General features: G+C 70.9%; 40 protein-coding genes (2 of these 40 cut by a window edge). 20 read left to right on the forward strand and 20 right to left on the reverse strand.

The genetic code is table 11. The features are described from left to right. From GF068_RS28230 to GF068_RS28250, 5 genes are all read left to right on the forward strand, one after another. A protein-coding gene (locus GF068_RS28230) for a hypothetical protein (RefSeq protein WP_153822590.1) crosses the window boundary here: on the forward strand, positions 1-154 show its 3' portion. The gene continues 47 nt to the left of window position 1, outside the view; 154 of the gene's 201 nt are visible here — the last part of the coding sequence; its start codon lies off the left edge, out of view; it ends in the stop codon at positions 152-154. 217 nt (positions 155-371) lie between these two features. Continuing rightward, the gene (locus GF068_RS28235) at positions 372-1,007 is read left to right on the forward strand and encodes a hypothetical protein (RefSeq protein ID WP_153822591.1); all 636 of its coding nucleotides are present in this window, start codon (positions 372-374) and stop codon (positions 1,005-1,007) included. Positions 1,008-1,014: 7 nt separating this feature from the next. After that, the gene (locus GF068_RS28240) at positions 1,015-1,599 is read left to right on the forward strand and encodes a hypothetical protein (protein ID WP_153822592.1); all 585 of its coding nucleotides are present in this window, start codon (positions 1,015-1,017) and stop codon (positions 1,597-1,599) included. Next, positions 1,596-2,321, forward strand: a complete 726-nt coding sequence (locus GF068_RS28245; RefSeq protein WP_153822593.1) for a hypothetical protein — start codon at positions 1,596-1,598, stop codon at positions 2,319-2,321. Before GF068_RS28240 ends, GF068_RS28245 begins: the two co-directional genes overlap by 4 nt. A 26-nt stretch (positions 2,322-2,347) precedes the next feature. Continuing rightward, on the forward strand, positions 2,348-2,881 hold the full coding sequence (locus tag GF068_RS28250) for a hypothetical protein (RefSeq protein ID WP_153822594.1): 534 nt from the start codon (positions 2,348-2,350) through the stop codon (positions 2,879-2,881). 24 nt (positions 2,882-2,905) lie between these two features. Here GF068_RS28250 and GF068_RS28255 read toward each other — a convergent pair whose 3' ends face one another. Further along, positions 2,906-3,490: a TetR/AcrR family transcriptional regulator gene (locus GF068_RS28255; protein WP_153822595.1), complete on the reverse strand. Its 585-nt coding sequence runs from the start codon at positions 3,488-3,490 to the stop codon at positions 2,906-2,908. A gap of 94 nt (positions 3,491-3,584) precedes the next feature. Further along, a complete protein-coding gene (locus tag GF068_RS28260; RefSeq protein ID WP_153822596.1) occupies positions 3,585-3,959 on the reverse strand; it encodes a hypothetical protein in 375 nt (124 codons plus the stop codon). Between GF068_RS28260 and GF068_RS28265 the strand changes: the two genes are divergently transcribed. Further along, entirely contained in the window at positions 3,949-4,647 is a 699-nt protein-coding gene (locus tag GF068_RS28265) for a hypothetical protein (RefSeq protein ID WP_153822597.1), read from the forward strand. The two genes, GF068_RS28260 and GF068_RS28265, sit on opposite strands and share 11 nt — an antisense overlap. A 4-nt stretch (positions 4,648-4,651) precedes the next feature. On the opposite strand, the gene GF068_RS28270 is transcribed toward GF068_RS28265, so the two are convergent. From GF068_RS28270 to GF068_RS47175, 3 genes are read right to left on the reverse strand one after another with little or no spacing between them, the layout of a single operon-like run. After that, complete coding sequence (locus tag GF068_RS28270; protein WP_153822598.1) at positions 4,652-5,623, reverse strand: hypothetical protein; 972 nt, start codon at positions 5,621-5,623, stop codon at positions 4,652-4,654. Between the two features lie 34 nt (positions 5,624-5,657). Further along, on the reverse strand, positions 5,658-8,468 hold the full coding sequence (locus tag GF068_RS28275; protein WP_153822599.1) for a hypothetical protein: 2,811 nt from the start codon (positions 8,466-8,468) through the stop codon (positions 5,658-5,660). Next, positions 8,395-10,185, reverse strand: a complete 1,791-nt coding sequence (locus GF068_RS47175) for a MutS-related protein (RefSeq protein WP_153822600.1) — start codon at positions 10,183-10,185, stop codon at positions 8,395-8,397. Before GF068_RS47175 ends, GF068_RS28275 begins: the two co-directional genes overlap by 74 nt. A gap of 412 nt (positions 10,186-10,597) precedes the next feature. Here GF068_RS47175 and GF068_RS28285 point away from each other — a divergent pair, with 412 nt between their 5' ends. Continuing rightward, positions 10,598-11,092, forward strand: a complete 495-nt coding sequence (locus GF068_RS28285; RefSeq protein ID WP_170319726.1) for a M23 family metallopeptidase — start codon at positions 10,598-10,600, stop codon at positions 11,090-11,092. 5 nt (positions 11,093-11,097) lie between these two features. Here the strand turns inward: GF068_RS28285 and GF068_RS28290 are convergent, their stop codons facing one another. The 4 genes from GF068_RS28290 to GF068_RS28305 all read right to left on the reverse strand — a co-directional run bounded on the left by GF068_RS28290 (position 11,098) and on the right by GF068_RS28305 (position 18,767). Beyond that, positions 11,098-12,195 (reverse strand): DSD1 family PLP-dependent enzyme, encoded by a 1,098-nt coding sequence (locus tag GF068_RS28290; protein WP_153822602.1) that lies wholly within the window; start codon positions 12,193-12,195, stop codon positions 11,098-11,100. A gap of 40 nt (positions 12,196-12,235) precedes the next feature. Then, positions 12,236-16,069, reverse strand: coding sequence for a serine/threonine-protein kinase (locus GF068_RS28295; RefSeq protein ID WP_153822603.1), 3,834 nt, complete (start codon positions 16,067-16,069; stop codon positions 12,236-12,238). 129 nt (positions 16,070-16,198) lie between these two features. After that, on the reverse strand, positions 16,199-17,701 hold the full coding sequence (locus tag GF068_RS28300) for a hypothetical protein (RefSeq protein ID WP_153822604.1): 1,503 nt from the start codon (positions 17,699-17,701) through the stop codon (positions 16,199-16,201). A 175-nt stretch (positions 17,702-17,876) separates the two neighbouring features. Further along, complete coding sequence (locus GF068_RS28305; protein WP_153822605.1) at positions 17,877-18,767, reverse strand: tRNA1(Val) (adenine(37)-N6)-methyltransferase; 891 nt, start codon at positions 18,765-18,767, stop codon at positions 17,877-17,879. Positions 18,768-18,870: 103 nt separating this feature from the next. Between GF068_RS28305 and GF068_RS28310 the strand changes: the two genes are divergently transcribed. Beyond that, entirely contained in the window at positions 18,871-19,557 is a 687-nt protein-coding gene (locus GF068_RS28310; protein WP_170319727.1) for a DUF4336 domain-containing protein, read from the forward strand. Between the two features lie 8 nt (positions 19,558-19,565). Next, positions 19,566-20,252 (forward strand): DUF4336 domain-containing protein, encoded by a 687-nt coding sequence (locus GF068_RS28315; RefSeq protein WP_153822607.1) that lies wholly within the window; start codon positions 19,566-19,568, stop codon positions 20,250-20,252. Between the two features lie 33 nt (positions 20,253-20,285). On the opposite strand, the gene GF068_RS28320 is transcribed toward GF068_RS28315, so the two are convergent. Continuing rightward, a complete protein-coding gene (locus GF068_RS28320; RefSeq protein WP_153822608.1) occupies positions 20,286-20,879 on the reverse strand; it encodes a hypothetical protein in 594 nt (197 codons plus the stop codon). A 227-nt stretch (positions 20,880-21,106) separates the two neighbouring features. Between GF068_RS28320 and GF068_RS28325 the strand changes: the two genes are divergently transcribed. Both GF068_RS28325 and GF068_RS28330 read left to right on the forward strand, forming a co-directional pair. Further along, on the forward strand, positions 21,107-21,871 hold the full coding sequence (locus GF068_RS28325; protein ID WP_153822609.1) for a hypothetical protein: 765 nt from the start codon (positions 21,107-21,109) through the stop codon (positions 21,869-21,871). 103 nt (positions 21,872-21,974) lie between these two features. After that, positions 21,975-23,525, forward strand: a complete 1,551-nt coding sequence (locus GF068_RS28330; protein WP_153822610.1) for an alkaline phosphatase D family protein — start codon at positions 21,975-21,977, stop codon at positions 23,523-23,525. On the opposite strand, the gene GF068_RS28335 is transcribed toward GF068_RS28330, so the two are convergent. Together GF068_RS28335 and GF068_RS28340 are read right to left on the reverse strand one after the other, a co-directional pair. Then, positions 23,522-24,508 carry an OmpA family protein gene (locus GF068_RS28335; RefSeq protein ID WP_153822611.1) on the reverse strand — a complete coding sequence of 329 codons (987 nt, stop codon included), beginning with the start codon at positions 24,506-24,508 and terminating at the stop codon, positions 23,522-23,524. The two genes, GF068_RS28330 and GF068_RS28335, sit on opposite strands and share 4 nt — an antisense overlap. A gap of 61 nt (positions 24,509-24,569) precedes the next feature. Further along, entirely contained in the window at positions 24,570-25,445 is an 876-nt protein-coding gene (locus GF068_RS28340; RefSeq protein ID WP_153822612.1) for a PDZ domain-containing protein, read from the reverse strand. A 650-nt stretch (positions 25,446-26,095) separates the two neighbouring features. Between GF068_RS28340 and GF068_RS46485 the strand changes: the two genes are divergently transcribed. Continuing rightward, the gene (locus GF068_RS46485; protein WP_153822613.1) at positions 26,096-30,457 is read left to right on the forward strand and encodes a M36 family metallopeptidase; all 4,362 of its coding nucleotides are present in this window, start codon (positions 26,096-26,098) and stop codon (positions 30,455-30,457) included. 125 nt (positions 30,458-30,582) lie between these two features. Here GF068_RS46485 and GF068_RS28350 read toward each other — a convergent pair whose 3' ends face one another. Continuing rightward, a complete protein-coding gene (locus GF068_RS28350) occupies positions 30,583-32,220 on the reverse strand; it encodes a hypothetical protein (RefSeq protein WP_153822614.1) in 1,638 nt (545 codons plus the stop codon). A 177-nt stretch (positions 32,221-32,397) separates the two neighbouring features. Between GF068_RS28350 and GF068_RS28355 the strand changes: the two genes are divergently transcribed. Then, the gene (locus GF068_RS28355; protein ID WP_206079574.1) at positions 32,398-33,828 is read left to right on the forward strand and encodes a haloacid dehalogenase-like hydrolase; all 1,431 of its coding nucleotides are present in this window, start codon (positions 32,398-32,400) and stop codon (positions 33,826-33,828) included. Between the two features lie 24 nt (positions 33,829-33,852). On the opposite strand, the gene GF068_RS28360 is transcribed toward GF068_RS28355, so the two are convergent. From GF068_RS28360 to GF068_RS28380, 5 genes are all read right to left on the reverse strand, one after another. Then, entirely contained in the window at positions 33,853-34,827 is a 975-nt protein-coding gene (locus GF068_RS28360) for a formylglycine-generating enzyme family protein (protein WP_153822615.1), read from the reverse strand. A 17-nt stretch (positions 34,828-34,844) separates the two neighbouring features. Beyond that, positions 34,845-39,851 carry a tetratricopeptide repeat protein gene (locus GF068_RS28365; protein WP_153822616.1) on the reverse strand — a complete coding sequence of 1,669 codons (5,007 nt, stop codon included), beginning with the start codon at positions 39,849-39,851 and terminating at the stop codon, positions 34,845-34,847. A gap of 32 nt (positions 39,852-39,883) precedes the next feature. Then, entirely contained in the window at positions 39,884-44,644 is a 4,761-nt protein-coding gene (locus tag GF068_RS28370) for a tetratricopeptide repeat protein (RefSeq protein WP_170319728.1), read from the reverse strand. Positions 44,645-44,847: 203 nt separating this feature from the next. Continuing rightward, the gene (locus GF068_RS28375) at positions 44,848-45,144 is read right to left on the reverse strand and encodes a polyhydroxyalkanoic acid system family protein (RefSeq protein ID WP_153822618.1); all 297 of its coding nucleotides are present in this window, start codon (positions 45,142-45,144) and stop codon (positions 44,848-44,850) included. 28 nt (positions 45,145-45,172) lie between these two features. Further along, a complete protein-coding gene (locus GF068_RS28380) occupies positions 45,173-45,769 on the reverse strand; it encodes a peptidylprolyl isomerase (protein ID WP_153822619.1) in 597 nt (198 codons plus the stop codon). 183 nt (positions 45,770-45,952) lie between these two features. Here GF068_RS28380 and GF068_RS28385 point away from each other — a divergent pair, with 183 nt between their 5' ends. Continuing rightward, a complete protein-coding gene (locus GF068_RS28385; RefSeq protein ID WP_153822620.1) occupies positions 45,953-50,233 on the forward strand; it encodes a tetratricopeptide repeat protein in 4,281 nt (1,426 codons plus the stop codon). Between the two features lie 73 nt (positions 50,234-50,306). Here GF068_RS28385 and GF068_RS28390 read toward each other — a convergent pair whose 3' ends face one another. Next, positions 50,307-50,528 carry a hypothetical protein gene (locus tag GF068_RS28390; protein ID WP_153822621.1) on the reverse strand — a complete coding sequence of 74 codons (222 nt, stop codon included), beginning with the start codon at positions 50,526-50,528 and terminating at the stop codon, positions 50,307-50,309. 158 nt (positions 50,529-50,686) lie between these two features. Between GF068_RS28390 and GF068_RS28395 the strand changes: the two genes are divergently transcribed. Then, positions 50,687-52,252, forward strand: coding sequence for an FG-GAP repeat domain-containing protein (locus GF068_RS28395; protein WP_153822622.1), 1,566 nt, complete (start codon positions 50,687-50,689; stop codon positions 52,250-52,252). A gap of 45 nt (positions 52,253-52,297) precedes the next feature. Here the strand turns inward: GF068_RS28395 and GF068_RS28400 are convergent, their stop codons facing one another. Continuing rightward, positions 52,298-53,275: a helix-turn-helix domain-containing protein gene (locus GF068_RS28400; RefSeq protein WP_170319729.1), complete on the reverse strand. Its 978-nt coding sequence runs from the start codon at positions 53,273-53,275 to the stop codon at positions 52,298-52,300. A gap of 527 nt (positions 53,276-53,802) precedes the next feature. Here GF068_RS28400 and GF068_RS28405 point away from each other — a divergent pair. The 5 genes from GF068_RS28405 to GF068_RS28425 all read left to right on the forward strand — a co-directional run. Then, on the forward strand, positions 53,803-54,300 hold the full coding sequence (locus tag GF068_RS28405) for a hypothetical protein (protein ID WP_153822624.1): 498 nt from the start codon (positions 53,803-53,805) through the stop codon (positions 54,298-54,300). Positions 54,301-54,469: 169 nt separating this feature from the next. Then, the gene (locus tag GF068_RS28410) at positions 54,470-54,970 is read left to right on the forward strand and encodes a hypothetical protein (RefSeq protein WP_153822625.1); all 501 of its coding nucleotides are present in this window, start codon (positions 54,470-54,472) and stop codon (positions 54,968-54,970) included. A 2-nt stretch (positions 54,971-54,972) separates the two neighbouring features. Continuing rightward, positions 54,973-56,301 carry a type VI secretion system baseplate subunit TssK gene (gene tssK, locus GF068_RS28415; protein WP_170319730.1) on the forward strand — a complete coding sequence of 443 codons (1,329 nt, stop codon included), beginning with the start codon at positions 54,973-54,975 and terminating at the stop codon, positions 56,299-56,301. A gap of 7 nt (positions 56,302-56,308) precedes the next feature. Beyond that, the gene (locus GF068_RS28420) at positions 56,309-57,061 is read left to right on the forward strand and encodes a DotU family type IV/VI secretion system protein (protein WP_153822627.1); all 753 of its coding nucleotides are present in this window, start codon (positions 56,309-56,311) and stop codon (positions 57,059-57,061) included. Further along, on the forward strand, positions 57,058-57,671 hold the 5' end (the start) of the coding sequence (locus GF068_RS28425; RefSeq protein WP_153822628.1) for a type VI secretion protein IcmF/TssM N-terminal domain-containing protein. 3,454 nt of this gene lie beyond the right edge of the window; only the first 614 of its 4,068 coding nucleotides appear in the window; it begins with the start codon at positions 57,058-57,060; its stop codon lies off the right edge, out of view. The genes GF068_RS28420 and GF068_RS28425 overlap by 4 nt, the downstream gene beginning before the upstream one ends.

A 57,671-nucleotide genomic window follows, 5' to 3' on the forward strand; every position in this document is an offset into this window, starting at 1 on the left:
CCAGCCGATGGGGGAGGGCTCGCCGGACGAGCGCCCGAGCGAGGAGAGAACCGGGCGCCATCCGGATCGACGGCCGAAGTACCCGCTCGTCGATCCGGGTCTCCGCCCGAAGCCGATCCCCTTCCGGAAGGTCCCTCATGTCCACCGTCGCTGAACAGGTCGATCGGGCAGGGGCCAGCCCCACCGAGGTAGACCCGGAGGGCCCGCGAAAAAGTGGGCCCTTTTAGGGCGCGGCGAGCGGGCGGACTGGGGGATTTACCCCACCACCCGTGGGCGAGACCTGGAGACGCGTGCACGAGACCTTGGGGTCTGTCGAAAACCTGCCCTTCACCCTCCGCGCGCCTCGGAGGCGCGTCGTTTGGTGGCAGCGGATGCGTGTCCCCGTCGCCACCGCGGAGCGTGTGCGCGCGTGTATCGACGAGCTCGGCGGCGAGCTTGGAACCGGCTATTACACGTTCGACACCACGGTGAAGGTCGACGAAGAGGGCCGCGTGGTGGAGGTGAAGGGCAAAGGCGTGCCCCATCCGGAGCTCGCGATATGCATGCGGATCGCGTTGCGAAGCATGACGGTCCCGGAAGAGCTCCTTCGGGTGCGCGCGCTACGCGTGCCCGAGCCGGCCGCGAAAACGAACGGGCAGGCGCCGGACGAGCCTGGGCTCGTCGGCCACCCCGCGGTGGCCGTAATCGTGGCGGTCGCGCTCGCCGACGTCTTCATCGAAGTGGGCACGACCGTGATCGTGCTGGCCGCTGCGGTGGAGATGAGCGGGGAGATCGCGAAGACGGTGCGGAAGGAGGACGATGACGACGACGACCCGTGTCAAAAGCACGTGAACGCTTGCCTGGAAAAGCCGCTGGCGGACAGACCGGGCAGCGTACATGGAGAAACGAGGTGCAGGATGTGCTGGTTGAAGTGCACGGGGACGAAGACGAAGGAGTGGCCCAAAAAGGTTCGGCTGACGCGCGGCTACGGCTCTTGCGAGTATTGGTTGCCCGGATGGCCGCGGTAGGACGAACATGAGCACGGAAGAGGAAAGAGTCGACCAGGTATTCTGGGAGTTCGCGAAGGCGAGCGACGCCCTCTTGGTCCGATCGTTGAAGCGGACCCGTACCTTCGACGAGGTCGTCGACGACCACCGTCGTCTCGAGGCGGATTTCGTGGCGCGCATGGCCGACAGCGCATGGGGTGCGCTCGAGATCAAGCGGCGCATCGCCGAAACGATCCTCGCGCTAGCGCATGGGAAGCACCCACCCTTCGAGGTCTGCCGCGAGGCATGGAACGATCTCATTCGGCTCGGGTTCACGAATATCGAGAAAGAATGCACGGTGACAGGATTTTACGCGGACTGCTGCGCGTACGACGAGCAGCCCGCGGAGGGGCTCGCGGTGCTCGAACCCCTGCTCGCCAAGCTCGCGCGCGGCCTCGACGAAGCCAAGGCGGCGCAGCAATTCACGGAGTTCTACGAAGAAGAGCTCGAGCGCCTTGGCGACATCCGTGACGATCTCCTGGCCCAACAAAGAGGCGAGCAGATCCCGGGGAGAAGGACGCGGCGCATCGACGAGGCGCGCCGCAGCTCCCCGAAAGAAGACGGAACCCCGTGAGCGCCAGGGCGAGCTCGAAGCGCAGCGGTGTACGAACGCTCTTCTCGTTCGGACTCCTCGGCTGCGCGATGCTGGCGCTCGTCCCGCTCGGCTGCGCGGCCACGATCCGCCACCGCGCGGACGACCGCCCGCGTGTCCCCGCCGCCACCGCCGAGCGTGTGCGCGCGTGTATCGACGAGCTCGGCGGCGAGCTTGGAACCGGCTATTACACGTTCGACACCACGGTGAAGGTCGACGAAGAGGGCCGCGTGGTGGAGGTGAAGGGCAAAGGCGTGCCCCATCCGGAGCTCGCGATATGCATGCGGATCGCATTGCGAGGCATGACGGTGCCGGAAGAGCTCCTCCGGGTGCGCGAGCTGCGTTTACCTGAATCGGCCGCGAAAACGAACGGGCAGGGGCCGGACGAGCCTGGGCTCGTCGGCCACCCCGCGGTGGCCGTGGTCGTGGTTGTCGCGCTCGCCGACGTCATCATCGACGTGGGCACGACCGTCCTCGTGCTGGCCGCTGCGGTGGAGATGACCGGGGAGATCGCGAAGACGGTGCAGAAGAGGGATGATGACCCGTGTCAAGAGCCCCTGAACGACTGCCTCGACTCACGTCGACAAAGCAGAGACGGGGGTAGGTGGAAACATTCAATATGCGTGACTTGCCTCGACAAATGTCGTAACGAGGGCAAATGGCCCGACGGGGTCATGATGTCCAAATGGGAGAGATGTAAATGAACGATGAGCTGGGATCCAGCCGAGAGATGGTAGGAGATGAGCTGGCCTTCTGCAAAGCCGGCGACCGTCTCTTCCTCGATGCGCTGAAGGAAAAGCTGAGCTTCACCGAGGCCGTCGACGCGTTCCGCCGGCTCGAGGCGGAGTTCGTGGCCCGCGCAGGCGACGATGAATGGGACGTGCGCGAGACGAGGCGACGCATCGCTGAATACATCCTGAGGGTGGCAGACGCCCATCACCCCCCCTTCGAGGTGTGCCGCCAGGCGTGGAACGATGTAATTCGCCTCGGCTTCTCGGACAAGTACATAGAATGCGTGATGACCTGGTATTTCGCGGATTGCTGTCGCTACGACGAGAACCCCGAGGAGGGGCTCGCCGTGCTTTTACCGCTCATCGCCGAGCTCGAGCGAGGGCTCGAAGAAGCGAGGGCGACGCAGAGCTCCATGGAGGAGTTCTACGAATACCACCTCGAACCCCTGCTGAAAATCCGTGACGAGCTCCTGGCCCAACAAAGAGGCGAACAGATCCCGGGGAAGAGCACGCGGCGCATCGACGAGGCGTGACCGCCCACGCAGGTCCCATCCCCTTCACCGCCGCCCGAGCACGCCCCCGAGCACGATCGCGTGCATCGCCGCGGACAGCTTCTCCACCTCGTCCCGCGCCTCCATGAAGATCCACGGCGGCGTGAAGCTCTTGTAGGCCCGCAGGATCACCCGCGCCGCGAGCTCCGGGGCGGCGACGTCGAGCTCGCCCGCCTCCGTCCCCTGGCGGAGCAGGTCCACGAGCAGCGCGTGTTCTTCCTGGTAAAATCGCTCGGACGCGCTCTTCACGGCAGGGCTGCCGCAATGGAAGAGGTCACACGCGTGCGCCCCGCCGTTCGCCTGCGTGAAATACGCCCGCAGCCGCGCGTCGAGCGCGCCCACGAGACGCTCGCCATACGAGCGACCGTCCGCCTTCACAGCCTCCCGCATCGACGCGAGCACGACCTCGTACCTCGAGCGCGACAGCTCCTCGACGATCGCCTCTTTCGACGGGAACTCGAGGTACACCGTCCCCACGCCCACGCCGGCCTCCCGCGCCACGTCCGCCACCGTGGTCTTCTGAGGACCGTAATGCCGCAGCAGTCGATCGGCGGCCTCCAGGATCTGCTCGCGGCGCGCGCTGTCGTTCATGAACCTTTCCCTCGAACCGTGAACGATCCTGCCACAGGTTCACGCCCGAGGGAGCCCCCTTCGTGCCGTCGACGTCCGCGGCCGTGCGTCCGGGTCACTCGGTGGCGGCGGTGCGCGGGGCCATGGGGCCGGGCGAGGTGCGCGGCGCGACCCGGACCGACGCGGGATCCGTGGGCGCCGTGCCCTTCGCCGCGCCAGCCGTGGCCGTCCCGGGGGCCTTGGCGGCGGCCGAGGGGGCCGGATCGGGGGGCAGGTCGGCGGCGGACATGGCGGGCACCGGCAGCGGGCCGTGGTCGACCTTGGGCGGGCTCGCGGGAACGACCTCCATCGGCTTCGGGGCCATCACGCCCTCCGGCTCGGCCGACGCCGCGGGGGAGGGCGCGGGCGCGTCCTTCTCGCAGCCGACGGCGAGCGGCAGGAGCCCGAGGGCGAGGGCGGCGAGGGCGAGCGACGTCTGCGTGAGCTTCATGCGCTCCGGCTTAACAGAACGGCGGCGCGGCGTCACCGGCGCGTGGTTTGCAGCCGCGGCAGCCATGGTGCGTGGGGCGCTTTGCGGGGGCCTGCTCCTGCTCCTGCTCGGCGGGTGTGTGGTCGTCGTGCGGGACGACGCGCCGCCCGCGTCTCTGCCGCTCGTCCGCCAGATCCGGCAGGAGGCATTGCAGGAATCTCCGCCGAGCGGGATCTACGTCGCGCCTCTTCGGTTCGCCGAGCCATTGGAGGATTTTGGCATCGACCTGCGCCGCGCCCAGGTCGGCCCCATGCCGCCGGGCGACGCCGACATGGAGCTGCTCCTGCGGCTCTTCGCGCGCACGCTCGAAGAGGTGCCCGAGGGCGAGCGGGCGGGGGCGGGCCTCGCCGCCGAGGAGATGCGCGAGGCGGCCGCGGCGATGCAGGGCCGGGGCCTCCCGGGCTCGCCGCCGCATCGGGAGGCTTTTACGCGTGGGGTCTCCGTCGGCGTGGAGACGCTGCTCGCGCTCGCGTACGGCCCCTATGGCGGGGCGGCGGACGTGGTCGAGCGCGCGGCGGAGCTCGAGCCGATGTTCGAGGCGACCCTGCAGGCGCGGCCGATGTCGTACGAGGCGGGGCTCGAGGTGATGCGGCGCGTGCTCCTCGTGCTGAAGGCGATGCAGGAGAGCGTGAGCGCGCCTCGGCCTTGATCGGTCAGAGCGTGCCTTTGAACGTGAATCCACTCACGATATAGGGGACGGTGGCGGCGACCTCCTGCCCCGTTCGATACGGGTTCCGGATCCAGAAGCTCACGTTGAGGAAGAGGCCCGGCGCATTGAATCGTTTGGGCCCGTTGTGCTCGTGAAATTGCCAGCCGAGCAGCGGGCCCGCGAACTCGATCGGGGTGATCGCGCTCGCCCGCGCCTCCTCCCCGGCGACGGCCTCGGCCGGGAAAAACGTGTGGTACACCCCGTGCCGCGCGCCCGCCATGAGGCCAAACGAGGTCACGTAGAGCAGGTCCGTCTCGTTCGTGACCATCCAGCCGTCGTCCTTCGCGAGCATGCTGAGCGGGAGGTCGAAATAAAATCGATCGCCGGGCCGGATCGTGAAATCGGTGTGGATGAACTGCGTGTCCGAGACGAGGAGGATCGGGCCCACCTTGGCCTGCAAGATCGTGTCGGCCGTGAAGATGCCCCCGGTCGTCCGATACGCGAGCCCCTGCGCGCCCCGCTCGACCTGCCGATCGTCGCCGAAATCCTCGGAGACGCGCCGGAACGATTGCAAGGTGTCGAACGTGCCGAAGAGGGCCATCCCCTCGTACGCGAACAGGAACTGCAAAAAGGCGAGGGGCTGGACGTCGAGCCGCAGGCCGCCGCGGAGGAACGCGGGCGTGATCGTCGTGACCACGTGGAGGCCGATGTTCGTGCGCTGGAGGAGGATGTTCTCCTGCGGGCCGAGCAGCGGGCGCTGGTAGCCGACGCGGAAGAACGTCGAGAGCCCGAGCGGGTTGTAACGCACCGCGGTCGTGCTCCGATAGACGAACCCTTTGTGCACGTACGGTTGTTCGTCTCGCGGGGGCGCGTGTTTCGGGGGATCACCGGCGAGGGCCGGGGGCGCCGCGAGGAGGAGCGCCCCCGAGAGGAGCCACGCCCGCGCTCTCGCGCGCGGGCCGGTCTGCGAAACCATGACGGCCGACGTTACACGAAAGGCGCGCCTCGCACTATGCGCGCGGGGCGCCGTCGCCGAGCTCGGCCGAGGCCGGGCTCGCCGCGGCGTCGAGGATCGAGCGCAGCGTGGGCATCACCTTCGTCCCGCCGAGGACCTCGGTGAGGATCGTCCCGACGTCCTTGCCCTTGAAGAGGCTCACGAGGTTCATGTTGTTCGCGACCTCCGTGAGCAGCAGTTTGTCGCCGAGCCCGACCATGGCCTCGACGAGCTGCTTCTGCACGGCCTGGCGCTCGGCCACCGTCGCGCTCGATTGCGCCTCGATGAGCTTGACCTCGAGCTCGCGCAGCCGCGCCGCGTAGGCGAGCTCGACCTCGTGCAGGAGCCGCTGCGCCGCGGCCCGCGCCTCCGCGTCCTTGCGGAAATTCTCGATCAACGCGGCCTTCTCCTCGTTCTCGCGCGAGAGGCGCGCCTTCTGCGCCTCGGCCTCGCGTGTGTCGGCGAGCGATTGCCGCTCCTTCTGCACGGCCTCGTCCTCGCGCGCCTTCGCGAGCGCGGCCTCGTGCGCGAGCTTGCGCGAGAGCTCGTCGAGCTTCGCCGCCCGCAGGCGCGCCTCGGCGACGAGCTCCTGCGTTTGCCGCTCGACCTCGGCGCGTAGCTTCGCCGACGCGAGGGCCTCCTGCGCCTTTCGGTCGCCGATCGCGAGCGTGACGCTCTCGGTCTGCACCTTCTGCATGAGCGCGGCGACCTCGCGGTCCTCGATCTCGGCGCCGAGCACCTCGACCTCCGAGAGCAACGTGCCGTTCTCCGTGAAGAGCCGCCCGGGCCGCGCGCCGTCCTTGCGCTCGCCGAGCAGCGTGTCGCGGAAGACCGCGGGCAGCTCGGGCCAGAGCGTGGAGAGCGAGAGCGTGCGGCATTTGCTGCGCACGATGGAGCGGAGGCGATCGACGATGAACTGGATGTAGTTCTCGTGGTTGAACCACCGCTCCTTGTGGTCCGGGAGGAACTCGACCGAATACGAGACGCGCACCGAGATCTTGACGAAATCGGCCGTCTCGACGGTGATCTTGTCGGAGATGCGGTTGCCGACGGTGCGCAAGAAGCAGGTCCGGAGCGGCTCGTCGTCGCTCTTCGGCGTGCCGGTGGAGAGCGAGAGCGAGGTGAGCGACTCTTCGTAGCCGAGCAAGGTCACGCACGGGCCCTCGACGACGCGGCGCGAATTCGCGCTCGTCACGAGCACGGCCGTGTTGTTCGGGACCATGACGGAGAGCGCCCAGGGCGTGGTGATGGGCCGCTGCGTGTACTTGTGGGGCTCGTTCGCGGCGATCCACAGGTTCCAGTCGTCCGCGGGCACGGTGCGCGTGACCTGCACCTCCTTGCGCGGATCGACGAGGTACGATTGTTTGCCGCGCACGAGGCGGACCTCGCCCGTCGCGAGGTCCCGCACGTAAATGCCGCTCTTCTGGTCGATGCCGATGGCCTCGATGAAGACACGAGCCTGGTCGTTGCCCACGACGGCCTGGCCCGTCTCGGGCGAGAGGCACTCGATTTCATTGAAGGGGACGAAGAAGGTGGAGACGCCCGTGAGGAGGAGCTCGTCGCCGGGGAAATACTCGTCCTTCGTGAGCTCGAAGCCGCGGGGCAATTTGGCGGCGAGGTCGGCCCGCTTGATCGGCGCGATGACGCGCAGCCAGAGCGCGCGCTGCGGGAGGAGCTCGTACGCGTCGTAGACGCGGTTGCGCGAGCCGACGGTCATGAACGTGTCGTACGGGCCAGGGAAGACACGCGCGGGGCCGACCTTGATCTCGCGCTTGCCGTCGGCGTCGACGATCACGCAATACTCTTTTTCGCCGAGCACGACCGCGCGGCGAATGAGGCGCGCCTGCCGCGCCTCGGCCTCGAGCGCGCGGCGGACCGCGGAGGAGGCGAGCAGATCCTGCACGGCGGCGGCGCCGACCCGGGCCTCGGCGGCGCCGCCGGCGGGCCCGGGCGCGGGCTGCGGAGAGGGGGCGGGGCCCGGGGCGACAGGGGCGGCGGCCTTTCGCCCCCGCATGCGCGCCGATTGATCGATGAACTGGTTCGGGACCTTGCTGCGCGCCTGGCCACGCAGGGCGAGCGCCTCGTCGTCCGCCGCGAGCTCCTCCATCGGCATCGCGTCCACCTCGTCGCGGCTCTGCGCGAGGACCTGCCGCGCGATCGCCGCGCTGATGGCCGCGCCGCTGTCGTCGATCGAGGTGTCCGGCACGATGTCCACGCCCGTCGGCGGGATGTAGAACTGCGTGTCGAGGCCACGGATCACGATGAGCTGCCCGCGCTTGAGGGGCACGGGGTCGAGCGAATCGACGGTCGTCGTCGGCTGCTCGTCGAGGTTCTCCGCCGTGGCGCGGGTGATCGCCGCGGAGCGCGCCGTGACCTCGTGATAAGGCGCGTTCTTGTCGACCTCGCCGTAGACCTTGACGACGAGGTACTGGTTCGAGGCGAGCTCGTGGGCGTCGCGCACGTCGGCGCGCTGGCCGGGGCGCAGGTAGAAGCAACACGGGCCCGGGATCATGGAGCGCGTGCCATTGCGGAGCGGGCGCGACTCGTTGCGGCCATTCTTGAAGCGACCGTTCGGGCCGCTGTCGCTCTCGAGGAGCGGATTGAAGAGGACCGCGTACTGGTTGTCCCCGAGCTCCACCATGCTCTGGGGTTTGCCCGTGGTGTCCTCGCGGAAACCGCCCATTCCGTCGTCGATGACGACCCTGTCGGCGGCGGTCGGCGACACCATCGTGGGGCCGACGTGCAGGGTGACCTCACCTTTGTCGTCGTCTTGAACCCAAAGGAATTGCCGCTCGGTGACGGGGATTTTTCGGCTGGTCCTCTCCATGCCTCGACTTTACACGGATCGAAGCGGGCGCATCCATGGAAGATCGCCGCTTCGGGCCCTCCCCGAGGCTCTCGGCGCGTTTCTTCCGGGCGATGAGCTCGGCGAGCTCGTCCCGCGTGACGCCGAGCCGCGCCGCCGTCTTGTGGGCGAGCGAGGTCCTGGCGACCCCGGGCCGGAAGCCGTACGTGGGGCGCTCGTTTTCGTCGAGATCGACCTGCAAGAATTCGAGGTGCGGGACGGGCGGCTCCTCTTCGAGCCGGCTCGCCAGGGTGAGCAGGTGCGTGGTCAAGAAGACCGGCGATTTCAGCTCCGGAAGGAGCGAGATGACGAGCCGCGCGATCTCCTCGCCCTCGGAGGGGTTCGTCCCGGAGCAGAGTTCGTCGAGGAGCACGAGCGAGCCAAACGCGAGCTCCTCGAAGAGGCGGCGGATGCGGAGCAGCTCCATGCCGAGCTGGCCCTCGGGCTGATCGCTGCGCGCCTCCTCGATGAGCGAGACGAACATGCCCGAGAGCTGCGGCAGGACCGCGCGCTCGGCCGTGACGAAGAGCCCCGCCTGGCCGAGGAGCTGCGCGAACCCGATCGACTGGAGCAAGCGCGTCTTGCCACCCGAGTTCGGCCCCGTGACGACGACGACGGCGTCGCCGTGTATGGTGGAGAGGTCCGAGGGGACGGGTTTGCCTTTGCCGGCGAGCAGGAGAGGGTTGTAGAGGCGATCGATCGTGATCCCCGCCTCGCCGGGGGGCGAGAGCTCGGCGAGGCAAACGGGCAACCCCTTGTCCCGCGCGAGGTCCGCGAGGTCGAGGCCGGCGAGGTAAAACTCCATGTCGCCGAGGAGCTGGACGAGGAGCGCGACGGGGCGCTCCATGCCGCTGAAGACGTCGTCGAGGAGGCGCTCTCCGACCTCGCCGGGCGTGACACGATACCCACGCAAGAAGAGGCGGATCCGGGAGAAGAAGCGGGCGATCGCGGAGGTGTGGAGGGGGTTCTGCTGGTTCTCGCGGATGCGGACGATCTGGAAGGTGCGCAAGGTGCCGTCGACGCCGACGCGGACGCGGAGGTCGACGGTGCCGAGGTGGCGTTCGTGATCGAGGAGGGCCTCGAGCCGCTGGTAGGCCTCGCTCTCCCGCACGGCGATGCCGAATTCACGGATGCGCAGGAGGCCGGAGCTCGCGCCCTCGAAGGCCTCGGCGAGGTCGAGGACGACCTCCTGCACGGTCCGGAGGATCTCGAGGCGCCGGTGGGTGTCGCCGCCGCGGCGCGAGCCGCCCTCGGAGCAGAAGGCCACGCGGAGGGCGACGAGGCGGCCGTAGACGCGCTCGAAATCACGGCGCATGTCGGCGCTGCTGGAGAGCTCGGCGAGGATCCGCTGGCGGAACGTGACGACACGGAGGTCCCTCGGCGGCTCGGAGAGGGCGCGGAGGAGGTACGGCAAGCAAGGCGCGACAGCCCGGCCGCCGACGCGGACCCGAAGCGCGCGGGTGAGGAGGTCCTCGAGGAAGATGTCCCGCTCGAAGTCCTCGCGATCCCACGTCGAGGACGGGAGCGCGGCGACGGCGAGCACGCGATCGAAGGCGTCCTGGGAGATGCCGAGCGCGAACGCAAACGCGAAGGTCTGGTGGAGCTCGTCGAGGTCGACGCGGACCTGGGCGTCCGCAGAGAGGAGGTCGGGGACGGGGACGGCGTCGTCCGAGGTGCCGGGAGCCTTCGAGGTCGTCACGAGGGAGAGGGATGGTACCTCGGACAGGCTCGGAGGATCGACGTTGTCACGAAAAGCGTCCCCCGCCCGATGATCCCCCCGAAGCGCCATGACCATGCCCATCACCTCCGTGCGGATCCTTGGAACCCTCGTGCTCGTTTTGTTCCCGGCTTGTGTGGGATCTGGAGGGGGGGCGGGCCGGGATCCGGATCGGAGTGGGAGCAGATCCTCTGCAGTTTCCCAACGTGGGGGGCTCCAGTCGGCCCTGAGCCGATTTTCCGCTGCGCGGAAAATCGTCGGGCCTTCCTCTGCCCCCCACCCCCCCCGCGCGCTCGCCTCCACTTCGCTGCGCTCCGTTTCGGCTCCCGCCTCCACCGGGGACGTTGGTGCTGCTGGTTCTTCAGGACGCATGCCGGATGAACCCAGATGGCCGGTGGGGGGGAGGTCGGGCAGGCTGCCGAGCGGGTTGTTCAATCCGATGCCGGAGGGGGTGGTCGCCGGGTACAGGGCCGACACGGGGCTCGACGTGATGGGGATCAAGAAACCGGTGTATGCGGTGGCTTCGGGGTGGGTCGATTACGCGGAGGCGGGGCACACGCTCTGGACCGGGCCGCGCGATACGCCTTATTGCGTGCGGATCGAGCTCGAGGCGCCGATCCCGTACGGGGAGCGCGAGATCACGCACATCTATTACGCGCACCTCTCCGAGCTCGCCCACGTGCAGCCCGAGGGGACGACGCCGCGGATGCGGATCGAGGGCGGTGACCGGATCGGGACGTCCGGCGTGGCGAACGGGAGCTGGCACCTGCACCTCGGCTTCTTGCTGGACGGCGAGGTGGAGCAGTCCTGGGGGACGTTCCTCCTCGAGGACGAGATCCGGGAGGTGATGGGCGATTATCGAAAAGGGGCGCGATTGCCGGCGCAGTGAAGGACCTAGCGCACGCGGCCGCGCGCCTCGATCGGCCAGACCTCGATCAGCTTGTCGGCCTCGACCACGTAAAAATGGTCGTGCAGGTGGATCGTCGTGTCGCAGTGGCTCGGCACGAGCAGGACCTTGTCGCCGACCCGGAGGTCGCTCCCCGCGTCGCCGAGCTCGAGCCGCCCGTGCTCGTCCCCCGCGAACGAGTACCGCGCCCCCTCGACGCCACGCACACGCGGCGCGCCGCTGTCCGAGGAGAGCGCCTTCAGGCCCGCGTCGACGATGACGTCCGTCGTCCGCGTCCGGCTCACCACGCTCGTCAGGACGAACAGCGCCTGCTCGAAACCCACGCCCTGCACCGTGCCGTAATGGTCGTCCATCACCACGTAGGAGCCCGGCTGGATCTCCGTGACGCCCGTGGCGTCGAGGGCAAACGTCGACGTGCCCGTGCCACCCGTCGAGACGATGTCGACCGAGAGCCCCGCGCCGCGCAGGAGCGCCGCCGTGTCCGTGAGCCTCTGCATGGAGGCACGAAAGCGCAATTCGCGCTCGTCCCGGCTCTGCACGTGCTGCAAATGCCCCTCGTACCCCTGGAGCCCGACGAACACGAGGCCCGGCATCGACGCGACCTGCCGCGCGAGCGCGAGCGCGGGCTCGCCCGGCAGCACGCCCGTGCGCCGCTGCCCCACGTCCACGTCGACGAGCGTCGGGATCTTCTGCCCCGCCCGCGCCGCCGCGTCGGAGATCGCACGCGCCGCGCTCGCGTCGTCCACCACCGTGAGGACCATGCCGTGCCGCGAGAGCGCGACGAGCCGCTCGATCTTCGTGCGCCCCACGATCGGCGTCGACACGAGCACCTCGGGGATGCCCGCGCGGATCATCACCTCGGCCTCGCCGAGCTTCGCCGCCGTCACGCCGATCGCGCCCGCCGCCATCTGCTTGTGCGCGAGGATCGGGCACTTGTGCGTCTTCACGTGGGGGCGCAGGCGCACCGAGCCATGAATGAGCCGATCGGCCATCGCGCGGATGTTCCGCTCGGCCGCCGCGATGTCCAGGATCAGCGCGGGCGTGTCGATCTCCCCGATCGATTGGCCCCTCGTCCACTCGAGCATGTTCGTCCGGTCCTTCCTTGGTGCCGCGCCAAAGGCCGAGCTACGCGCCCATGTGCGCCGCGAGATCGAGCGTGCGCCGGTGCTCGGGGACGAGCTCGACGAAGCTCCGCCGATGTGCGGGCCGCGTCAGCAGGGAGGCGCGCTCCTCGATGCGCCGCTTCGCGATGGAGAGCGCGCGCCGCGCGCCCTCGGTGTCGCCCGTCGCCGCCAGGGACTCGGCGAACGCGAGCCGCACGAGCCCCTCGCCCTCCTCGACCGCGCCGCCGCGTGAAGCGAGCGCGCTGATCGCCCTCTCGGCCATGGAGAGGGCCTCCGCCGCGCGTCCGCGCATGAGCTCGACCATCGCGAGCACACCCACGGCATACGCCCCGAGGGGCAAACCCTCGAGCGCGTCCGCCGCCGCGCGCGCCTCGGCGTCCGCGATGTCGAGCTTGCGCGCGTAGAGCGCGGCGATCGCGAGGTAGATCCGCGCCCCGGCCTCGAGCCTGCGGTCGCGCTGGAGGATCGCCTCGCGGATGCCGCGGGAGAGCAGCGTCTGGGCCTCGTCGAGCCGGCCCGTGTGCGCCAGGGAGAAGCCGAGGTTCTGCTGGGCCGCGCTCACGATCTGCGAGAGCCCCTGCGCAGCGCCGGCCTCGAGCGCGGCCCGCGAGGCGAACTCGGCCTCGACGTAGGCGCCGATCGCGTTGAGCACCGCGCCCTGGTTGCTCCGGTGCAGCGCGACGCTGCGCAGGTCGCCGATCTCGGTGAAGGCCTGGATCACCTTCTCGATGGCGGAGACCGCGCCGGCCGCGTCGCCCATCGTGTGCGCCCGGAGCGCGTCGGCCTCGTGCAGACGCGCGCGCGTCAGCGGATCACGTAGCGCCTCCTCGTGCGCCGCCGCGCGCTCGTGCAGCGACTCGGCGAGCTCGTGCCGCCCGAGCACGTAAAACGCCGACGCGACGCGCGCGCAGGCCGCGAGCTGCGTCGGCCTCGGCGCGCTCCGCGGCGCGGAGACGATCTCGGAGAGCGCCGCGGCCACGATCTCGAGCGTGCCTGGATCTCCGAGCTTCGTGGCGCACGAGGAGATCTCGCTCGCGGCCGCGCACCATGCGTCGGTGCCGCGCGGGAGGACGGCGAGCGCTCGATCCGCCTGGCGTTTGGCCTCGACGTTCTCGCCGCGCCATCGGTGCGCCTCGGCCTGGATGACGAGCAAGCGGCCGAGGCTGTCGCCGCGCGCGCCACACGCGATCCCGCGCTCCGCCGAGGAGAGGGCCTTGCCGAGATCACCGCCGAGCCGCGCTTGCTCGGCCGCGCGCGAGAAGTGAACGATCGCCTCGTCGAGCAGGCCCGCGCGGAAGAGGTGCTCGGCGAGGCGCGTCGGATCGGGCTCGCCGGCCGCGACGAGCCTGCGCGCCGCGAGCTTGTGCCCGAGCACGCGGTCCTCGTCCGTGAGCATCGCGTACGCCGCCTCGCGCACGTAGGCGTGCCGGAACGAGTACATCTCCACGTGGTTGTCGTGCCGCGTGAGGCTCACCTCGCGGAGCTCGAGGACCTCACGCGCGCAGAGCTCGGCGAGCCGGGCGCCCACGTCGCGCGTCTCGTCGCCGAGCAGCGCCGAGACGTCCGCCTCGCTGAACACGTCGCCGTACACGCTCGCCGCGCGCAGCGCCCGCCGCGCGCGGGGATCGAGCTCCTCGAGCATGCCCTGCACCATCGCGATCACACTCTCGGGCAGGGCACGGTCCCGGCCTTGCGCTGCCGCGCGCACGAGCTCTTCCAGGAAAAACGCGTTGCCCCCGGCGCGCTCCACGATCTGCGTGATCACGTTGCTCTTCGCGCGCGGCCCGAGCGCCGCGCGCGCGAGCCTTTGGCTGTCTCCATCCGCGAGCGGCGCGAGCGAGATCGTGAGCGGCGCGCGTGCGGCCCAGAGGTCGGGGAACGTGCGCGCGAGCTCCGGCCTGCCGAGCGCGAGCACCACGAGCGGCGCGTGTTGCGCGAGCGCCGCGTCGACGAGGTTCAAGCTGGGCAGGTCGCCGAAATGCAGGTCCTCGAGCACGAGCAGGAGCGGGTGGGCGCGGCACTCGGCGACGACGAGCTCCTCGAACGAGCGGCGGATGCGGTCGCCCATCAAGGTCGCGTTGCGTCGCGCGGCGGCGAGCCCCGGGCGGCCCTCGCCCTCGAAGGGCAAACCCGAGAGCTCGGCCAAAAACTCCGCGACCGACGCGGCGCGGATCGGGTCGAGGTGACGGCCGACGCGGGCCCGGAGCTTGCGCCGCGCGACCTCGAGAGGCTCGCCCGTGGTCACGTTCGCCGCCCTGCGCAGCGCCCGCGCGAGCAGGCCGAACGACGAGCCCGCGGCGATCGGATCTCCCTGGCCGATCCACACCTCCGCCGGCCGCCCGCGCTCGCCGAGCCAGCGCAAGAGCTCGTGTCGGAGGCGGGATTTGCCGATGCCCGCCTCGCCCGTGACGATCACCGCACGCGGCGCGCGCTCGCGCTCGGCCTCTTCGAAGAGGCGCTGGATCGTGGCGAGCTCCATGTCGCGACCGACACACGGCGTGGGCCTGCCGAGCAGCGTCCGCGCGGGCTCGCCGACGTCGCGCTCGCCGAGCAGGAAGAGGCCCCGCTCGTCGCCGCTCACGTCGAAGCGCGCGCCGAGCAGGCCCGCGGTCACGTCGTCGACCGCGATCGCGTCGCGCGGCGCGCGCGAGAGCATGGGCAAGAAGGGCTCGATCGTCGCCGAGGCCGGCGCCTCGCCCGCGCTCTCCGCCGCGACGATCGCCGTGCGCTCGCCGTCGACACGATCGGCGAACGTGAGCGCGCATTTCGCGGCGCGCGAGGCCTCGTCCGTCGCCGCGCCCGATCCGTGGAAGCTCACGAGCAGGTGCCCGTCGAGCAGCACGTCGACGGCGCCGCCGAGCCCCGCGGCGACCTCCTCGAGCGCCGATGTGCCCGCGGCGAGCGCCTCCGGCCCCTCCGGCAGCTCCACGACCAGCACGCAGCGCACGCGCCGCTCCTCGCCGCCGAGCGCTCCACCTGGCAGCGAGACCGCCTCGACCGTGGTCTCGTCGAGCTCTCCTTCGAGCGCCGCTTCGAGCTCGCGCGCGAGCGCCGCTGCGCTGTCGGGTCGCTCCTCGGGCGCGCGCGCGAGCATCCGCGCGAGCAGCGCCTCGAGCCACGGCGGTGCGTCGGGGCGCAACGTGCGCAGGCGCGGCGCGTCTTCGACCACGACCCGCACGAGGTACGCGAGCGAGTCTCCGCCCTCGAAGAGGCGCTTGCCCGTGAGCGCGTGGAGCAGCAGGCAGCCGAGGGCGAACACGTCCGCGCGCGCGTCGAGGTTCTGCGCGCCGCGCGCCTGCTCCGGAGCCATGTACCCCATCGAGCCGAGCAGCACGCCCTTCTGCGTGAGCTCCTTCGAGGCGCCCCCGAGGCGCGCGATGCCGAAGTCGATGATCTTCGGCCGCTCGAGATCCCCGTCGAGCAGGATCACGTTGCCGGGCTTCAGATCGCGGTGGACGATCCCTCGCTCGTGCGCGACCGCGAGCGCCTCCGCGAGGCGACGGAGCAGCCGCACGGCGCCGTCGATGGGCAAGGTTTGTCGCTGGATCAGCCGGTCGAGGCTCTTGCCCGAGGCCCACTCCATCGCGATGTAGGGCAAGCTGCCGTCGCGACCGTGCGCGACATAACGCACGATGCCTGGATGCACGAGCGCGGCCATGATCTCGGCCTCGCGTTCGAAGCGCTCGACGTTCGCGGCTTCTTCTTCGAGCAGGACCTTGATCGCGACGATCTCGCCGGTCGTGTGGTCCTTCGCGCGAAACACGCGGGCCATGCCGCCTTGGCCGACGACACCTTCGACGACGAAACGTCCGTCGACAACCTGGCCCGGGAGCATGGGCGGCAAGTATCCGCGCAAAGTTCGGCCGGGTCCATCCCCACGAAAGGGGCGGCCGTCCGATGCGGGCGTCGAATTCTTGCGGGGAGGTCGGGGGAGGCGGAGGGGAGGGGAGTCTGTCCTGTAAAACTACGGGGCGGCCGGCGGCGAGACGTGGACGCCGCAGCGGTAGAACGTGCTCGTGACGTTCGGGTCCTGCGAGGCCGCCTCGACCTTGAGCTTCAGCGAGGTGACGCCGGCCGGGATGTTCGCGTCCTGGATGAAGAGGTCGTTCTGCGCGGTCTCCGTGGACACGCCGCCGGCGATCGGCATGTCGTTCGCGCCGAGCACCGAGACCTTGAGGCCACGCAGGCCCGAGCCGGAGCGATGGCCGCCGCAGGCGACGCTGACCGTGGCCGCGCCGGAGGGCACGTCGACGGAGAAGTAATCGATGTCCATCGGGGCCATGTCGATGTCGCCGTCGACGAAGTAGCTCGTCGTCGTGCCGTTCGGCGTGGGCTTGAGGGCCTCGGGCATGGCGACGTCGTCGTTCACGGCCGCCTCGAGCGGGTTCGAGCCGGTGCCGATGTGGTTCACGAAATAGAAATCGTTCGCCCCGGCCGCCGTGCCCGCCGCGCGCGTCATGAAGAACAGGTAATCGGTCCCGAGCTGGCAAGGCACGGCGATCTGCGAGGGCGTCTGGCCCAGCGTGACGTCGATCTCCGCGAGCTTCGTCAGGGGATCGGCCGCCGTGGTCACGTAGGCGATGAGGCCCGTGGTGGCCGTCGAGCCGCTGCCATTCTCGCCACCCGGATAGAAGTCGAAGTTGCAGACGGGGCGATCGCCCATCACCATCACGGCGTCCGCCGGGACGTTGAAGCTCCAGATGTCGACGTCCGTCGCGCTCGAGAAGCCGCCCCACTGGAGCGAGATGAAATAGTTCCCGCTGTCCGGGTTCTTCGCATACTCGATGGGCGTGCCCTCGGCCGCCGTGTCGTTCGGCTCCTTCTCGTCCGCGATGCTCTCGGCCGACGGGTCGATCACGCCCGCGCCGATCGCGTAGTCGTACGTCGTGATGTCGGCCGAGGGCGCGCAGCCCGGCGCGCCGCCCACCCACACGTTGCATTCGGTGACCCGCATGCAGTACTCGTCGTCCTGCGACGCGGGGAGGATGGTATAAAGCGAGCTGTCATTGCTCGAACGCGGGAACGGATCGTCGTTCTCGGCGATCTGCACCCATTGCCCGCCTTCCTTCTTGTACACCGTGAGGACGAGGTCCGGGTACGTGTTGTCGAACTCGTCCTGCGGGGGCTTCGCGTCCGTCGAGATCAGAATGGCCTGCCCGGCCATGCCCTTGAACTTGTAGAAGTCCTCGTCGGTGTCGATCGGATCGAGCGTGTCCTGCAAACCGGGATCGTCGAGGAAGAGCTCTGCCGCGGTGTCGCAACTCACGTTGTCATCGCCGGGGGTCATGCCGCCCGAGCCCGATTGCGCGACGGAGCTCGAGCTCGAGCTCGACTGCGAAGCGCCGCCGCCGCCGCCGCTGCCGCCGCTGCCGGGGGGGGTCGTCGCGCCATCACTGCAGCCCGCGCCGGCCGCGAGCAGGCAGGCCCCGGAAGAAATGACGAGCCCAAGCAAAACGTTTCTACGCATGAGACCTCCACGAAAGATGCAGGGCGCGCGGGCGTTCGCCGCGACGCGCCAAGGACCGAAGAAGCAAAGATTCTTACAGCCCTCGGCCGGCCTCATCAAGGGCGAAAAACCGCTTGTGTTCGTGGAGCTCCGCTCGGGGTTCGATTTTCCGAGCGGAGGCGGGACCGATAGTTTTTTAACGCTCGACGGGCATTCCCATGGCGCGGCGTACGTCGTCGAACGCGGCGGTGAAACGGCCATCTTTGCCGCGTAACACGAGGGGCGGCTCGATTTCGGGGCTGCGGGCCGCGGCAGGGCGGCGCATCACGTACACCGAGAAGAGCGGGTCCTTGCCCTCGCGCGGGACGACGTCGCGGTAACGCTCGAGCACGAGCCCGGCGCCCACGGCCGCGGCCTCGACGCGCGGGCGCTGGCGCGAGGCGGCGCAACCCACGAACGGCGCGCCCTCGGCGAGCAGGCGCGAAGCGGCGAGGGCGTAGTCCTCCACGCCGCCGCGCCATTCGAAGCGGCACGGGCCACATTGCACTTTGCTCGACTCGATCCCCGTCCCCTTCGGCAGATACGGCGGCGTGCCGGTCACGAGGTCCGCGCCCTCGAGGCCCTCGGTCGTCGCCGGTTCCCGCAGATCGCCGAAACGCACGGCGCACCGATCGTCGACGCCGTTCCAGGCGAGCGATCGCCGCGCGAGGCCGGCGCTCACGTCCTGCGCCTCGACGCCCGTCACGCGCGCCTCGGGGAAAGCCCAGGCGACGAAGAGCAGGACGGTGCCGATGCCGCAGCCGAGGTCGACGGCGCGGCGCGGGGGCGTCGGCGAGGCCACCTGCTCGATTGCATACCAGGCCGTGACGAGGTCGTCGGCCGACCAGCGGTGCCCGTCGACGCGCTGGAGAATACGGAAATCGCCGGCGAGGTAGCAGAGGTCCTCGCCGGGGCCGGGCCAGACGTCGTCGCGATCGGGTGTCCTCGGGCGCGGGCCCGGCGCGATCCAGCCGGCGGGGCGGCGCGCCGGGCGCACGATCCCCGCGCCCTTGGCGACGGGGTGGTCAGGGTCTCCTGCAGGCAACATGGCGGTCCTCTCTACCACGAGGACGGGGCTACGGCTTCGAGAACGACAAGCCCGAAGCGCCCTGCTACCGTGGGCCGAACACGACGCAAAACGAAGGATGTTCATGGCCGAGCTCGTCTCCATCGCCGAGGACCTCTGGGCTGCGACACACCCGCTGCGGATTGCCGGGGGCGTCCGCATGGACACGCGGATGACCGTGGCGCGCCTGCCGGGCGAGAGGCTCTGGATCCATTCGCCCATTCCGATCGACGACGCGCTCGCCGCCGCGCTCGAGGAGCTCGGGAAGGTCTCGTACCTCGTCGCGCCGAACCTGTATCACAACCTGTTCCTCGGCCCGGCGTCGGCGCGTTTCCCCGAGGCGCGCGTGTTCGCGCCGCCGGGGCTCGCGAGGAAGATCCCCTCGCTGCGCATCGACGAGGCGCTCTCGGCCGCGCCGCCGGACGCGTGGGCCGGCGTGATCGATCAGCGCCTCGTCGAGGGCGCGCCGCCGATGGAGGAGGTGGTCTTCCTCCACCGGCCGAGCCGCTCGCTCGTCGTCTCGGATCTCCTGTTCAACATCCAGCGGCCCGAGGGCCTCGGGACGAAGTTCGTGCTCACGTTGATGGGCACGCGCGGCAAGCTCGCGCGGAGCCGCGCCTGGAGCCTCATCACGAAGGACAAGGCGGCCTGGAAGGCCTCGGTGCGCGAGGTGCTCGCGCTCGATTTCGAGAAGATGATCATGGCGCACGGCGACGTCGTCGCCGACGACGCGAAGGCGCGGGTGAGCGAAGTCCTGCGCCCCTACCTGTGAGAGACATCATGGCCGAGCTCGTACCTCTCGCCGAAGACCTCTGGGCCGCGGAGCACCCTCTGCGGTTCGCCGGCTTTCTCCGGATGAACGCGCGGATGACCGTGGCGCGCCTGTCCGGCGGAGAGCTCTGGGTGCATTCGCCCATCCCGATCGACGATTCGATGGCCGCCGCGCTCGCGAAGCTCGGGCGCGTCGCGTACCTCGTCGCGCCGAACCGGTTTCACAACCTGTACATCGGCGCCGCGTCGGCGCGTTACCCCGAGGCGCGCGTCTTCGCCGCGCCGCGCGTCGAGGAGAAGATCCCCTCGGTCCGCATCGACGAGGTGCTCTCCGCCGATCCGCCCGCCGCGTGGGGCGGCGACGTGGAGACGCGCCTCGTCGAGGGTGCGCCGATGATGTCGGAGGTGGTCTTCCTGCATCACGCGAGCCGGACGCTCATCGTCACCGATCTGCTCTTCAACATCGAAGAGCCCGAGGGGCTCGTCTCCAGGGTCGTTTATGCGGCGATGGGGACGAACGGCAAGCTCGCGATGGGGCGGGAGTGGCCGCTGATCGCGAAGGACCGCGCGGCGCTGCGGGCGTCGGTGCGCGCGGTGGCCGGGCTCGATTTCGATCGGCTGATCATGGCGCACGGGAGCGTGGTGGCCGAGGGCGCGAAGGACCGGGTGAGCGAGGCGTTGCGGTCGTATCTTTGAGCCGTCCCGCTCGTCGCGCTCGGTCGTCGAGGGTCAGACGGATCCGTACATCGCGGCGAACGACGCCGCTTCGCCGCGCAGGAGGATGTCGATCCGCGAGCTCGTGTTCGCGTACGTGTGCAGCTTGCCGTTCCGCACGTCGAGCACGGCGGGCACGTATTCCGGGTGGCCCTCGCAGAGGCCACGCGAGAGGAGCGCGAGGATCACGGCGGTGCGGCGCGGGGTGAGCGGCTCGCTGCGGAAATACAGCTTGATCAGGTGCCTCTTGCCCTGGATGACGAGGCCGAGCTCGGGGTTCACGTCGATCTCGAGCGCTCCGAGCGAGAGGCCCGCGCGCGGCGGCTCGAAGAAGTTCATCGCGCCGTCGGCGAGGAACGAGCGATATCCCGCGATGACCAGCGGATAATGTTTCTGTCGCTTCTCGTCGTCCTGCGCGCGCGTGATCTCGTGCAGCGTGGAGACGGGGAGGCCCGAGCGGTGCATCTCCACGATGGCTTCCCGGATCGGACGATAAAAGTCCGTGCTGAGCTCGTCCTTGCGCTCCTTGTACTCGCGCACGCCGGTGAGCTTCGGCGTCCCGGACTTCAGCACGAAATCGACGAAGTACGTCAGCGAGACCTTGTCCATCGGCTTCTCCCTGGCTCTCGGCGGCGCCCCCGGCCCATTGCCGTCACGCGCCGTCCGTTGTTTCCAGATGATAACACGGAACCTCCGTCCGTCACGGTTTTTCATTTTATGACGTGATGAACAATGTCCGACCGATGCAAGGACGAAAAATGTCCGGTGTACGGGGTGCGGGATTGTCCGCCCTCGGAGCTTGTCGAATGACCCACGCTTCTGGTACACACTCCGGCATGACGTTTCGCGCCTCGCGTTTCTTGGCACCTGCTCTTCTCGCCCTGTCCGTCGTCGCGTGTGGTGGCACGGTATACACCTCGACGAAGACGGCGGAGCCCGTGCTCATCGCGCGCGCGGAGTCTCCCGCCGAGGTGCGCGCGGCCGTGATCCGAGCGATGGCAGGCCGAAAATTTTCGGCCCTCGGCGAAGAGCCGGGGAAGATCTCCGCCCGCCTCGACAAACGCGACATCACCCTCGACGTCGACATCGAGTACTCGGGCACGCAGTACGTCGTGAAATACGTGAGGAGCACCGGCCTCGCGACGAAGCCGGGCCCGAACGGCGAAGTGCTCGTCGATGGGCACTGGTCGGGGTGGGTCCGCGGCCTGAAGTCGCGCATCGGCGAAGAGCTCCTCGTGCCCAAAAAAGAGGCCGCCGAGACGGCGCAACGCGAGCGCGAGTACCAGCTCCTCCTGGAGCAGCACAGGACGGCGCAGGCTCAGGCAAACGCCCAGGCTGCCCAGGCGGCCTCGCAGCCACCACAGGCCCAGCCCGCGCAGGGCCAGGCGCCCGTCGTGATTCAGCCGGTCATCCCGGTTCCGTTGCCCTCACTCCCCGCGGGTGGCGTGAACGTGAGCCGCTCGACGACAAAGGGCAGCCAGACAATCACGTGCTGCATCAACGGCGCGTTTTACGCGTGCCCCAGCCAAGAGGCGTTCAAGAAGTGCATGAGCCTCGGCCCGCACGAGTGCACACGCGACGCGAGCAAGAGCTGCAAGTAACCGCGTCCTGCATGTGTTCGTGACGGGGCCCCGGGCGAACGGCCCATCAGGCTCGCATGGCTTGCCATCGCCGCCGCCCCGGGTGATCCTTGCGCCGCGCCTCATGTCCACGCCTCCTCGCCCGCTCTTCCTGCCTCGACGCGATTTCCTCCTCGGCTCCCTCTCCGCGCTCGCGCTCCCCTCCTGCGCGGGCTCGTGTGGCTCGCCCGGGATCGTGACGCCCGCGTCGGCGCGGCCCCTGCTTCCGTATGGCGTGCAGACCGGTGATCCCACGGCCGCCGGCGTCGTGCTCTGGAGCAAGACGGACCGGCCGGCGCGTATGTTCGTGGAATGGGGGACCGACGAGCGGCTCGGCGACGCGCGAAAGCTCGAGGGCCCGCTCGCCACGGCGGAGGGCGATTTCACGGCCCGCGTGGAGCTCCAGGGCCTGCCGCCCGGGAGGCGTATCCATTATCGTGTGGTCTTCGAGGCGGACGACGCGGGGCGCGCCCGGAGCGAGCCCACCCTCGGATCGCTGCGCGCGCCGCCCGGGCCGGGGGAGGACGTGCGGATCGTGTGGTCGGGCGATACGGCGGGGCAGCATTACGGGATCGACGTGGCCCGCGGCGGGATGAAGACGTATGCCTCGATCGCGAAGGTAATGCCGGATCTGTTCATTCATTCGGGCGACCGGATCTACGCGGACGACCCGCTCGCGGAGTCGATCGATCTCGCGGATGGGTCTGTCTGGAAGAACCTCGTCACGCCGGCGAAGTCGAAGGTCGCCGAGACGCTGGAGGAGTTCCGGGGCAATTTCGCGTACAACTTCCTCGACGAGAACGTGCGGCGCCTGCACGCGGCCGTGCCGACGATCGTGCAATGGGACGATCACGAGGTGCACAACAACTGGTTCCCGGGGCAGGTCCTCGCGGATTCGAGGTACACGGAGCGGCGGGCGTCGGTGCTGGCCACGCGCGCGAAGCAGGCCATGTTCGAGTATGCGCCGATGCGGCAGGGGCCCATTCATCGCTTGCTCTCGTACGGGCCACGCGTGGACGTGTTCGTGCTCGACGCCCGGAGCTTCCGGGGCCCGAATGGGGCGAATCGGGAGGAGAAAGCGCCGGCCGCGGCGCTCGGCGAGGCGCAGACGACGTGGCTCCGGGAGGCGCTCGCGCGGTCGACGGCGACGTGGAAGATCATCGCCTGCGATCAGCCGCTCGCCCTCGTGATTCCGGACGACGCCACGACGCAGGAGGGGTTCGCGAACGGGGAGGGGCCGCCGCTCGGGCGCGAGCTGGAGATCGCCTCGATTCTTTCGTTTCTTCAGGAGCAGAAGATCAAGAACGTCCTGTGGGTCACGGCGGACGTGCATTACGCAGCGGCGCACCATTATCATCCTTCGCGGGCGAAGTTCGCGAGGTTCGATCCCTTCTGGGAGTTCGTCGCCGGGCCGCTCCACGCGATGACGTTCGGGCCCGCGCCGCTCGACGAGACGTTCGGGCCGGAGGTGAAGTTCCAGAACCGAAGGCCCGGGGATCCGCCGGTGGGGCCGGAGGGGGGCAAGCAGTCGTTCGGGATGCTCGCGATCGACGGCAAGAGCGGGCGGCTCCGCGCGTCGCTGCACGACGGAGACGGCAATGAAATGTGGGGCGTCGAGATCGAGGCGGAGGTTTAAAGCGCCTTCCAGCCGAACGTGACCGGGCCCTGCGGCAGGCGCGGCGGGTCGAGGGCGAGGATGTAATCGACGCGGCGGTTCTTCGCCTCGGCGACCTCGTCCCCCGTCTTCACGATCGGGCTGTGCTCGCCGAACCCCTCGTAGGCGACCTGGATCTTCAGGCCGCGGCCGCGGAACCAGGCGGCGATCGCGCGCGCGCGTTTGCGCGAGAGGGTCAGGTTGTGCTCGGGGCTGCCGACGGTGTCGGTGTGGCCCGCGATGAAGAGCGAGATCCCTTTGAGGTCCTTGTGCTTCGTCAAGGCGTCCTTGACCTTGTCGAGGCTCGCCTCGAGCTTCGGCACCTCGCTGTCGCGGATCTTGTCCGAGTCGGTCTCGAAATTGACCTCCTCGTGGTCGATCTTCACGTTCCAGGGCGTGATCGCCACGCCGACGTAGTTGCCCTCCGTGTCGTGACCCCAGACCTCGATCCGCGAGACGGTCTCGGCGCGGATCGGGCTCCAGTCGACCGCGAGCGCCGTGCCAGGCGCCGCGCCGTCGAAGCCCTTCGCCGCGTTCGCCAGGACCTTGCCGGACTCGCCGATGACCTGGAGCTCGACCTTGCACGCAGGCCGCGTGAGCTTGACCTCGAGCCGATGAGCTTCGATGTCGACGCGTGACCGATCCACGCTGATTTCGAGCTTCTTTTTCGGCCCCGCGGCCGCCGCGCCCGCCTTGGGCTCGCAGGAGATGGACGGCGCCTTCGGGGCCTCGGCGAGCTCCGCCGGGGCGGGTTTGTCCTCGGCCGGCGCGGGGGCCGGCGCCTCGGCGGGCTCGGGCTTTGGGGCCTCGTCCGTCGTCGCGGGCGGGGGCGCTTCGGGCGTCGCCTCGGCCGTGGTCTCGGGCGCGGGCGCGTCGGGGTTCGTCTGGGCTCCCGCGCCGCCGCAGCCGCAAACGAGCGCGAGCAAGGCCCAGGGCGCGACCTTGGAGGTTCGGAGGATCGCCATGGAGAACGTCTACCAAAAGCCCGACGGCGACTCCAGGGTTTCGTGGACGCCCTCCGAGGGGTCACTTCGGCCAGCGGACGTCGAGGACCACACGGCGGCCATTGCGGAGGAGCTCGAAGACCGCGGCCCCCTTTTCGCGGGAGGCCGCGTAGCCGCGGAGCGCGCGCTCGGGGCTATCGACGCCGTAGCCATTGACGGAGACGAGGACGTCGCCCGGCTGCACGCCCGCGAGCGCCTCGATCGAGTCGGGGCCGAGCCGCGAGACACGCACGCCGACGGCCCTCCCGCCCTTGTGGACCGGGCTGATGCGCGTGCGGAGGTCGGCGCCGCTGTCGAAGAGGGCCTTGCCGAGGTTCGCGCGCACGAGGAAGATGTCGAGGCCGGCCTCGCGCAGCTTGTGGACGCGCGCGAGCAGGGCGTCGGGATCGTGGACCTCGGGCGAGAGCGCGGCGAGCACGCTCGTGAGGGCCGGGACGCTCTCGTCGTCGAGGGAGATTTTCGCGCGCGGGGTGGGCGGCGCGGGTGGCGTTGCGTCTCGCTTGTGGTGCCGCTTCTTGCGTGGTTTGTCCCGGGGTTTGTCCTGGGGCTTTTCGCGGTGCTCGGCCACGCGCTCGGCCGAGGTGCGCAGCTCGATGAGGCGCCGCGCCGTGTGCACGAAGACGTGCGTACTGAACGCGAGGACGCCCAGGGTGAGCACGACGAGCGTGGGCGGAACCCAGCGCATGAGGGCGTCTTTGACGTGGCGGCGCGAAGCGGGCTTTCGGGCGGCGGCGCGCGCGACGATACGGCAGGCCTCTCGCAGGCAAGGGTCGCAGGCTTCGACGCCCGGGCTCTCGAGGTGGAAGGGTTCTTTGCAGAGCTTGCAGATGTGCGCTTGCTCGACGTGCGGCGCGGAGCAGGTGGGGCAAGCGGGGGTGCGGTAAGGCTCGCTCGACATGGAGGGTCACGTCATCAAGTTCGGTGCCACGTCCAAACGAGCGGGTTTTGCCGTGGGAACACGCGGCCCTGCGCGCCGAGGCCGCGACATTCCGGCGAAAGGGCACGAGTTCGGCTGCCAAAATGGCAACCGTCCGCGAGGCGCGCGGTTTTCCGTTGCAGCAAGAATTCGTCCGATGCGGAGGATGAGGATGAGGAGGACGCGGGCGACCGGTTATCTCGCGGCGTGAGCAAAATGCGTCGAGGCGACCCATTTCATCGGTCGAGCGCAGGCGGCCAAGAGGAAGGAATGGCCGACCCCCATCGAACGCGCAGCGTCGGGGAGCACCGCGGAGACCCGATCTTCACCCTCCTCGTGGACGCGCCGAGCCTGGAGGGGTGAGGAGGGCGCCCTCGGGATGGGTCGCGCCGCGCACGGATCCTCGGTGGTCTTCGCGCTTTTTCTCGGGCGTCAGGCCCGTAGCGGATCCAGGCCGCCGAAGCCGCGCCGCGGCAGGCCTGGAACGGCTTCCCTTCCGTGCGGGAACCGGGTACAGGAGATGTACCCGGCGCGACGGGCGCCAAACCTTTGTCCGAAATCACCGAAAACGTACATCGCTCGCGGCGCCTGCCTGCGGGAAGATACCACGAAGATTCTGGCGTGGAGGAATCATGAAGCGCTCTGCTCGATATGCCACGGCTCTGATCACGCTGCTCGCCGGCTCCGCGGCGCACGCGGGGGACATGGAGCTGCCGAATTACCATGCGTACGATGACGCCCCTGCGGTCGCGGTGAGCCCGCTGCAGAACCAGCACCTGGCCGGGGTCTCTGGCGTGACGGGCGTGGACGAGAAGCGCGGCGTGCCGACGTTCTTCTGGGCGCCGAAGGGCGGCTGGAAGGCGCCGGGCGCGCTCACGGCGAGGCCGGAGGCGTCGGCGCGGCTCTACCTCGAGCGTTACGCGGGGCTCTACGGCGTCGGCAAGCGCGTGATCGACGCGGCCATGCCCGTGGTGGTGAACGAGCTGACGGGCGGGGGCATCATCGTGGTGTTCCGCCAGAAGGTCGACGGGATCGACGTCTTCCAGAACGACGTCAAGGTGCTGATGACGCAGGGCCGCGAGCTCGTGGCGATCGCCGGCAACCTGCACGCGTCGGCGGCGCCGGGCATGAAGCGCGGCAAGAACTTCAAGCTGACGCCCGTGACCGCGGTCGCCCGCGCGTTCAACGATTTCTTCGCGACGAAGGTGCCGGTGAGCGCCTTCAGGGACATGAAGAAGATCGAGCATGATTATGCCTTCTTCGACGTCGTCGAGAACGACGAGACGCGCGCGGCGAACATCACGCTCACGCAGCCGGCGCGCATCAAGAAGGTCTATTTCCCGATGCCGGATCGGCTGGTCTCGGCGTATTACGTCGAGGTCTGGGGCGGCGAGAAGGGCGCGCTGACCTCCGAGCTTTATGCGTACGTGGTCGCTGCCGACGACGGGCGGCTGCTCATGCGCGCCAGTCGCACGCACGACGCGGCGCACACGTACCGCGTCTGGACGGACGGCCCGCCGAAGCTCACGCCGATGGAGGGGCCGATGGTCGATTTCGCCCCGCACCCGACGGGCGTGCCCGACGGCTCGGCGCCGGCGTTCACGGCGCCGACCCTGGTCACGGTCGACGGCTTCAACACGAACCCGGTGGGCACCTTCGATCCGTGGCTCCCGGCCGGCGCGATGGACACCAACGGCAACAACGTCGAGGCGTACGTCGATCACACGCTGCCGGACGGCCTCAGCGCGGGCGATTATCGCGCCGACGTGACGGCGCCGGGCGTCTTCGATCGTGTCTACGACACGTCCCTGCAGCCGAACGTGTCGCAGGACCAGGTGAAGGCGGCGATCACGCAGCTCTTCTTCCTGAACAACTACCTGCACGATTACTGGTACGACTCGGGCTTCAACGAGGCCGCGGGCAACGCGCAGGTGGACAACTACGGCCGCGGCGGCCTCGGCAACGACTCGCTCCGGGCCGAGGCGCAGGACGGCTACCTCAACAACCCGCCCTCGCTCGACAACGCGAACATGAGCACGCCGGCCGACGGCAGCCGGCCGCGCATGCAGATGTTCGTGTGGAGCGGCAAGCCGAACGCGAGCCTGACGACGAACCCCGGTGGCACGACGACGGCGGTCGGCGTCGCGGGCTTCGGGCCGCAGACGTTCGACATCGGCCCGGCGGACCTCGCGCTCGCGCTCGACAACTCCACGGACACGACGAACGAGACGCCCGGCACGTTCAACGACGCCTGCCAGGCGCTCGTCGGTAACTACACCGGCAAGATCGTGCTTTTGGATCGCGGCTCCTGCGATTTCGTCGTCAAGGTCAAGAACGTGCAGAACGCGGGCGGCGTCGGCGCGATCGTCGCCAACCACCTCACGCCCGGCCTGCCCCCGAGCCCGATGGGCGGCACCGACGCGACGATCAACATCGGCGCGCTCGGCATCACGAAGGACCAGGGGGACGCGCTCAAGGCGGCGCTCCAGGCGGGTCCGATCGCGGCGACCCTGTTCCGCGGGGAGACCATCCAGCGCGACGGCACGATCGACAACGGCGTGGCCGCGCACGAGTGGGGCCATTTCATCCACAATCGCCTCGTCAACGTGTCCTCGGTCCAGGCCCGCGGGCAAGGCGAGGGCTGGGGCGATATCGTCGCGTTCCACATGCTCATCCGTGAAGGCGACGATCCGAACGGCGTGTACGCGACGGCCGTCTACGGCGGCGCGACGTTCGGCGACAGCGCGTATTTCGGCATCCGCCGGTACCCCTACACGACCGATTTCACGAAGAACGCGCTCACGTTCAGGCACATCCAGGCCGGCGAGCCGCTCCCGGTCGGCATGCCGATCCAGCCGCTCGCCGCCGAGAACGAGGAGGTGCACAACACCGGCGAGATCTGGGCGACGATGGTGCTCGAAGGGTACGCGAAGCTCCTCGAGGACGTGTACGCCGCGACGCCGCGGCACACGTTCGACCAGGCCAAACGCAAGATGACCGATTACCTCGTCGGCGGCATGCAGCTCGCCCCGTCGAACCCGACGTTCACCGAGCAGCGTGACGGCATCCTGGCGACGGCCATCGCGTCGAACGTGGATGACTTCGAGGACCTCGCGACCGGCTTCGCCCTCCGCGGCGCCGGGTCGTGCGCGATCTCGCCGCCGCGCAACTCGACGGACAACGTGGGCGTGACCGAGAGCTACGAGGCGGCGCCGCAGCCGGTGCTCGTCTCGGTGAACGTCGACGACAGCGTGCTCTCCTGCGACAACGACGGCGTCATCGACGGCGGCGAGGTCGGAAACGTCGTCGTCGCGGTCCGCAACCAGGGCTGGGGCCCGCTCGCGGGCGGCACGGTCACGGTGAGCTCGACGAACCCGAACGTGTCGTTCCCGAACGGCGCGACCGCGGCGCTGCCGACGACGAACGTCCTCGCCGAGGGCTCGGCGACGATCCAGATCGCCCTCGCGAACTCGGTCGCGGCGATCACGGACCTCGAGCTCAAGGTCGACGTCTCCGCGCCGGGCTCCTGCACGCCGACGATCAGCAGCACGTCCCTGCGAAAGGCCCATTTCGACGACGTGCCGGAGTCGGCCACGATCGAGAACTGGGAGTCGAACCTGGAGACCTGGTCGGCGAAAAACGCGTCGGGCCCGAGCACCGAATGGGACCGGATCCAGCCGTCGACCACGTCGTCGAACGTCGTCGCGCACGGCAATGCGCCCTCCGGCGTGCACGACGAGCGGTACGAGTCGCCCGACCTCGTGGTCGGCAATGGCAACCTGACGATGTCGCTCGTGCACCGGTATCAGTTCGAGCGCAGCGGCACGCCGGCCGTGAACTGGGACGGCGCCGTCATCGAGGTCTCCGCGGACGGCGGCCAGACCTGGTCCAACATCAACATGTTCGCGAACCTCGGCGCCAATTACAATGGCAACATCGGCAGCCCGATCGCGAGCAACCCGCTGCTCGGCCAGCAGGGCTTCACCGGCCAGAGCGCAGGCTTCGCGAACGGGAGCAACATCACGACGAGCGCCAACCTCGGCACGCAGTTCGCCGGCCAGACCATCCGGGTCCGCTTCCGCATCGGCACGGACGAGGAGGTCGGCACCCTGGGCTGGTTCATCGAGAGCGTGTCCTTCAACGGCCTCGCGAACATGCCGTTCTCGAGCATCGTCGCGGACGAGGGGATGTGCGGCGTCGACCCGAACACCCCGCCGATCGCGGACGCCGGGCCGGATCAAACCGTGACGAGCGGCGACAGCGTGACGCTCGACGCGTCGGGCAGCTCGGATCCCGACATGGACGCGTTGACGTTCGCCTGGACGCAGACGGCCGGGCCGGGCGCGACGCTGAGCGCGCCGAGCGGCACGACGACGGACTTCGTCGCGCCGACGGTCGCGATGGATACGGTGCTCACGTTCGAGGTGGCCGTGAACGACGGCCAGGCGTCGGCGGTGGACACGGTCGACGTGCTCGTGCAGCCCCCGGCCGGGACGAGCAGCAGCTCCAGCGGCACCGGCGGTATGGGCGGCGCCGGCGGCATGGGCGGCGCTGGCGGCATGGGTGGTGAAGGTGGCGTCGGCGGCGGCATGGGCGGCGCTGGTGGTGCCGGCGGCGGCATGGGCGGCGCTGGTGGTGCCGGCGGCGGCATGGGCGGCGCTGGCGGCATGGGCGGTGAAGGCGGCGTCGGCGGCACTGGCGGCATGGGCGGCGCTGGTGGTGCCGGCGGTGCCGGCGGCGCTGGTGGCATGGGCGGCGACGGCGGCATGGTCGCGGCCGGTGGCATGGGCGGCGCGGGCGGCGACGGCGGCGCGGGCACCGGCACCGGCACCGGCACCGGCGGCGGCGTCGACGACACGGTCGTCGTCGGCGGTTGCGGCTGCTCGGTGCCCGGCGACGAGGCGCCGGCGCGTGGCGTGGGCGCCATGGGCGGCCTGCTCGCGATGGTGGGCGCCTGGATGGCCAAGCGCCGCCGCAGCAGCAAGCGGTCCTGAACCACGAAAGGGAGAGGCGCGTGTACACCCGCGCCTCTTCGGCCCCGCCCGCGTCGTCCTCGTGACGGCGCGGGCGGCGTCTTTTTGTGGTCCGCCCGGATCGCAGCGCCGAGAGGGCGCGAAGATCAGGGTTTGGCCGGGCGACGCGCGACGACCTCGAGCGCCCCCTCGAAGGGCGCGCGCTGGGCCGCGAGGGCGCGGACGAGGTCGTTCATCGAGGGCAGGTCGTCGGCGACGAAGACGAAGCGATAGACGCCGGGGCTCTTCTGGGTCGAATACACGAAGGCGCGCGTGAGCCGGGCCTCGGCGGTGATCGCGGCGACGGCGGCGGCGCCGATGTGCGGCTCGAAGCGCGCGAGCTCGTGGATGTGCGCGTGCGTCAGGAAAAACGCGCCGCCCCAGTGAGGGCGCGCGGCGAAGAGGTTCAAGGTCTCGGGGGCGCGGAGGACGTCGGAGGCCCTGGCGCCGCCGAGCGAAGAGGCCATCGCGGCGCCGTCGAGGGCGTGAAACGCGGGCCAGAAGCCGGGGGCGACGACGGCGACGAGGGGGCGGGCGTGGGCGATGGGCGGCATGCCGCCGGGGAAGGCCTCCCGGACGGACGCGAGGAAACCCGCGGCGAACCCGGGGTCGTGCAGGCCCTGGCCCTCGGCGAGGCGCGCCTCGAGGAAGGGGAGGGCGGCCTTGGCGACGCGGTCGATCGTGGGCTCGGCGTAGAGGCCGAGGGGCGCCGCGAGCTTCTTTTGAAGAGCTCCCGGATCGAGCCGAGCGAGGGACCTGGCGGTGCCGAGCGCGGTGGCGAGGGCCTCGTCGAGGACCGCATACGACGCCGGGGCGAGGGGGTCGTTCGTCTCGACGAACGCGCGGGCGAGGGCGGCGAGGCGCTCGTCGGGGGCGGCGGCGTGCAGGTGGTGGAGCATTTCGTGGACGACGACGGGGGCGCGGTCCTCGGGTTTTTCGCCGGCCGGCATCTCGATGACGGCGTGGCCGCCGATCTGGCGGGCGGCGTCGACGGAGCGGTGGGCGGGGCGGGCCATGAGGTGGAAATGGAGGGGCGCGCCGTCGGGGAGATCGGCCCCGTAAAACCCGGCGAGGGCCTCGACGTGGCCGGTGAGGCCCTCGCGCTGGAAGAGGGCGGCGAGCCTCTCGGCGGATTCTTCGCAATGGGCGCGGCCCTCGCGCTCCCAGTATCGATCGAATCGAGGGCGGAAATGGTCGACGAGGGCCTGCGCGCGCAACGCGCCCTCGGGCGAGGTGACGAGGCCGAGGAAGCGGACGTGCTCGTCGGGCGTGCGGGAGACGAGGCCGGCGATGGCGAGGCGGGCGGCGACGGTGCGATCGGCGTGGGGGAGGGGGAGGGGGGCGGTGGGGGCCTTCGCGGAGGGTTCGATGCGTCCGCTCCAGGATTCGCGGCTCTCGCGGAAGGCCTCGAGGGTGCGGCGATCTTCGTCGTCCCAGCCGAGCTCGTCCTGCCAGAGGGCCTCGTAGGCGGCGCGGGAGCAGGGGTGGCGGCCGGCCATGCAATCGAGCTGGTAGACGAGGTTCGGGAGGGGATCGGCGTGAAAGACGAGGCGGAGCTTCCGGCCGCGGGCCTCACGCTCGAACGAGGGGCCTGGCGCGGCGCCGGGCTTCGCCGTCTCCGGGGCGCGTTCGGGCTCGATGCGCGCGGGCTCGGCCTTCGGCGCGGGGGAGCACGCGGCGAGGCCGAGGAGCACGAAGCGGGCGAGGGACCTGGGCGCGATTCGAGGGGCCGGGGGGGAGGCCATGTGCCGAGAGCGTGGATCGAATCGAGCAGGCGCGCTCCCGCGATGGAGCGGCTTTTGCGTGTGGAAATGGCGAATGGCTCACCGTGTTACCATGATGTCGCGAAAATGTCGCGAAAATGGTGTTCACGGGATTCGTGCTTTCCATGGTAGGGTGCTCTTCGAAAGGGGTTCCTTGCCATGATCAAGATTCGGTCTTTTCTTCCCGTCGCGCTCGTCATGGGGCTCGCGATGTCCTCGGCGGCTTGCGGAGACGACGGTGAGCAGGGCACGGGGGGGAGCGGGGGTACGGGCGCGACCGGCGGTATGGGCGGAACGGGCGGCGCCGGTGGAATGGGCGGCGCCGGTGGGATGGGCGGCGCCGGTGGAATGGGCGGCGCCGGGGGCGCCGGTGGCGGGATGATGGCCGCGCCGGACCTGGATTCGAGCCTGCCGTGGCACGGGCAGAACCGCGAGGCGCTCGACAAGATGATCGACGAGGTTGGGGTGAACAGCCCGACCTATGATCCGGCGCAAAAGCCGGTCGCCATTTTCGACTGGGACAACACGGTCATCAAGAACGACGTGGGTGACCTCGTGTTCTTCTGGATGCTGAAGAACGACAAGGTGCTCCAGCCGCCGAACAAGGATTGGGGCGCGACGAGCCCGGTCTTGACGATGCAGGCCCGGAATGCGCTGAATCAGGCGTGCGGGAGCCTGGCCGAGGCGGGGATGCCGCTGCCGACGAGCACGAACGCGGCCTGCGCGGACGAGCTCGTCTCCGTGTACACGGCGGCCGAGACGACCTCGGGGCAGGCGGCTTACGAGGGCTGGAATTACCGCACGATGGAGCCCGCGTACGCGTGGGTGGCAGAGCTCCAGGCGGGTTACACGCTGGACGAGGTGAAGGCCTTCGCGAACACGGCCATCGAGGCGGGGCTCGCCGCGATGGAGGGCGAGAAGCAGACGGTCGGGACGAACTCGGTCAATGCGTACGTCCGGATCTACGACCAGATCAAGGATCTGATCGACGTGATGCAGAAGAACGGGCTCGACGTGTGGGTGCTCTCGGCGTCGTCGCAGCCGATCGTGGAGGCGTTCGCGACGCGGGTCAACGTGAGCGGCGACCACGTGATCGGGATCCGCACCGTGATCGACGCGGGCGGGAAGCTCACGTACGACTTCCAGGGCTGCGGGTCGGTCGTGGACGGCTCGGGCAATGGCCAGAACCCGGTCGGCAATACGATGATCACGTACATCGAGGGCAAGCGCTGCTGGATGAACAAGGTGATCTACGGCGTGAGCGGGGCCGACGCGGAGAAGCCGAACGCAGACCCGAAGAAGCGGCCGGTGTTCGGCGCGGGCGACTCGGACACGGACATCTCGTTCCTGCACGATTCGACGGTGCTCAAGCTCGCGCTCAACCGCAACAAGAACGAGATCATGTGCAACGCCTACGCGAACCACATGGGGCAATGGCTCGTGAACCCGATGTTCATCGCGCCAAACCCGCAGAAGGCCGCCCCGTACCCGTGCTCGACGACGGGCTGCAAGGACGCGACGGGCGCGTCGGTGGCCTGCGTGAACGAGGCGGGTGAGCCGATCCCGGATCAGATGGATACGGTGTTCTGAGCGGAAAACGCGGGGGCCCCGGGTTCAGGGGTTGCGGACGCAACGGAACCCGAGCCCGGGGACCTCGTACGTATGAATGGCGGCGCCCCGAAACGCCGCCTGGATCCCGAGGTTCGATCGATTCCAGCCGCCGCCGCGCACGACGTGCACGAGCACGCGGGGGTTCTGCACGTGGGGATCCGTGACGGATCCGGCGGGGTATTTCGTGTAGGTGTCGTCGCACCACTCCCAGACGTTGCCCGCGAGGTCGTGGAGCACGCCCGTGGGCCAGACGCGAGCTCCCCTGGGATGAGAGCGGACGGGCGAGGTGCCGCCGCCATGGCAGCCAGAGTCGCCGCCGGGCGAGACGAGGACGCCGATCGTGAAATCGGCGTGCTCGCAGGTGGGCTCGTCGTCGCCCCAGGGCCATTTGCGACCATCACCGCCGGTCGCTGCCCATTCCCACTGGGCCTCGGTCGGGAGATCCTTGCCCTGGGCCTTGCAGTATTTCCTGGCCTTGTCCCAGGAGACCTCGTTGGCCGGATGATCAGGGCGGCGAGGGTAATTCGCGAAGACCTCGAGCCTCTTCGGCGGGTCACAAGCCTTCGCGTCGACACAACGCTTCATCGCGGCGACGGTGACCTCGGTCTCGTCCATGCAAAACGGGCGGGTGAGGACGACGCGGTGCGGCCGATCGGTGTCGGGCAGGTGGCCCTTGCGGAGGCGGCGAGCGCCGCCGTTCAAGGTAAAACCTTTGCCCATGACAAACCCGTCCGGGCCCGTCTTCGGGATGTAGACCTCGCCCGCAGGGCAATGCGGGGCGCACGCGCCGGTGGTGTCGTCGCAACGCTCGATGGAGGCGCAGGTGACGGCCGCGCAGCGAGAGGGCTCGGGCGGCGCGGGCGCAGGTGGTGGCGCGGCAGAGGGCGGCGGGGCGGGCGCGGGCGAGGCGTCCGGGGAGGAGCAGGCGGCGGCCCCGAGGAGCAGGGCCGCCGCGGCGAGGAGCAGGCGCGAGGGCAAGCGCGAGGCGGGAAGGATCAGTCGAGGCCGAGGCGCGCGCGGGCGTCGGCGTAGGCGTCGCTCACCGAGAAGACGATGAGCTCGCGGGCCTCGGCGTTGCGGCCGATCCAGGTGAGGCGCTCCTTGCCAGAGGCCGGCGGCTGGTTCGTGTGGCCGCCGGCCCAGGCGATGCCCTGGAGCGCGATGTTGGGGTCGCCGACCGCGAGCAGGCCCGCACGAGCGCCCCAGCCGTTCACCGCGGTGTTCAGCGTCGAGGCGCGGTTGCCGATGCTGGCGATGACGTCGGTCGCGAGCGTTTGCACCTGCGGATCGAGGCTCGCCGGCAGGGCCTTGGCGACACGCGCCGAGGCGTCGTTGAGCTTGGCCGGGTCGACACCTTGCGGGGCAAACCCGGGGCTCAAGGCCTTGAGGTACGCAGCGAGCAGCGGCCAGAGGTCGATCGGCGCGGTGCGCGAGAAGGCCGTGGCGTTCGCCTGGACGACCTTGAGCGCGCGGTGGATGAGGAACGCGCGGACAGCCTCGTTCGTCGCGTTCACGAGCGGCGCGCCGAGCACGATCGTCGCCGGATGTGCGCTCGCGGCGACGCAGACCAGGCCGAGCGTGGACGACTGGAGCACCTTGAGGTCGTCGAGACCGTAGGCGCGCCCGAGGTCCTTGATCTCCTCCGCGAGCTGCGCCTGCGGGGGCGGGAAGGGCGTCGCGCGGACCGACGTGGTGTCGAAAGGCACGGCGGTGTCGAGCATCGGCCCGGTGCGCTGGAGCAGATCGCGGAACGCCGGGGTCATGACGTCGGGAGCGACGAGCTCGTCGAGCGACGCGTCACCCGCCGCCGCGCCCGCGCCCGCGAGCTCCACCGCGCCGCCGTCGAGGGCCGCGACGCTGCCGCGCGCGATACGCGCGACCTCGGGGCGGCCGCGCAGATCGGCGACGGTGGCGACGGTGCTGAAGAGGTACGGCTCGAAGCGGCCGGTGCCGAGCGCGCGGCGCGCGTCGGCGACGGCACGATCGAGCAGGACGTTCGCGGCCTGGGCTTGATCGGTGCGCTGGTAGAAGCTCGCGAGCGCGCCGAGCGCGACGTCGTCCTTGGGCCAGGTCTTGCGCGCCTGGAGCAAGGTCTGCTCGGCCTTCTTGAGGTCGCCCATCGCCTCGTAGATCTCGGCGAGCTGCGTCGTGCGACGGCACTTCGCGTCGGGCTCCTCGACGTTGTTGATGAGGATCGTCTGCTGCTCGAGGGCCTTCGCCGTGTCGCCGAGGTTCTTGTAGAGGTCGACGAGGCGCTCTCGGGCCGGCTCGTCGTTCGCGAAGCGCTTCAAGACCTCCTGGTAGGAGAGCTCGGCGCGCTCGGCGTTCGGCAGCGGGCCGTTGTAGAGGTCGCCGAGGCGCATGTAGAGCTCGGCCTGGCGCTCGGGCTCGGCGACGAGGCGCGCGAGCCGGATCCAGGCCTGCTCCGCGCCGCCCCAGTCCTCTTCCTTCGCGCAGACGTCGGCGAACGCCGTCAGCGCCTCGACGTGGTCGGGGTTCTGATCGAGCGCCGCCGCGAGCGCCTGCTTGGCCGCCGCCGCGTCGCCGACGTCGGCGAGCGCGCGGCCACGAAGGACCTCCATCTCGACGCGCTCGGCCGGATCGGTGACGGCGTCGAGGCGACGCTCGAGGAGCGCGGCGAGCTCGGCCCGCGCGCCGCTCGCGACGTAGATCGCCTGCAAGCGCTGGAAGACGTCGAGGTACGAGGGATCCACCGCGAAGACGCTCTCGAGGGCGCCACGCGCGCGTTCGGTCTCGGGGGTCTTGTCGGCCCAGAGCACGGCGGCGAGGTAGAGGTTGCGCACGCGCTCCTCGTTCGTCGCGCTGGTCTGCGCGGCACCCTCGAGCGCCGTCGCTGCGCCCACGGCGTCGCCCGCCTGCTCGAGGGCCCGGGCCCGCTCGAGGTGCACCACGAGGTGACCAGGGACGAGCTCGATGGCCTTCTCGAGCAGCTCGCGCGCCTTCTCGCCCTCACCCGCGCGAGCCGCAGACTCGGCGGCGCGCAGCGCGAGGGTCGCGATCTCGGAGGCGCGCTCGGTGCGATTCGCGAGCTCGAGGTCAGCCTCGAGCGCGGTCGCCTCGTCGCCACGCGCGCGAGCGTGCGCGGCCATCTGCCGGAGCGCCCAGAGCCCACGCGGCTGGTTGCGATAGGCGATCTCGACAGGCTCGCGTGTCTCGTCCCAGCCGTGGATGCGCAGGCGGAGGCGCGCCGAGAGGTGCGCATGCGCGATGGCCTCGGGGCCTTCGAGCGTCGTCGCGAGCGTGAAGGCGACGGGCTCGAGCTCCTCGTCGCGGCCGCCCGCGATGAGGGCGCTCGCGACGCGACGGAGCGTCGGCAGGTGCGTAGGCGTCTCCTCGAGGATCGTGCGGCGCCAGAGCAGGCCGCTCGCCGCGTCGCCGCGGCCGAGCTCGTCGAGCTCGGCGAGGCGCTCGTACGACTGCAGCCGCTCGACGGGATCCTCCGTCGAACGCGCGTACTGCAAGAGGCCGTCGACGAGCTCGGCCGTGCCGTGGCCCGCGAGCGCCGCGCGGTAGGCGCAGAGCGGCGCGAGCAGCGTCTCGCCCGCGCCGATGGCTTGCCGCGCGAGGGCCGCGGCCTTCTCGAGGTCGCCGTCGCGCTCGTACTCGAGCGCGGCTTCGAGCGAGAAGCGCGCGGCGTCGCTGCCCGTGGAGGCGGCGGCGCGCTCGGCGCGCCAGGACGCACGATCCGCCGGGCGCTCGGGCGAGAGGCGCTCGTAGAGCTCACGCAGGCCGATGTCGTCGGGCCGCGCGCCGAGGGCCTGCGCGAGCAGGCGCGCCCCGTGCGCGGCGCCCTCCGGCGTGATGAGCGCCTCGCGCACGAAGTCGCGGGCCTGCTCGATCGGATCCTCGCTCGCCTGACGGCGAAGCTGGAGCCACTCGATGAGGCCGTCGCGATCCCCCACGCCGCGCGCGGTGCGCTCGCCGAGGTGGACCGAGAGCGGCAGGCGCGCGTCGATCTCGGCGGCGCCGCGGAGGAGTTTGTCACGCTCGTCGTCGATCGAGGTGTCGGGGACCTCGACCTCGAGCAAGCGGATCGCCGCCTCCGTGAGGAGGAGCGCGGCGCGCGTGCCGGGCTCGATCGACTGCGCGAGGCCCGCGAGCACGCTCGACGCGGTCGCGGCGTCGGCGCCGGTGGCGCGCGCGCGCGCGGCGCCTTCGTGGGCAGGATCGGCCTGGCGGGCGCGATCGTAGCCCTCGGCGGCGAACTCCGCGTCGCCCGCGAGCTCGGCGAGCAGCGCGCTCGCGAGCGCGCTGTCGCGATCCCCATCCTGCTCGCCGCGCCAGGCAGCGACCGCGCGGGCGACCTTGGCGCCGGCCTTCGACTCGAGGTCGAGCTCGAGCTTGAGGGCGCGGCCCGCGCCGCTGTCCGCGGCGTACTCGGTGTAGCCGAGGATCGCCGCCGCGAGCGCGTCACACTCGCCGAGGGGTTTGCCGTCCGCGCGCGCGTCGCCGAGGGCCCGGCCGAGCGAAGCGGAGGCGCGCGCGGCAGGGCTGCCCGCGCCGATGACGCCGTCCGAAGGCGCGTCGGCCTCGCGTGAAGCCGCGCTCGCCGCGGCGAGCAGCGGCGCGAGCTCGTCGTCGCCCGCGGCCGCCTCGACGGCCTGGTCGAAGAGCTCACGCGAGCCGCCCGTGAGCGCCGTCAGCGAGAGGCGGTCGGCGGCCGAGAACGCGATCGTGTCGCTGCCCTCCATGGCCGCGCGCGCCGCGGCGGCGTCGCCGAGCTCGATCGCGCGGGCCGCGAGGGCGCGCCGCGCGTCGGCGTCGTGCGTGCCGTCGAGCGCGCCGCGCAGGGCGTCGATGGAGCCGGGGCGCGTGTCCTTGCGCGCCGCCGCGAGCATGCCCGCGAGCCAGCCCGCGCCGCCCTTGAGGGACGCGGTGCTGCGCAGGCGGCCGAGGCTCGAGACCGCGAGGGCGACGTCCCCCGCCTCGAGCGCGGCGCGCGAGCGGAGGAGCGCGTCGTACGCGGAGACGACGCCGCGGAGGCCACGCGGCACGACGCCGCGGTGGATCGCGACCTGCGTGAACGCGTCGCGCAGCGCCGAGAGCTCGCTCGCCTCGGGCGCGCGGACCTTCGTGAAGCTGTCGTCCGCGCTGGCGAGCGCCTCGCAGAAGCGCTGCACGTGCGGGCGCGGATCCGCGGCGTGCGCGCGTTGCGCGAGGTCGAACCACTTCTGCGCGCCCTCCTCGTCCTCCTGGCGGATGCGCAGCACCTCGGCGCCGAGCACGGCGGCGTGGGCGCGCGAGGCGGGCGTCGGCGAGACGCGCGCCTCGGCGTCGAGCACCTCGACCGTGCCTTGCCAGTCCTGGTCCCGCGCGAGCAGGCCGCGGAGCTGGCGGTGCGCGAGCGGAGAGCTCGGCGCGAGCTCGCGCGCCTCGGCCGCGATCGCGCGCGCCGTCTGCTCTTCGCCCGCCATCGCGTAGATCTCGGACACCGCCACGAGCGCCTTCGCGCGCGCGGCCTTGTCCTCCATCGCCTCCGCCTCGGCGCGCAGCCACGCGGCTCGCTCGGCCCACGCGTCACGCTGCTGCGTGCGCACGAGGTGCGCCGTGGCGTCTTGCTCGTCGTCGAACGTGGGCGCCCCCGCGAGCGGCGCGCGCTCTCGCCGCGACGGCGCGACCGGGGCGTCGTCGTCGGCCTCGGCTTCGGCTTCGGCCTCGATCTCGGCGACGACCTCGGCCACCGGCGTCTCCTCGACGGCCGATCCTGTCGGCGTGACGGCCTCGAGATCGACGGCCGGCCGCACCTTCGTCTCTTCGACGAGGGCCTCGACCAGCCCGTCCTCCTCGGGGACGGTCGGCATCTCGTGCCGCGCGTCCTCCTTTGCTTTCGCCGTCACCTCGCCGATCTCGGGCTCGCCGCGGTTGCCCCGCAGCGACGCCATGAGCTCCTCGGGGACGTGCGCCATGATGGTCGCCGCGTCGTCGTCGTCGTCTTCGACCGCGTCCGCTGCGAGGTCGATCTCGTCTTGGGGCTCGCTCACGGGACCTTGATCCTTTGCTCCAGAATCGCTGCTCACCGAACACCCATGCCGAGCTTCTTGCGCAGCTCGAGGTAGCTGGGGGAAAGCACGAACGAGAGAAGGCGGCGCGACCGCTCGTTCTCGGTGACCACCGAGCCGAGCTGATCCCGCGGCACGTTCAAGATGTCGCTCAGCACGATCGACACGTCGCCGGCGGCGATCACCGCCATGCGGTCCAGGCTTCGCCGTGCCGCGTGTGTCCACGCGCGCGCGTCCTGCTTGCTCGCGACGACCTTCTGGCAGACCTCGCCGATGCTCTTGCGGATCTTGCGCGAGATCTCCTTGTGCACCGCGCGCTGGATCTCGCCGTAGACGGCGTAGCCGGGGTTCGCCACCTTGATGTCGACCTCGTTGCACGCCGCGATGACGACAGACGCGACCGTGGCCTCGTCGCGCGTGCGGAGCGAGGTGATCCCGCGCCGCAAGGCGAAGACCGTCCGCGCGATGGCCGAGCGCGCCGCCGCGTCGAGCGGCGTCGTGATCCCGGAGCCGATGACGATCGAGGGCACCTCGCCGGCGACGCCGTGAACGCGCATCGGCTCGGGGCCGCCGACGTAGACCTCGAAGTCACCCTCGAAGCCCACCGCGCCCATCCACTCCGCGACCGCCACGCGCAGCGGGTGGCCGCCGCGCGAGTCGACGCGCTCCTTCTTGCCGACGCCGAGCGAGCCGAGCGTCGGGCCGAGCGCGAGCGTCACCGTCTCGGCCATGAGCACGAAGAGCTCCGCGATCGGGCCGTGGTCCTCCGGATCGGCGATCTCGGCCATGGCCCTCGCGTCGAGCACGATCTGGGGCCGCGTCGCGACGCGACCGTCGATCCGCTTGAGCTCCGTGGAGATCGCGTCGTCGTCGCGGCCGAGCGAGACGAGGCAGCCGAGCGTCGCCTGACGCAGCGCCGCGTCCTGCCCTGCCTGCGCGATCTTCGCGAGCCGCTCGACGCGATCGGCGTCGCACGGATCCTCGGAGAGCTTCTGCACGAGCACGCTCTTCGCGCGGCCGAGCAGCTTCTGGCGGAGCGCCGCGTCGTAGCTCGTCGTGAGCACGAGATCGAGCGCCTCGCCGTCGTCCGGCGACTCGTCGAGCAGCTTCACGACCGCGCCCTCGGCCTTGAGCGGCTCGTTGATCTTGTCGCGCCAGATCGCCATCGCGAGCCGCGCGGCCTCCATGCGGCCCTCGCGCTTCTCGCGCTCCTGCATGAGCTGCTCGAGGATCGCCGTCGCGCGCGACCAGGCGCCCGTCTTGGCCGCGACACGCGCGAGGCGCTCGCGCACGGGCGGCGTGGACAAACCGGCCTCGTGGAGGCCGACGAGCACCTTGAGCGCCTTCTCGGGGGCGTTCAGCTTGTTCTCGTAGATGTCCACCGCCGCGACGCCTGACATCAGCCGCTGCTGCGCCGGCGCCTCGCCGATGCCCGAGAGCCGGCCGAGGAAATCCGCGGCCTCGGCGAACTTGCCCATCGTGATCGAGATCTCGCCCGAGAGCGCGAGCGCGCCGACGTGATCGGGCTCGAGCATCGTGACGTTCTCGAGCGCCGAGAGCGCGCCCTCGCGATCACCCTTCTTGCGGAGCACGCGCGCGCGCTCCCAGAAGAGCTTGCCGATCTCTGCCTCGTCGTCGGCGACGTCGAGGCGGCGCCCGATGATGTCGAGCAGCCTGTCGTCCTCGTTGCGCCCGCGGACGCGGCGGAAGAGTTTGTCGAAGGCGATCGAGCGGCTCGGGTCCCGATCGAACGCCCGGGCGAACGCGATCTCCGCGTCGTCGTGCGCGTCGGTGTGCTCGAGCAGGATGACGCCCGCGGACTCCCAGAACACGGCGCCCCGCGTATCGTCCCGGCTGAGCGCGCCGAGCTGCGCGAGCGCGAGCGCCGTCGACACGTGATCGCCGAGCGCCTCGCTCGCCGCGCGCACGCCTTCCCACGACACGATGTCGTCCTGGCGCCGCTCGACGGCCGCGCGGAAGGTGGCGAGCGCCGCCTCCACGTTGCCCGCCGCGAGCTCCGACCAGCCGGCGAGCGCGGCCGCGTCGTGACCCGCGTCCTCGCCGAGCGCATGGCTCACGTTCTTCAGGGCGAACGCGCGGCGGCGCGGATCGCAGCCGGGCATCGCGAGCTCCAGGTTCGCGAGGCGCGTCGCGTCCGACGTGCCGGCGAGCATGGGCTGCGGCGTGCTCGGCTGATCCAGCATCGCCACGAGCGCGGCCGACGCATCCATCGCCGACCACGGCTCGTCGTCGAGGAACGCGCCCACCGCGCGGCGCGCGGACACCTCGGCCTCGCGATCCTTCGCCGCGAGCGCCGCGCCGAGCCACTCGAGCGCGGCGTAGAGCTTCGGCTCCGCGTCCGCCCAGGCCGCCGCGCGCGACACCGCCGCGCCCGGGTCCTGATCGACCACGCGCGCCAGCCGGTACGCCTCGGCCCGCGCGATCGCCGTCGCCTCGTCGCCCTGATCCTCCAGCCGATCGAGCGCGCGATCGATCGCCGCCCGATCGCTCTGCGCATCCGGCCACGTGAGCCGCGCGAGCCCCGCGGCGACCGTGATGTCGCCCGAGCCCTCGGCCTCCGCCGTCTCCAGCGCCGTCAGCGCCTCGGCGCGATCCCCCGCCTCGCCCTGACCGACCTCCAGGCCGAAGCGCTCGATCGCGATGCTCGCCGGATCTGCGCCTGCCTCCGCCGCCGTCACGAGCGCGCGGCGACGACCGTCGAGGCTGTCCGGATCGGCCCCGCGCAGCGCCCACGCGAGCAGCGCCGCCGCCGCCTTCGAGGCGCTGCCGCGCGCCTGCTCGACGAGCTCGATCGTCTTCTGCCGATCGCCGAGCCGCCACGTGAGAAGCGCAGCTTCCAGGTAGAGCGCCGCGCCGAGCTCGATGTCCTCGGTCGACGTCGCGCACGCCGACAGGATCGTCGACGCGGCCGTGAGGTCACCCGCGCGGCGCTCGAGCTCCGCGAGGAAGAGCGCAACCACCTCGTCCGACGGTGACGCCTCGTGCAGCTCGCGCAGCCGCGCGCGGGCGTGATCGACGTTGCCCGAGCGCACGCTGCGCAGCGCAGCGACCACCCAGAGGCCACGCGCGAGGTCCGGGTCCGTCTCGGCCTTGGCGAGCTCCTCGATCGTCTGTGCGATCGGGCGGAAGGCGACCACCTCGCCCGGCGTGAGCTTCTTCGCGCCGAGCGCGTACGCCGCGAGCACGTGGCCGAGCCACGCGGAGGCGTCACCGCCCTGCGCTGCGAGCTGCGAGAACGCCTCGGCCGCGCCGGCGGAGTCACCACGCAGCGCGCGGCTCCGGCCGAGCTCGAACCAAAGGCTCTCCTCTTCGCCCCGCTCCGCGCCGCTCGCGACGAGCTCCGCCGTCACCTGCTCGTACCACGCCGCGTCGCCGCGGACCGAGGCGAGGGTGCGCGCGATCCGCGCGAGCAGCGGCGCTGGCGTGCCGAGCGCCGCGGCCCGCCCGAGCGCGGCCTTCGCCGCGTCCGAGTCGCCCGCCTGGCATGCCCAGACGTAGGCCGCGATGATCTCCGCGCGCGCCTTCGCCTCGTTCGTCGGGCACGAGGCGCCCGACGCCTCGAGTGATCGCGCGAGCGCCGCCGGATCTTGCGCGTCGCTCAGCAGATCGAGCTCGAGCGCGCGCGCCATGATCGACGCCGGGTCCGCTTCGAGCGCGCTGCGGAGCGCGCCGAGCGCGCCGTCCCGGTCGTTGTCGAGCATCGCCGCCTCGGCGATCCGCAGCCAGAGCGCCGCGGCGCCCGGTCCTGCGACGCCGCGCTCGAGCTCCGCCTTCGCGAGCTCCGCCGCGCCCTTCGCGTCGCCGTTCGTCTCCAGCGAGGCGAGGCGCGAGCGCGCGATGACCGACGACTGCGGGAGCTGCTCGGCGGCGCGCGCGAGCAGCTTCACCCAGCCCTCTTGATCACCTGCGCGCCGCTTCAGCTCCGCCGCGCGCAGCCACGCGTCGGCCGCGTACTCCGCGCGCCGCGCGTAACGCGGCACGCCGCTCGCGTCGCCGCGTGTTTCCTCTTCGAGGGCCTCCTCGATGAGCTGCGCTTGACCTTCCAGGGCCCGCGCGAGCGCCGTCGGGTTGTCCTCCCGCGCGGCGATCGACTCGAGCGTCACCTGCGACCGGAAACGCCCCTGACCATCCAGCGCGGCGGCGGCGTCGATCAGATCGTACGCGCGCTGCGCGTCGCCTGCCTTCGCCGAGAGCTCCGCGAGCTCGATGAACAGGATCGCCTTCCACGTCGGATCCGTGGCGAGCTCGGCGCGCGCCTCGATGGCGCGCATGCGCCCTGGCAGGTCGCCGTCCTTCGCCGCGATGAGCTCGAGCTCGAGCCACGGCGTCGGGTCCTCGGGGCTCGCGCCGACGGCCTCTTCGAGCGCTTCCTTCGCGCCGGCGAGGCTCTGCTCGTAGTCCTGCAGGAACGCGGCGCGCTCCCAGAACGCGCGGGCGCGCTCCTCGGGGGAGACGGAGGCGCGCGTGAGCGCCTCGAGCAGTTTCCCGAGGTTCTTGATGGACTTGCGTCGGGTCAAGATCCGGACGAGGGCCTCGAGCGGCTCGCGGAACTGCGGGTCCGCGTTGAACGCCGCGAGGTAGTCCCGCGCGGCGGACGGCTCCTCCCCGTGTTTCTCCTCGAGTACGCCGCACTCGTGCAGGAGGAGCGCTTGGAGCGCGTTGTCCTCCTGCGCGGCGTGCTCGGACCTCAAACGATTGAGCAAGGCCGCCGCATCCTCGGCCTGCCCCGTGGGCATCGGTGTCTCTACCGTCATTGGGCTCGACGCTCCCGCGGAGACGGGTTTCTGGTCCATTGCATGCTGCGTGGGGAGACTAGCCAAACGGTGCGTCGGGAGTAAAGCGTGCTCGCGACGGATCGCGACGATCACGCGCGCCGCCGTGATGTGCGCGTATTCCTGCGCGGATCGTGGGCCGACTTGCCGGCTTGGTTGGGGGGAAAGGGAGACCGCCCGCTCGCTCAGCTCTTGCCGAGCATCGCGTCGAGCTTCTCGCGCAGCTTCGTCTCGACCACGGGGCGCATCGGGCGCAAGAAGAGCGGCAGCTCCACCCGGATCCGCACGACCTCTGCGTCGACCCGCACCGACCCCCGCGTCCCCTTCGCGGGCCCGCTCGGCGCGTCGAGCCGCAGCTCGTCACCCTCCCAGCGCCAGCGCACCCCGCGGCGTTGCTCCAGGCGCCTCGCGAGATCCTCCGCGCGCCTCCGCGCCGCGTCCTCGCTCATCCCGTGCGGCCTGTGGATGTCGATCTGCGCCATCGCGTGTTGTCCCCTCCGCCTCCGCGCCTCAGTCGATCCGCTGCACGATCCAGTAGCCGCGCGGCGTGTCCACGACGTCGCTCACGCTGCCCTTGGCGAGGCTGAAGAGAACATACTCGGGCGCCGGCTCCAAAATTCCGCGCGGCAAGCGCCCCGCGTTCTCCATCGAGCCCTTGTCGCCCTTCGCCACCGTCGCCTTGAAGTCCGTCTTGGCCTCCTCGGCGAGCTGCTTGGCGAGCGTCAGCGCCTCCTCGCGGGGCCGCGCGTTCTGCGGCGCCCCCTGCGCGCCCTTGTACTGCACGAGGATCACCCCGAACACGACCGACTTCGGCGCCTCCCCCGCGAGCGGCGGCGGCGCCTCGCCCGTGAGCAGCAACGCCCCGCCCGCGTCGACCGGACCGCCGCCCGTCGGATCGGCTTCGCCCGTGGGATCGCCGGCCCCTGCGTCCGCGCTCTCTTCGCCTGCGTCGGCCGACGCCGTCGCGTCCGGCCCTGCGTCGCTCGGCGCGCCTGCGTCGGGCGTGCTCTCGGTGGGCGACGCTCCGCGGCGACCGCCCGGAAGGACGACGAGCGCGATGGCCCCGAGGACCAACGCTGCGAAGAGGAGGGCGGTCAGCTTCTGCATGGCGCGAGCGCGTTAGCACATTTCCCCAGCCCAGCGGAAGCGCGCGGGCGATGCCACGCCGCCCGCCCGCTCGCCGGACGGGCCCCGCGCCCGGGACGCGTGTCGAAAAGAGCCGCGCAGCCTCGAACCCTGGTAGAAGTGAGCGACGCGGAACGATCTCGCGCAAAAGGGCCCCTCGAAGGCATGAGCATGGTCAAGGTCGAGTGCGACTCCTGTACGTCCCCGTACCAGGTGGAGGAACGGCGGATCCCGGCGGCGGGGCTCAAGATGCGTTGCTCGAAGTGCGGCAACAGCATCCTCGTGAAGAAGCCCACGGACGTCGCCGAGGAGATCGATCTCCCGTCGCCGGTGGCGCCGCGCGCGAAGGCCGGCACCGAGCCGCTGATGCCGCGCCCCTCGCCGGGCAAGGCGCCGACCGCTCCGCTCGCGCCGAAGCCCCCCGTGCTTCCCGCCGTCAAGCCGAAGCCGCCCGCGCCTGCGCCGAAGCCCGCGCCGAAGCCCGAGGAGGCCACGGAGCTCGATCTCTGGGGCGCCGACGAAGACCCCGGCTTCGGCGAGATCGATCTGCCCTCGCCCGCGAAGCCGACCGTGAAGCAACGGGCCGTCTCCGCGCCCCCCGCCGACGAGGAAGAAATCGCGGACCTGCCCGTGCCCGCGAAGCCAACCGTTCGGCAGATGCCCGCGGCCGTCCACGAGTTCCCCCTCGACGACGACGAGGAGGAGGACGCGGCGCTCGCGGCGATCGAGATGTCGTCGCCGAGCAAGCCGACGGTCCGGCAGATGACGACCCCCGTGACGGCGTCCCTCGAAGTGGACTTGCCGTCCCCCTCGCCGACACGCGCGGCCCCGGCGAAGGCCGCGCCGCCGAAGCGCGACGACAAGCCGACCGCGCCCGCGCGCCCCGCGGCGAAGGGCTTCGGCGAGATCGACCTGCCCTCGCCCGCGCGCCCGGCCGCGCCGAAGCCGCCGCCGCAGAGGCCCCAGGAGAAGCCGACCGCGCCCGCGCGCCCCGCGGCGAAGAGCGAGCCGGACGCCGACCTGCCCGCGCCCGCGCGCCCCACGAGGAAAAGCGCGCCCGAGATCGACCTGCCCGCGCCTGCGCGTCCCGCGCCGCCGGCCGCCAAAGGCTTCGGCGAGATCGATCTACCCGCGCCCGCGCGCCCCGCCCCGGCCGCCGCAAAAGGCTTCGGCGAGATCGACCTTCCCGCGCCCGCCCGGCCCGGCCCGGCGCGTCGGTCCTCGGCCGCGCTGCCGGCCGCGTTGCGCGAAAAACCCGTCAGCAGCTTCGATCTGCCTGCCGTCGCCGCCGACGCCGCGCTCGACATGGGCGCGTTCGGCGAGATCGACCTGCCCGCGCCGGACCTCGGCGGCTTCGGCGAGATCGACCTGCCCGCGCCCGAAGCCTCGTTCGGTGACATCGAGCTCTCCCTGCCGCCGCCCGCGGCCGCCGCGCCCCGCGCCGAGACGTCTGGCAAGGCCACGTCCATCTCCTCGTCCGTCACCGCCATCGCGCCGCCCATGTCCGCCGTCGCGGCCTTCGACGCGGGTGACTTCGGCGAGCTCGACCTTCCCCTCGCGAGTGATCCTCCGCCCGCGCCTCTCGCGGCTCCGCCCGCTTCGCCGCCACGCGCCGCGCCTCCCGTGACCGCCGGCTTCGAGCTCGACGACGCCGCCTTCGACGCCGCGTTCGCCGATCCGCCGCCCCCCAAGGCCGCCGCCGTCGCTGCCCCCGTCATCACGCCGATGCCGGCGAGCACGCGCGCCGCGGCCCCCGTCTCCAAGCCGGGCGAGGAGTTTTCCCTCGGCGAGCCCGACATGGACCTCTCCACCGGCGCGCCCATCAGCGTCGGCGCCGAGACCCAGCGCGCCGAGCCCCTCGTCGTCGAGGCGCCTCCTGCTCCGCCGCCCGAGAGCGACGGCATCGGCGACGAGGTCGACCTCGCGCCGGGCTCCTCGGCCAGCCTCGACGCGCTCGCCAGGCGCGACAAGGCTCCGAAGAGCCTCGCGAGGCCCGACAGCGAGCCCCGTCGCCGCGGCCGTGGGCGTGTCTACGCGATCGGCGCGGCCGTCCTCTTCGCGATCGGCGGCGGCGCCCTCGCGCTCTTGCCCGACATCGGCCCCTTCGGCGCGCACGCCGTGAGTGATCTCCTGAACGCCTCCGCGCACGCCGACGCGCTCGCCGCCCTCGAACGAACCACACAAGCGACCCTCGACGAGGACACCGCCGCTGCCGCCGCGCGCGCCATCGAAGCTGCCAAGGCCGCGCAGCTCGCGCGCCCGCGCCACCGCGCGACGGCCGCCTACGCCGCGTACGTCGCCTTCGCGCGCAGCATCCGCCACGGCCGGCGCGGCGACGACGAGACCCTCGGCAAGCAGCTCCTCGGCCAGACCGAAGAGCCGAGCCGCGAGCGCACCCTCGCCGTCGCCGCGCAACACGCGCTCGCCGGCCGCCTCGAGCCGGCCCGCCGCCTCACCAAGGATGCGCTCGACGCTTCCCCGAACGACATCGACGCGGCCGTGCTGCTCGGCGAGATCGAGCTCGCCTCGAACGCCACGGCCGACGCGCTCGTCGCCTGGAAACGCGCTGTCTCGATCCGCAGCGGCGCCCGCTCGCTCTTTGGCCTCGCCCGCGCCGAGCTCCGGAAGGGTGACCTCGCGGCGGCCGAGAAGGCCGCGCGCGCCGCGCTCGAGGCCTCGCCCAAGCACGCCGCCGCGCGCGCCTTGCTCGCCGCGATCCTCGGCCGCGACAAGGCAAAAGAGGCCGAGGCCCTCGAGCTGCTCGGCAAGGTCACGGCCGAGGGCGACGTCCGCGCCTCCGGCAGCGAGCGCGAGCTCGTCGACGCCTACGTCGAGACCGGCCTCATCCACCTCGCGCGTTCGCGCATCACCGCCGCCGAGCAGGCCTTCGCCGCTGCCCTCGCGATCGACCCGCGCGACGTCGACGCGCTCGTCGGCCACGGCGAGCTCTTCTACCGGTCGAGCCGCTACTCGCAGGCGCTCCTCCGCTTCGAGGAGGCCATGCGCGCCGACGAGACCAGCGTCGCGGCGCGCGCCGGCGCGACGAAGACCCTGGTCGCGCTCGAGCGCCCCAAGGACGCGAAGGTCCTCGCCGAGAAGCTCCGCAAGGACAAGCCCGACCTGGCCGTGGGCGCCTATTGGCTCGCCCTCACCGAGGCCGCGCTCGGCAACAGGCAGGGCGCCGAGGCCCTCCTCAACGAGGCCATCAAGCTCGGCGGCGCGCAGCACGAGCTCGTCGTCGCGTCTTACGTCGGGCTCGCGGAGATCCTCGCCGCCGTCGGCCGCGGCGACGAGGCGCAGGCCAAGCTCACCGAGGCGAGCGCCAAGTTCCCTGGCTTCGCCGCGCTCCACCGCGCCAAGGCCGAGGTCCACGTGGAGGCGGGCCGCTACCCCGAGGCGCGCGCCGAGTTCGAGGCGGCGCTCGCCAAGGAGGACGACCTCGCCACGCGCTTCCGCCTCGGCGTCACGCTCCGCCGCATGCGCGCCTTCGACGAATCGGCGAAGGTCTTCGACCAGGTCGCGGCCGTCGACAAGGAGTACCCGGGCCTCTCGCTCGAGCGCGGCCTCCTGTACGAGGAGACGGGCGAGAGCGAGCGCGCGCTCGAGATGTACGCGGCGGCGCTGGCGAAGGCGCCTTCGGACATCGACCTCAAGATGCGCGTCGGCTCGGCGCAGGTGATGGCGGGCCACGCGGCGCAGGCCGAGCCCATCTTGCGCGAGGTCCTGAAGGAGCGCGCCGGCTCCTCGGACGCGAACCATTTCCTCGGCCGCGCCCTGCTCATGAAGGGCGGCTCTTCGGCCGTGGGCGAGGCGATCCGGTTCCTCGAGCGCGCGACGGAGATCGACGGCAATCGCGCCGAGTATTTCCTTTACGTCGGCTGGGCGGCGAACACGCTCGGCCAGTTCCCGAAGGCCGAGATGGCCTTGAAGCGCGCGCTCGAGCTCGACCGCGAGCTCGCGGACGCCTACTGGCAACGCGGCGTCCTCCTCCACAAGCAGGGCCGCACCCTCGACGCATTGGCGGACCTGGAGATTGCCTTGCAAAAGCGCCCCTCCCGGCACGAGGCGCACGCCACGATGGCGCTTTGTTATCAGGAGCTCGGCCGCTGGCCGGAGGCGCAAGCGGCGTGGCAAAAGGCGATCGCGGGTAATGGCTCGGTGGCCGAGTGGCATTACCGGCTGGGGAAGATCTTCGAATCGAACGGCAACAAGCTCGCCGCGACGCCGGAGCTCGACAAGGCCGTGGAGCTGCTCGCGCAGAAGGGCGGGGCCGTGGAGAGCTGGCACGCGGACGTGTACTTCCTCCACGGCGAGGCGATGCGCGCGACGGGGCAAAAGGACAAGGCCGTGAAGAGCTACCTCCGATTCAAGGAGGTGGCCCCGATGGAGCATGCGTACCGGCCGGATGTGGACCGGGCGTTGATATCGCTGGGGCAGGCGCCGTAGGCGGGGGCGGGAGCGGAGGCGCAAACGCGGAGCGGGTCAGCTCCGGCGGCGGCGCGCGAGGACCATTTCCGGATCACTTCACGAACAGATCCGCATACGTGAGCGCCACCCGGCCCTCGGCGTCGACGAGCCGGACCACCTCCCCGCGCCCGTCCCCGTCCGCGTCGTCGAGCTCTGACCCCTGCTCGAGCCCGAGCGGCCCGTTGAGGTACCACGCCGAGAGCCCTTCGTGCCGGTACGAGACCCAGCCTTGCGTTTTTTGAAGAGCGCGCGCCGGGGAGGATGCGACCGTCAATGCATCCGCCTGCTCATCTTGCCGTTCGTGGATAGTTCGCTGCCGATTTTGGACAGGCGAATGGAGGATATGCAGCTTGACGTGCCCGAATGTGTCTGTAACAGTCGCCGCCGAAAAGCTCGAATCGCGCGGAGAGGTTCAGAATGACGAAGGCATCCATGACACCCCTATTGCTCGCTCTGCTGGCGGGCGGCTCGCTCGGCTGCGAGACCGGCGAAGGAGGCGGGAGCGGCGGCCAAGGCGGCCAAGGTGGCCAAGGCGGCCAAGGCGGCCAAGGCGGCCAAGGTGGCGGCACGTGCACCCCCGAGGACGACGGCAATCCCTGCACGGAGGACGTCTGCGAGGACGGCGTGCCCACGCATGCGCCCACGGCCGCGGGGACCACCTTGCCCGATCAGGTGAGCGGTGATTGCCAGCAGGCCGTGTGCGACGGCAATGGCACCGTGACCCAGCAAAATGACGACGCCGACCTGCCGCCGGACGACGCGGACCCCTGCAAGGTGCCCGCGTGCAGCGCCGGTCAGCCCGCCATGGCCGACGCGCCGGACGGTACCACCTGCGGGGAGGGCGACGCGTGCACGCCGACGTATACCTGCCAGGCCGGCATGTGCCACGGGGACTCGCTCGTCTGCGGCGCGAACGAGGGCTGCGACGCGGGCGCGTGCGTCTGCTTGGTCGGCCCTTACAAGCCCGTCGGCACGACCGTCGCCATGGCGCCCGAGAACGGGGATACCGAGGTCGCGGATCTGGATGGAGACGGCAAGCTCGATTTGATCACCGTCGAGAGCAAGTTCGACGGCGCCGGCAATGTCAGCGTGCGCCTCGGCCTGGGCGACGGCACGTTTGGCCCGCTGGTTCAATACGCCGTCGCGATGAGCCACGGCGTCACCGCGGCGGACGTGAACGGCGACGGCAAGCCGGACGTCGCGCTCGTCGGCGCCCAGAGCAACAACGTGCACGTGCTGCTGAACCAGGGCGATGGCACCCTCGCCGCTGCCGTGGGTTACCCGACGAACGGGTTCCCGTATTACATCGCGGCCGCGGACGTGAACGACGACGGCGCGGTCGACCTCGCCGTCGCGTACCTCTCCGACAGCAACGTGAGCGTGTTCCTCAACCAGGGCGCCGGCACGTTCGCGGCCAAGGCCGACTACCTGATCGCGGGCTTTGGCGGCTCCGACGGTCTCAGGGCCGGGGACCTCGACGGCGACGGCAAACCCGACCTCGTGTACTTGCGCGACGACGCGGCCCACGTCCTCCTCAACCAGGGCGACGGCACGTTCGGCGCCGCGACGTCCTACCCCGTGGGCTTTGGCATTCGCGCCGTGGACATCGCCGATCTGAACGCCGACGGGAGCCTCGATCTCGCGGCGGCCTACTTCAACGGAGGTGCCGCCAACGGCATGGGCGTGCTCCTCAACCAGGGCAACGGCACGTTCGCCGCCGCGGTCGACCATGCCGTCACCTTTGGCGCCACCGGCATCGCGGCCGGTGACATCGACGGCGACGGCGACCCGGACCTCACCGTCGCTAGCCCGAGCAACACCACCTTGTCGGTGTTCCTCAACGCGGGGGACGCGAGCTTCGGCGCGCCGACCACGTACGCCATGGCAAACGGCGCCTACGGCATGACGGCGGGCGATCTGAACGCGGACGGCCGGTCGGACTTCCTCATCGGGGGCATCGGCGCCGTGCAGGTGTTCCTCTCGACCTGCGCGCCCTGACGCGCCGCGCCCGCCGCGCCTGCGCCCGCGCGCGCTCGTGAACGTTCACGGCCGGCGTCGCGGCTGCAGGCGCGGCAGGCCCGCGGCCGCGCGCCCCGCGGACAACGTCGCGGAGGGGCTCTCGCCGAACCGGCGCTTGTATTCGACGCTGAATCGCCCTGGATGACCGAGCCCGAGCGCGGCCATGACGCTCGCGACCGATGTACTGGCCGAGGGCTCGGCCAGGTGGCGGCGCGCGAGCTCGAACCGGCGCCGACGCAGGAAATCCATCGGGGGCATTCCCCGGCACGCCACGAAGGCTGCCCGGAGGGACCGCTCCGGCGCGCCTGCCGCGGCGACGATGTCGGCCAGGGTGATGGGCTCCGCGGCGTGCGCGGCCATGAATTCCTCCGCCCTGCGGACGCAATCCGGGGCCACGCGCGGCTGCGGCGCATCGAGGATCGCCGAATGGTTGTGCCGGGTGTGTACGAGGAGGCTCGTGAAGAGCGCGCCACGCAGCGCGCCGAGCACCATCGGCGAGGCCCATGGCTGCTCGATCTGGCGGCGAAAGAGCTGCGCGACCTCGTGTACCGTGCTCCCCGGTCCGTCCTCGAGGTCGAGCGCCACATCGAAGCAGATCGGGCCGCGCAGCGCAGCGCCCGTGAGCGCGGCGAAGTGGGCGTCGAGCGCTCCGCGATCGATCACCAGGGTCCGCCCGTGAAACGCCGCGGTGACATCGATGAAGCAGGACCGCCCTGGTGAAAACAGCGCACCCCGCCGGCCCGGCGCGACGTGGAAGGGCTCGCCCGCGTGGTCACCGGCGCTCTCTCCTTCGTCCGAGAGACACAGGATGTAGTGCTCCCCGCTGTCCGGCAGGGAGGCCTGCCCTCCGCCGGCCCAGTCGCCCATCACGACACGGGTCGCGCCGAAGGAGACGAAGCCCAGCGCACAGCCGAAAGTTTGGTCGCGCTTGGGCTCGAGGGTCGCCTCTGCATAAACGTGGCTGAAGACCTCCCGGGCCTCGCCGACGTCGCTGGTGCACACGAGCTGAGCCCGCGCAATCCCGGCCTCCTGCGCCGCCGTGGCGCGCGAGGGCCCTTCAGCTCGAGGGCTTGTTCGGTCGAACCGACGCGCACCATCCGGCATTGGCGAGGAAGGAAGCGCAAGTATTTCGAGGATGTCAAGCGATTGCGAGCCCTGCGCACGTCCTCCCTCAGCCCGTCCTCATCCTCCCGCAGGCTGATTTCATCCTCCCGCAGGCTGAACGCATCCTCCCGCCAGGCCGATTTCATCCTCCCGCCGGGCTGACCTCATCCTCTCGCAGGCTGATTTCCTCCTCCCGCCAGGCAGACCTCATCCTCCCGCAGGCAGACCTCATCCTCCCGCCAGACCGACCTCATCCTCCCGCCAGACCGACCTCATCCTCCCGCAGGCAGACCTCATCCTCCCGCAGGCTGATTTCATCCTCCCGCATGCAGACCTCATCCTCCCTCCCTGACGAGATCGTGCTGCCCCTGAAGGAAATCTCCGTCGCCGGCGTCTCTCCCGCACCCCAACAACGGAGGTGCTCGATGACGACGACGTACGCCCCTTATACAGGCCCCATGGACGCGACCCTCACCGACGTGCAGGACGACCTCGTCGACCTCGCCGCTGGAGCCTCCAAAGGCTTCCGCGGCGTCCAGCCCGGGATCGAAGGTGTCTGCGACGAGCTCGCGGGCTCCGTCGCCGTGTTCGGCGAGGCCGCCGGCATCTCCCCCAAGCTCTACGAGCGGTTCGTCGGCGAGACCAAGAGCATCGACGCCCTCGTGAAGAAGGAGGCCATCCTCGAGAAGATGCTCGAGGCCACCCGCGAGTCCCGCCGCCTCAAGACCCACCAGCGCGAGAACACCATCGCCCAGATGGTCGACATCACGAAATCCACCGCCCAGCGCACCGGCGACAAGGCCCTCCTCGCCCCCTTCGAGAAGACCATCCGCTACAACGCCCAGACCGCGCTCCGGGCCGCCAAGACCCGCCGCAAGAACAAGGCCGCGAAATCGGAGGCCCCGTCAAGCTCCGAAGCGTGAGCCCGCCCGGGCCCCGCCTCGCCCCGCTCGCCTCCTCCCGCCCCCCCGTCCCGCCCCCTCGGCCACCCCACAGCCGTCCTCTCTAACCCATCGTTTCCATTCTCCTCCGCGCCCCGTCTTCGCGACTTTGTAGACCCGTCCCGCACGATCGCTCTACCCTTCACGTCGCATGGCCTCCTCCAGGCACCGTCCGGGCGGGACGACGAGCAGGGCGCGATTCATCGTGGCCCTCGCCTCGTGCCTTGCCCTCTCGAGCCTCGGCTGCTCCGCGGGCCCCCCGCCGACGCGTTTTCTCGTCGAGGTCGCCATCACCGCCAGGGCGAACCGCAATTCGCCCGTCCCCATGACCCTCGTCGCGGTCCAGGAGCCGAAGCTCTTCGACCAGATCGTCAAGCTCACCGCCAAGCAGTGGTACGACCAGCGCGAGCAGATGCGCCGGGATTATCCGAGCGGCACCGCCTTCACCGAGTGGGATTGGGAGTTCGTCCCCGGCCAGTCGCCCCCGCCCGTGGTCGTCGAGGTCGACGGCAAGGCCGTCGGCGCCGTCATCTTTGCCAATTATCGCTCGCCCGGCGATCATCGCTTCCGGATCGGCCCGCAGCGCCGCATGCGCGTCGACCTCGGTGACGATGATCTCGTCGTGAGCCCCCTCGATGCTCCGGAGGAATGAGCATGCGCGCCGACGACATTCCGCTCGCGATTCAATGGCACGACGGGATGCTCCTGTCGCCGCAGCACTTCCAGGAGGCCGATCGCAGGGCCGAGCGCCTCCTCGCTTATCACCTCGGCCAGGCGAGCCCCTACCACCACGGCATCGTCACCCTCAAGCTCGCCGAGGGCACCCTCGCGAGTGGCCTGCTCCGCGTCCAGCACGTCGAGGCCATCATGCCCGACGGCACCCTCGTCCATCACGTCGCCGGCAAGCACGACCTCTCCGTCGACCTGCGCCCCCACGCCGCGCTCGTCCATCACGCGCCCGCCACCGTCTACCTCGCCGTCCCGCGCGCGCAGATGGCCGTCTCCGCCTCCGCCGCCGACCTCGCGCGCCACCGCTCCGCCGAGGGCGCCGCCGTCGTCGACGAGCACACCGGCGAGGACCCGCTCGAGATCCCCCGCATCGCCCCGAGCTGCCGCCTGCTCGTCGCCGCCGAGCCGCCCCCGCGCCTCGTCTGCTTGCCCATCGCCCAGGTCCGCCTCGAAGGCGAGGCCTTCGTCGCCACCGACTACATCCCGCCCACGCTCGGCGTCGCCCAGGGCTCGCCGCTCGACGAGATGTGCCAGCGCCTCACCGGCCGCCTGCGCGAGAAGGCCATGCGCCTCGCCGAGAAGTCGAACTTCCTCTCCCGCACCACCGATCGCGAGCTCATCGGCGAGATCCGGCGCCAGATCCAGTGCCTCGTCGCCGCGCTCCCGCCCTTCGAGGCCGTCCTCTATTCCGAGCGCCCGCACCCCTTCAGCCTCTTCGTCGCGCTCACCGGCCTCGTCGGGCAGATCTCCTCCCTCGCGCGTACACCCGTCCCGCCGCTCCTGCCCCGCTACCGGCACGACGACCTGCGCGCGACCTTCGAGACCGCCCGCGATCACATCTTCCGCATGGTCGACGAGGGCATCATCGAGTCCTTCACCGCGTACCCCTTCGACCTCAAGGAGGGGAAGTACAACGTCCTCTTCCAGCGCGAGTTCCGCACGCGCGCCCTCGTCGTCGCCGTCCGTGTCCAGCGCGGCGTGCGCGAGGATCAGCTCCTCAACTGGATGAACGGCGCGCTCATCGGCGCCCCGGCCCGCCTGCGTACCATGCAGGAGAGCCGCATCCTCGGCGCGGGTCGCAAGCGCGTCGAGCGCTGCGGCGACCTCGTCGCCACGCCCGGGACCTTGCTCTTCGAGCTCGAAGAGCAGAGCGTCTACCTCGACCCGGGCGAGCCGCTCACCTTGTGCAACACGGCCGATCCGACGGGGCAGAGCGGCCCCTCCGAGGCGGTCCTCTACGTGAAGAGCGGGTAACGGGCCGATGGCTTCTCCGGGACGACCCGCGCTCAGCTCGAAGCACGCGACGCACCGCGACCAGCGCGTCCTCGTCGACGCGTTCTGCAACTTCCACGCGGACGTCGTCACGCAGAAGCGCCTCGTGGTCGCCTCGGGCGGCGCCCTCCCCCACGACGCCATCCAGCAGCGCCTGCTCGACGCCTTCGAGCAGCAGGCGAGCAAGATCCAGGGCTCGCTCCCCGAGCACGAGCGCCGCCTCTTCGAGGAGACCCGCTACGTCATGATCGCCATGGCCGACGAGGTCTTCCTCCACCTCGACTGGCCCGGCCGCGCGCCCTGGGCCGACAAACCCCTCGAGTCGGTCGTCTTCCAGACCCGCGACTCGGGCGACCGCTTCTTCAACCGCATCGACGACGCCCTCTACGGCCGCGCGCCTGCCTCCTCGCAGCTCCTCACCGTCTACCTCACGGCCCTCGCCCTCGGCTTCCGCGGCCGTTACGCGCCCCTCGGCACCGGCGAGCCCGAGACCTACCGCGCCCGCATCGTCGACTTCCTCGCCCGCACCGATCCCGAGATCGTCCGCGGCGAAGACCTCTGCCCCCAGGCGCACGAGCACACCGCGACGGACGCGCCGCTGAAGCGCTTGCCCTCCCTCTCCCGAGGCCTCTTGCCGTTCCTCGTCGTCCTGCTCGGCTGGATCGTCATCGGCGAGATCCTCTGGCTCTATCGCACGGCCGAGCTCGACAAGGTGCTCGACCGCATCGAGGGCGCCTCGTGACCGTCGGCTTGCTCCTCAAGATCCTCGCGGGCCTCGCCGCGCTCGCCGTCGTCGGCGTGGGTGTCTACGCGCTCGTCCTCGCGCAGAAAAAGAAGGCGCAGAAGGCCGCCGAGCTCGCCAGGCGCGAGGGCAAACCCGACGCCGTCGCCGAGATCCGCGCCTCCGTAGGCAAGGCCAAGGCCGCCCTCGTCAAGAAGGTGCCCGACAAGGCCGCGCGCGAGGAGATGCCGCGGTTCCTCGTCCTCGGCGAACCTTCCTCCGGGAAGACCACGCTGCTCGGCGGCTCGGGCCTCAGCGTCGGGCTGCACGAGGGCGGCGATCCCGCGCCCGGCGACAGGTCCGCCGTCCACCTCTGGATGCTCGGCAAGGCGCTGCTCGTCGACGTCGCCGGTGGCCTGCTCTTCGGCGAGGGCGGCACCGCCGCGCCCGATGGGCCGTATCGCGCGCTGCTGCACGAGCTCAAGCGCCTCTACCCCGATCGCCCCGTCGACGGCATCCTCCTCACGGTCCCCTGCAACGAGGTCATGCCCCAGGCGCGCTCCACGCCCGCCGAGCGCAAGCGCAAGGCGACGGTCCTGCGCGCCGCGATCGCCCTCGCGCAGCAGACCCT

The organism is Polyangium spumosum, assembly GCF_009649845.1.
Lineage (GTDB): Bacteria > Myxococcota_A > Polyangia > Polyangiales > Polyangiaceae > Polyangium > Polyangium spumosum.

Bases quoted from the DNA above. Each gene is read 5' to 3' on its own strand.
- GF068_RS28350 (WP_153822614.1), bottom strand. From the start codon at position 32,220: ATGGCCTCCCCCCCGGCCCCTCGAATCGCGCCCAGGTCCCTCGCCCGC.
- GF068_RS28325 (WP_153822609.1), top strand. From the start codon at position 21,107: ATGACGTTTCGCGCCTCGCGTTTCTTGGCACCTGCTCTTCTCGCCCTG.
- GF068_RS28290 (WP_153822602.1), bottom strand. From the start codon at position 12,195: ATGCTCGAGTGGACGAGGGGCCAATCGATCGGGGAGATCGACACGCCC.
- GF068_RS28370 (WP_170319728.1), bottom strand. From the start codon at position 44,644: ATGACGGTAGAGACACCGATGCCCACGGGGCAGGCCGAGGATGCGGCG.
- GF068_RS46485 (WP_153822613.1), top strand. From the start codon at position 26,096: ATGAAGCGCTCTGCTCGATATGCCACGGCTCTGATCACGCTGCTCGCC.
- GF068_RS28275 (WP_153822599.1), bottom strand. From the start codon at position 8,468: ATGGAGAGGACCAGCCGAAAAATCCCCGTCACCGAGCGGCAATTCCTT.
- GF068_RS28240 (WP_153822592.1), top strand. From the start codon at position 1,015: ATGAGCACGGAAGAGGAAAGAGTCGACCAGGTATTCTGGGAGTTCGCG.
- GF068_RS28420 (WP_153822627.1), top strand. From the start codon at position 56,309: ATGGCTTCTCCGGGACGACCCGCGCTCAGCTCGAAGCACGCGACGCAC.
- GF068_RS28375 (WP_153822618.1), bottom strand. From the start codon at position 45,144: ATGGCGCAGATCGACATCCACAGGCCGCACGGGATGAGCGAGGACGCG.
- GF068_RS28235 (WP_153822591.1), top strand. From the start codon at position 372: ATGCGTGTCCCCGTCGCCACCGCGGAGCGTGTGCGCGCGTGTATCGAC.
- GF068_RS28380 (WP_153822619.1), bottom strand. From the start codon at position 45,769: ATGCAGAAGCTGACCGCCCTCCTCTTCGCAGCGTTGGTCCTCGGGGCC.
- GF068_RS28310 (WP_170319727.1), top strand. From the start codon at position 18,871: ATGGCCGAGCTCGTCTCCATCGCCGAGGACCTCTGGGCTGCGACACAC.
- GF068_RS28330 (WP_153822610.1), top strand. From the start codon at position 21,975: ATGTCCACGCCTCCTCGCCCGCTCTTCCTGCCTCGACGCGATTTCCTC.
- GF068_RS28385 (WP_153822620.1), top strand. From the start codon at position 45,953: ATGAGCATGGTCAAGGTCGAGTGCGACTCCTGTACGTCCCCGTACCAG.
- GF068_RS28305 (WP_153822605.1), bottom strand. From the start codon at position 18,767: ATGTTGCCTGCAGGAGACCCTGACCACCCCGTCGCCAAGGGCGCGGGG.
- GF068_RS28410 (WP_153822625.1), top strand. From the start codon at position 54,470: ATGGCCTCCTCCAGGCACCGTCCGGGCGGGACGACGAGCAGGGCGCGA.
- GF068_RS28335 (WP_153822611.1), bottom strand. From the start codon at position 24,508: ATGGCGATCCTCCGAACCTCCAAGGTCGCGCCCTGGGCCTTGCTCGCG.
- GF068_RS28250 (WP_153822594.1), top strand. From the start codon at position 2,348: ATGGTAGGAGATGAGCTGGCCTTCTGCAAAGCCGGCGACCGTCTCTTC.
- GF068_RS28270 (WP_153822598.1), bottom strand. From the start codon at position 5,623: ATGGTTTCGCAGACCGGCCCGCGCGCGAGAGCGCGGGCGTGGCTCCTC.
- GF068_RS28300 (WP_153822604.1), bottom strand. From the start codon at position 17,701: ATGCGTAGAAACGTTTTGCTTGGGCTCGTCATTTCTTCCGGGGCCTGC.
- tssK (WP_170319730.1), top strand. From the start codon at position 54,973: ATGCGCGCCGACGACATTCCGCTCGCGATTCAATGGCACGACGGGATG.
- GF068_RS28315 (WP_153822607.1), top strand. From the start codon at position 19,566: ATGGCCGAGCTCGTACCTCTCGCCGAAGACCTCTGGGCCGCGGAGCAC.
- GF068_RS28355 (WP_206079574.1), top strand. From the start codon at position 32,398: ATGATCAAGATTCGGTCTTTTCTTCCCGTCGCGCTCGTCATGGGGCTC.
- GF068_RS28395 (WP_153822622.1), top strand. From the start codon at position 50,687: ATGACACCCCTATTGCTCGCTCTGCTGGCGGGCGGCTCGCTCGGCTGC.
- GF068_RS28340 (WP_153822612.1), bottom strand. From the start codon at position 25,445: ATGTCGAGCGAGCCTTACCGCACCCCCGCTTGCCCCACCTGCTCCGCG.
- GF068_RS28320 (WP_153822608.1), bottom strand. From the start codon at position 20,879: ATGGACAAGGTCTCGCTGACGTACTTCGTCGATTTCGTGCTGAAGTCC.
- GF068_RS28260 (WP_153822596.1), bottom strand. From the start codon at position 3,959: ATGAAGCTCACGCAGACGTCGCTCGCCCTCGCCGCCCTCGCCCTCGGG.
- GF068_RS28295 (WP_153822603.1), bottom strand. From the start codon at position 16,069: ATGCTCCCGGGCCAGGTTGTCGACGGACGTTTCGTCGTCGAAGGTGTC.
- GF068_RS28405 (WP_153822624.1), top strand. From the start codon at position 53,803: ATGACGACGACGTACGCCCCTTATACAGGCCCCATGGACGCGACCCTC.
- GF068_RS28255 (WP_153822595.1), bottom strand. From the start codon at position 3,490: ATGAACGACAGCGCGCGCCGCGAGCAGATCCTGGAGGCCGCCGATCGA.